Below are 57671 nucleotides of genomic sequence, written 5' to 3' on the forward strand. Positions count from 1 at the left end.
GGAGTAGAACAATTTCTAGTTTCTCAGAGACAGACTTTGGACTTCTTTTGGACATAATAAAACTCCCTTTATAGTTTCTAGTGAAAATTTTTGTTTTTTCACTGTCCACTATAAGGGGAGTATATCATTCTAGTGAAAATTTTTGTTTTTTCACTGTCCACTATAAGGGGAGTATATCATTCTAGTGAAAATTTTTGTTTTTTCACTGTCCACTATAAGGGGAGTATATCAATCCAGAGAATGCTGGCTTTTTTTTAATTTCCAACGCTGGTGAACTTGGTCATACCATGGCGGAAGAGTTTGTAATTGATGGTAAATAAGATCAGGACAACTAGTGGCAGAGCCAGTCCCCACATAGACAAGTCTAAGAAGTAGAGGGCTGGGAAATAGGCTGTAAAAGCATAAGGGAAAACAAAAATCAGCAGGATTTGAATGATTTTTGGATAGATATTGAGTGGGTATTGAGCCATCTGATTGAGGGCGAAAATTCCCATAGTCAAAGGAAATGATTCTACAATCCAAAATGCTAGAGCAGTTGGACCGAGCTGAATAGCTGCATAGAGTAGACCGATACAAATGGCAATAAAGATTAGTAGGGCTAGTTTTCCAAGACTCCATTCCATACCCAGTTCCTTGGAAGCTTGGGCTAGTGCAAGGGAACCGATGAGGGTTGTTCCGATTCCTTGTGGCTGGATTCGTTCACAGATAAGCTGAAAAAGAGGATTGACAGGCATGAGGAGGAGGCGTTCAAATTCGCCTTGTCGGATGTAGCGACTGCCAAACATCCAGAGATTGTCAAAGAAAATCAAGTGAATGGAGCGTCCGACGGTCGCTATTCCATAGATAAAAAGCATTTGACCGTAGTTGAAACCAGCGATTTCCTTGATATTTCCAAAGAGGATGTTGAGGAAAATCAGGTAGACAATTTGTTCAATCAAAGAGGAGAAAAGCCCGATGAAGAAGTCCACCCGAAAGGACATCTGGGCCATCATGTAGACCTTGATGTTATATAGATAGAGGCTGATATATTTCTTCATGTTAACCTCCAAAAATGACAATACGACGCTTGGCTTGGGACCAAAGAGCGGCGATGAAGCAGGCTAGAATGGGTATCCATATAACTTGCAATCCCAAAGCTGTTAGATCGCTTTCCTGTCCCAATAAAATGGAAACTGGAACGTTAACCGCATAATTATAGGGAAGGAGTTTCAAAAAGTTTTCCACAGCCTGTGGATAGAAGCTGAGTGGCAAAAGCGCCCCAGAAGCCAGATTGAAAAGTCCCATTCTCAGAAGCATGACTCCCCAGGCATTGACCGTAAAAAATGCTAAGAAGCCAAAAGCCATATCTAGTAATTGAACGATAAACATCCCTAAAATCGAACTGACCAGAAAGAGCAAAATGGTCTGGCCGTCAGGCAGGTAGAAATCTTGATGAACAAGTAGAATACCGATAAATACGATGGCAAATTTTATCAGCTCCAAGAGCTTGTTTCCAAGGTCTTTGAAAAAGAGGGCTAGGATAAAGGAATAGGGTCTGAGAAATTCTCCAGCAATGCTTCCTTTTAAAATGCTGTAGGACAAATCTTCTCCGAGTGAGAAAGAATTTAAACTGGCTAGTAGATTAGCGAAAATGATGTATGTAGTAAAGGTTTGGAGGGTAAAGCCATTGACTTCTGATTGAGTGAAGAAAATGGTTTTCCAGACATAGAGAGCCACCAAAATCTTCACTGCCAGTGAAACGAAAGTCGCTAGAAAGAAAGCCTTGTACTGCATGGCATTCATCATGGTCAGGCGGGTCATGTAGAGATATTTACGCATGGATACCCTCCTCATAAATTTGGCGGACCATGGTTTCAATTTCCAATTCCTTCATGGTGACATCTTCAATTGAATAATGATTGAAAACTTGCTCAATCACCTGGGCACTAGTCCAGACCTTGCTTTGGTAGTGGATTTCAAAATGAAAGTCATCTATTCGTTCAAATTCCCAGCCTTCTAGCTGCAAGTCTTTTTCAATCGGCTTTTCTGTGGAGAAGAGAATGGTCTTGACTGTGGAAAAGCGTTCTTTGAGGACGGTCAGTGAACCATCGTAGACCTTTTTGCCCTTATCAATGATAAAAATCCGCTCGCAGAGGCTTTCAATGTCCTTCATATCATGGGAAGTAATCAAGAAAGTGGTCTGGTATTCTTGATTCATATAGCGGATGAAGGAGCGAATGGTCTCCTTAACGCTGGCATCCAAACCAATGGTTGGCTCGTCCAAAAAAACGACGGCAGGCTGGTGGATAAAGATAGCCGCAAATTCACAGCGAACCCGTTGACCGAGTGACAGATTACGGATTGGTTGCTTCATAATATCAGCCAAGTCCAATAGGTCAATCAAGACAGCCAATCGCTCTTTGAATACCTTATCTGGAACATCATAAATTTTTGCGTGAAGGATAAAAGATTCCTGGACAGGCAAGTTCCAATCCAAATGGGATTTTTGCCCAAAGAGAACTCCAATTTGTTTATTGACTTCTTTACGGTGTTCTTGCGGATTGAGTCCGTTGATACGAACCTGTCCTTGGTCTGGGAAGAGTACTCCAGTTAGCATTTTGATGGTGGTCGACTTACCGGAACCATTGGAGCCGATATAGCCGATGATTTCGCCTTTTCCTACCTGCAAGGAAATATCTTGGACGGCAGGAATTTTCTTTTTCTTGGGTTTGAAAAAGGCTTTTATCGAACCCTTGAGACCGACTTCCTTATCTATGATGGAATAGGTTTTTGATAGATGTTCAGCTTGAATCATATCATAATCTCCTGTTTGAAAACGTTTGCGTAAGATAAGGATATTATAACATATTCCCCAGAAAGTGGCGGTAAAAAGTCACATTTAAGGTAACATTTTTATTAGAAAATCGGTCATATATTGAGGAGATTCTTGCTTACCATTTTTAATCCATACCTGCATGATACCGAAGAAAGCATGTGAAAAATAGATGCTGCTGTATTCTTTTTCCAGTTGTGATAAATTCTCTTTTCCTAAGCGCTCCGCTAAATCATTGGCAACAAGAAGTCGGACTTTATTGATAAGAAAATTTTGGATTTCTTGAGTTCCGTTATGGGTCAGTAGGGCAGAAAGCAATTTTTCACGATAGAGCAACTCGAAAATTTCTAAAAATGATGATTGGCGATTGCCATCATAACGGTCAAATATAGCCTCTAATTTGTGAAAAAGTCCTTGTTGGTAGGAGTCGATTAATTCGTACTTATCCTTATAGTGGGTATAAAAACTGGAACGACTGATACCAGCAGTCTGGGCTAGGTGGGTGGTTGTAATGTCATTAAATCCTTGAGTTTCTAGACAGGTTACCATAGCTTCTAAAATAGCCTGTCGAGTTCGTTCTTTCCGATTATCTGTTCCCATAATTTCTCCTTTTGAACATTTTTAGACACAATGTCCAAAAACAATTCTTCTGACTTGATTTTGAAAATGATACTTGTATAATGTATTTTATCAGTTTTTGGACAGTATGTCTAAAGGAGTTGCTTATGTTACGAAAAGTGAAGAATATTTTAAAAAAACCAATGACTTTGGTTACCATTATTGGTATTGCCTGTGTCCCAGCCTTATATAACATTAGTTTCCTAACCTCTATGTGGGATCCTTACGGCCGACTAGACCAGTTGCCTGTAGCAGTTGTCAATCAAGACCAATCGGCGAGCTTTCAAGATAAAACTCTCACCATTGGTGATGATATGGTGGATAATATGAAAGAGAGCAAAAGTCTGGATTTCCACTTTGTATCAGAAACGGATGCGGAAAAAGGTTTGGAAGAAGGGGACTATTATATGGTCATCACCCTACCAGAAGATTTATCAGAAAAAGCATCCAGTCTCTTGACGGATCAGCCTGAACCACTAACAATTTCTTACCAAACCTCTAAGGGGCACAGCTTTGTCGCTTCTAAGATGGGCGAATCAGCTATGGAGAAATTAAAGACATCTGTTTCAGAGACGATTACCGAAACATATACCTCTGCCGTTTTTGACAGTATGAGAGAAATTCAAAACGGCATGGTTGAGGCAGCAGATGGAAGTCAAAAATTGACAAATGGAGCTAGTCAATTAGAAACCGGAAGTCAGACTCTATCATCAGGCCTATCTACCTTATCTTCATCAGGCCAATCACTGGTGACAGGAGCAAACCAATTGGCCACCGGTCTTGTGTCTTATACAGATGGAGTCAATCAGGCTGCGACAGGCAGTCAAACACTGTCCAGCGGCTTAACAACCTACACAAATGGGGTAGCGAGTCTTGCTTCAGGTGCGGAGCAATTAAATGCCAATTCCTCTCAGCTCATCGCTGGGGTGGGACAATTGCAAACAGGAGCAAGTCAGGTCGAACAACTGGTAACAGGAGCCAATCAATTGCAGGCAGGCTTGGAGCAACTCGCTAGTTCAACTAGTTTGTCTGCTGAACAGTCTAGTCAAATACAGGCCTTATTGACAGGACTTCCTCAGTTGCAAGCAGCCATCAGTCAATTAAATGATAGCCTCTCAAGTATAGGAGGACTTGCAGTAGATACCTCTACTCTATCTAGCCTCTTGACAGAGATGGGGGCTCAAGCTCAAGGATTGTTGACTGCAGCCCAAGCTGATAAAACAGCCAGCATTGCAGCCTTGCAAGCAACGGCTACCTATCAGAACTTGACAGCTGATCAGCAAGCTGAATTGGTTGGCGCCCTCCAAAACTCGCCTTCGACAACAGCGACAGCAGCCCAAACGATTTTGGGTCAATTGTCTCAACTCAGTCAAGCCTTATCTAGCCTACAAAGTCTTTCTGGAATGGCAACACAAATGAGCCAGCTACAATCAGCTGTCGGTCAGATCAACATGGCTGCCAATCAAGCATTGCCAGGAGCTACAACAGCCATTGAAAACCTATCAAGTGGCTTGAGTCAGGTCAACACCGCTTTGAACCGGCAAGTTCTACCAGGAACTCAAACCTTGACGAGTGGTGTGAGTCAACTTCAAACGCAATTATCAAATGGAGCGAGTCAACTCATGTCAGGAGTAACAGCCTATACCGCAGGTGTTGCCCAATTAGCAACAGGTGGAGCCCAGTTGGTTGCGAATAATAGTAGCATCCAATCAGGAGGTGGTCAGTTAACATCAGGATTGGCAACCTTGGCATCCAACTCCAGTCAACTTGTCAGTGGTTCAGGACAACTGGCTTCTGGTAGTCAGCAATTAATTGCTGGTGCGGATCAATTAGCTAGTGGCGGTCAAACCTTGACAAGCGGTATTTCCAGTCTTCGTACAGGTAGTGAAACCCTAACAAATTCACTCAGCTCAGCCAGTCAACAACTATCAGTCATCTCTGTAGAAGACAAAAATGCACAAGCAGTTTCTCAACCAGTCACCTTGGAACACAGCGACCAAGATGATGTGAAGACCAACGGTGTCGGAATGGCTCCTTATATGGTATCTGTCGCACTAATGGTTGCAGCCTTGTCAGCGAATGTTATTTTTGTCAAACACATTGACAATCGCTCCTACAAGAATCGTTGGGATTGGGCTAAAGGGAAATTGTTACTTAATGGTACGATAGCCAGCCTAGCAGCAGTGATTCTGTACGGTGTTCTTCGCTTGATTGGAATCGAACCGGCTCATCCAATGGCAACCTTGGGATTAATCCTCTTAGCTTCATGGACCTTTATGGCCCTCGTTACAGCCTTGGTGGGTTGGAACAATCGTTTCGGCTCCTTCGCAAGTTTAATTATCTTGTTACTACAGCTTGGATCAAGCGCAGGTACCTACCCAATCGAACTTAGCCCACGCTTCTTCCAAGTCATTCAGCCTTATCTTCCAATGACCTATTCTGTTTCAGGTCTTCGTCAAACCATTTCTATGGTTGGAAATAGTAGTCATCAAGTTTGGATGCTGAGCCTCTTCTTAGTAGGCTTTATGGGATTAGGTCTCTTGATTTATAATCAAAAAGATGAATAATAATAAAACCAACTGCTCCATGTGAACAGTTGGTTTTTGGTTGATGTAGTTATTTTGGGGTTGGTGTTCGTAGATTAATGGTTGCGTTAGTTGAAGTAATGGTCAGGCTATTATTGCTCTCTTTTTTCTCCAAAGTTAAGGTTTGTTTATCCTCCTCTTTTTTGATCGATAATGTTTGATACTTATCTTTAGTGAAAATACCGACGTTTTCAGCTTGTTCGTTGAAGTAACTCATATCACCAACAGCTTGCTTTAGTTCTTCAAGGGTTTCATAGTGGTAGCCTAAGTGTTCCGCAAGTGTTTTGATGTCCAGCTGTGTACTGATATTCAGATTGATGTCTTGTAAGCTCTTATCTGTTAGGTTTATATTTGTAACAGATAGGCTGTGTTCGGAAGGAGTGAGGACGTTTTTTCCTAGGAGAGTCAATTGATTTGCATTCAGTTCTTGGTAGTTTTTAATTGTAACATTTTCCAAACTGGTTTCGATTAAATTGACTGAAGATTCATTTGCAGATATAGAGGTATTTCTGAGTGCAGAATTCACAGCTTCAAAGTAACCAGCTGTGATTTTACCGCTGTCAATTTGTGCATTATCAAGGAAGATACCATCGGATAGGTCAACTTCTTTGATATGGACATTTTCAATCACGAAACTACCATACTCATAGAAGTGAAGACCCTCTCCCTCTAATTTATCCAGTGTCTTCCCTTTAGGAATTTCAATGGTAACGGAGTTGACATCTATATCTCGTTGAGCTAACCTTTCTCCCAGATACTGCATAATTCCTTCGATAGCAAAAGATTCTTGTTGTGAAGAAAGGGTCAAAGTTCCCCCTTTTTCTGCTAGTTTTAAGGGAGATTGCATATTGTTGTCAGAATTAGCATAGGTCACATGGTAGTTGCTATCGCTAGACTCCTTGATATAGACGCTGTGGGGGATAAAGTCAATTTTAATGGTATTCAAATCTGTGAAGGTCTTATGGACTTTCGTCGGAGCAGCAACCTCTTCCAAGCGGGTTACGCCTCCTGTGAAAAATCCAATGCCAGCCAGAATTAAGCCTGCAATCAGGCTGACAAAACCGATAATAATGGCGATGGTTAGTTTCTTTTTCATGCTCGTTTACCTCGTTTCAAGATCCATTTGAAGCAAGCCTTGACCAGTCGCCAAGACCAGTAGGCAAAAAATCCAGTCAAGATGTAGATGAGAATAGCTCCGCCAATCAAAGACAAACCTGAGCCAAACCCCATGAGGAAGATATTGAAACCTTCTGACATAAGGCTAAAGGCTTCCCAAATCAGATAGCCACCGCTGGTGAGAAGTCCGACACCCAGAACAAAGGCACCGACAATGAGGGCCAAGATGAGCGCCACCAATCCCAATAGACTAGCTAGGAGAATGAGCAAAAGTGGAATGGCGATAGGCAGGGAAATGACAGCTAGGATAGCCAACCAGAGCGTTCGTTTTGTTTGGCTAAAATTACGGAAGTAGCGACCGAGGAAAAAGGCGCCGAGGATAAGAGTTGCAAACAGAGGAATGACTCCGATAAACTCTCCCATGATAAAGAGTAGGAAGAAAGAGAAGAGACCTGTCATACTTAAGGCTCCCAGGGCAACCCAGAGTTTCCAGTTGAGTTGAATAGGTTCTTGTTGCTCCCTTTCCTCTTGGATTTGCTTGTTGAGCATGTTGTTAATGAGTTCGCTGGCAGCTTCTTTTGGTGAACCAAGTTCTTCTATAATTTCTGTTTCACGCTCTGGTCCAGCCTCGTCAAAGTATTCATTGAAGAAGTTGATGGCTTCGAAGTATTCCTTGTGGGGCAGTTTCTTCAAGTGTTTTTCTAACTGCTCCATGTACTCAGTTCTTGTCATGGCGGACGCTCCCTTCTATAATACCATTGATGGTTGTTGTATAGGTATCCCAATCATCTTTGAGCCGAACCAGTTCTTCATGGCCTAGCTGGGTCAGGCTGTAATACTTTCGCATCCGACCTTGGTATTCTTGGGAGTAGGTGGTCAAAAAGTCATTTTGCTCCAATCGCTTTAAGATGGGATAGAGGGCAGACTCCTTGATGTTGGCAATGAGTTTGATGGTCTGACAGATTTCATAGCCATAAGAATCATCGGATTCTAAAATAGCCATGATGAGAAATTCTGTCAGCACTGCGGGGACTGGAAAATGCATAGGACACTCCTTTCCTTTGTTGCTTGTGTAGGTAGGTTTAGATTTGGTATATTTGTATATTTGTCATATATCAAATCTTGGTATATATAAAATATACACCTACAAAAATAAATTGTCAAGTGATTATGTGCAATATAAATAAAATAGCTAAGACAAATTTTTAATGTGTAAACGTTTTATAGCCTTGAAAAATATTTTCAGAGTAGTAAACTTAATAACAGTACTAACATTAAGGGATTTTCTAGACTAAAAGAGAATGACCTCAGATGGATTAGTAGTATTTAAGGTGGTGTAAATATGAAACTATATGTTCAGTTTATGATTATTCTAGTGTTTTCATTTTTAGGGGAAGCTATTTCGACTATTTTTCATCTTCCTATTCCGGGAAGTATTATTGGCTTAATCCTCCTATTTTTAGCCCTAGAGTTCAAATTAATTCGTCTTCGCCACATTCATACGGTTGGAAATTTTTTGCTGGCTAATATGACCATTCTTTTTTTGCCTGCAGCGGTGGGCATTATGGAGAGATTTGATGCAATTAAAGATTATTTACTTCCTATTATCATCGTCATTTTAGGCGCCATTTTTTTAAATATCTTAGTAATTGGTTTTGTTGTTCAATTTGTGAAGCAAAAGTTTGAAGGTGACTACATTGATGCGGAGGGAATGCATGACTGAACTTTTTTCCAATCCTATTTTTGGTATTATGTTATCAATTGCAGCATATTTAATTGGAATGCTGATTTATCGGAGATTTCCTCATCCAATCACAACCCCACTGTTGGTAGCTACAGGATTGATTATTGTCTTTTTAAAAATGACAGGTATTTCCTATAAGGAATATTATGCAGGAGGGTCCTATCTAAATATGCTTATTGTGCCTTCAACAGTAGCTCTGGGTATTCCTTTGTATCGTTCTTTCCATCTAATGAAACATCACATTCGAAGTATTCTTTTGGGAATTTTTGTTGCCTGTATTGTCAATACTGTCTTTACTGCCCTAATTGCAAAATGGTTTGGAATGGATTTTTTTCTAGCAATCTCTCTTTTTCCAAAATCTGTCACCACTGCTATGGCTGTTGGTATTACTGATAAAATGCAAGGAATAGCAACAGTTACTCTTGTAGTCGTTGTTGCAACAGGGATTCTGACAAGTGTTCTTGGTCCGGTCTTTTTAAAGCTACTAAAAATTGAAGACCCGGTAGCTGTTGGTCTTGCTTTGGGAGGGACAGGGCATGCCATTGGAACGGGTACAGCGATAAAATATGGGCATACGCAAGGGGCGATGGCTGGCTTAGCTATTGGGATTACAGGCATCATGTATGTGGTGATTAGTCCTATAGTTGCGCAGATTATCTTACAATAAAAAACTACGATTGGAATTCCAACCGTAGTTTTTTTAGTCTACATAAAGTTTGGATTGATTATTCAACCAACTATAAAGAAGTCCGATAAAGAGACCGCCACCCACGTAGTTTCCTAATCCAGAAAAGAGGAAATTGCTTAGTACACTTAATAGAGTCATTCCCTCAACTGGTCCACCATTTGCAAAAAAGGCCAGGGAGAAGAGTGAAAAGTTCGCAATGACGTGCTCATATCCCAAGAAAGCAAAGATAAAGATGATGAAAATAACGGAAATGAGACGTCCGGCATCATCTTTGATGCGTAAGAAGGTAAATACGCCGATATTCACAACAATATTAGCAAAGATTCCTTCAATAAACTGGGTAAGAGGTGTTTTTTCTAGTTTTGTCACTGTCGCTTCAAATAGGTAGCTGTGAGCATCAACGTGTTGATAAGGTAGAGTCAGTGAAACCAAGTAACAAACAAGGACAGCACCGATAAAGTTGAAAAGGATACAGGTTGCCAACATCTTGAGGGCTGTTTTAGTAGGAATCGTTTTTCGATGAATGGCTACTGTCATATACATCATATTGGATGTTCCAAGTTCGGCATTCATATATAAAATCATGAGTAGCCCCCAACCAAACATCAACCCATAGCTAAATTTCCCGAGTCCTTCTGCAACATGGTCGAGTTTGTCTGCTGTATAAAGAGAAATGACAATCCCCAATCCTAAATAAAGACTGGCTAGTATCGATCGTACAGCGTAGGCAGAAAAACTGTGCTCAAACAAATCTGCTTTTTTCTTGATACTCTTTTCAAGTGTATACATTAATGTCTCTTGGTTAGCTCCCATCCTAATCTCCTTACTGAATCTACTACTTTTTCGAGTAAACGTTTTCTTTTTATCGAATGGCTTTACTTTGTTTATTATACTTGATAAAATGGTTGTTGTCCAAAAAAAATTCAACTTTTGAAAGGAAATATAAGAAAAATATGGATGTTACATGGACAGTGAAATATATCACTGAATTTTTAGCGACTGCACTCCTTATTATCATTGGTAATGGTACAGTTGCAAACGTTGATTTAAAAGGCACAAAAGGAAACAACTCTGGTTGGATTCTCATTGCGATTGGCTATGGTTTGGCAGTTATGATGCCAGCATTGATGTTTGGTAACGTTTCTGGTAACCATATCAACCCAGCCTTCACACTTGGTTTGGCTGTTTCAGGTCTCTTCCCTTGGGCTCACGTTGCTCAATACATTGTTGCTCAATTGTTAGGCGCAATGTTTGGTCAGTTAGTGGTTGTAGCAGTTTATAAACCTTACTTCTTGAAAACTGAAAATTCTAACCATATTCTTGGTTCATTCTCAACTATCAGTGCGCTTGATAACGGAACGAAAGAAAGCCGTAAAGCTGCGACAACTAATGGTTTCTTGAATGAGTTCGTTGGTTCATTTGTATTGTTCTTCGGTGCCCTTGCTTTGACCAAACATTTCTTTGGTTCAGAGTTGGTTGGTAAATTGATTGAACAAGGCTATGATAAAACAGTCGCTGAGACAATGACTGCTCCATATACTTCAGGTTCAATTGCAGTTGCTCACTTAGGCATTGGTTTCCTAGTTATGGCACTTGTTGCGGCTCTTGGTGGTCCAACAGGTCCTGGTCTTAACCCAGCGCGTGACCTTGGTCCACGTATCGTCCATGCCCTTCTTCCAAAATCTGTTCTTGGTGAAAACAAGGCTGATTCAAAATGGTGGTATGCTTGGGTTGGTGTATGTGCTCCAATTATCGCATCAATTGCCGCTGTTGCACTTTTCAAATTCTTGTATCTATAATATAGAGAACCCGTTTCATCGGGTTTTTCTTTTTCTCTTGGCATATCCAATGTAAAGTTGTCTGCTCTGCTATTTTTCCAAAAACTATGCTACAATAAAGCTAGAAAAAATCGGAAAAGAGGCTAGAATATGTCAGATGTTATTGCTTTTGGCTATGGAAGCAGTCGAGCGGAGATGCAGCTCAAGCGACTCAATCGTCATGGAATCATCGCAGGTGCAACAGGTACAGGGAAAACCGTGACCTTAAAGGTCTTGGCGGAGCAGTTAAGTGATGCGGGAATCCCGGTCTTTCTATCGGACATCAAGGGTGATTTGAATAGTTTGGTTGCGGCCAATACCAAGGAGATTGATCCTAGTCGCCTAGAGAAGACTCACTATCTTGATTATACCCCTGTTGGCTATCCAGTTGAGTTGTGGGATGTCTTGGGGGAAAATGGGACTCCTGTCCGCATGACTATTTCAGAGCTGGGGCCTGTCTTATTGACGCGCTTGCTGGGCTTGAATGATACTCAGGAGTCCATCTTGAATATCGTTTTCAGCGTGGCAGATGAGCGTGGTCTTCTCTTGATTGACTTGATGGACCTGCGTGCTATGCTCAATTTTGTGGCTGAAAATGCAGCAGAGCTGAGCCAATATTATGGAAATATTCCAGCTCGTTCAGTTGGTGCAATCTTGCGTAGCCTGGTTGTTTTGGAGCAACAAGGGGGTAAGATTTTCTTCGGTGAGCCAAGTCTTGACATTGCTGATTTGATGCGTACAGCAGAAGATGGCCGTGGGGTTATTAACGTCCTTCAAGCTACTGAGCTGTTCAATCAACCAACTCTTTATTCGACAGTCCTGCTCAGCCTTTTGTCAGAACTCTATGAAGTACTGCCTGAGGTGGGGGATTTGGATAAGCCTAAGATGGTCTTCTTCTTTGATGAGGCTCATGTTCTCTTCAAAGATGCTCCAAAAGTTCTTCTTGAAAAGATTGAATTGATTGTTCGTTTGATTCGTTCAAAAGGTGTAGGTGTCTTCTTTGTAACGCAGAATCCGACAGATATTCCTGATAGCGTGGCAGCCCAGCTGGGAAATCGCATCCAGCATGGTCTTCGCGCCTTTACACCAAAAGAGCTCAAAACAGTTGCGACTGTTGCCGAAACCTTCCGTCAAGAAGGTGGGGAGGATTTGGCTAAGGTCATTCAGGAGTTGCAAGTGGGGGAAGCTGTTGTGTCTACCCTTCAAGCAGATGGCACACCAAGCTTTGCGGATCGGGTTTTGATTTATCCACCGAAGAGTATGCTTGGAACGGTCGAGCCGAGCGCCCTCTTGTCTGTCATCAACAACTCTCCTTTGATGGAAAAATATGCTGACGCGATCAACCGTGAATCTGCACACGAGCAGATTTTAGCCATGACAGAGGCCAAAGAAGCCGAACTCATCAAAAAAGCAGAGCAAGCCGAGGCGGAAAAGCGGGCAGAAAAAGAAGCTAAAGAAGCTGCAAAAATGGAAGAGAAAGCCCAGAAAGAAGCAGCTAAAGCTGCGCAAAAAACTAGTCAGCCAGCTAGTCGCAAAACAGATTCTATGATGGATCGCTTTACCAAGAACCTGATGAGCCAGGTCGGACGGGAAGTTGGGCGCGTGGTAACTCGTGGCATTATGGGGATGTTAAAAGGAAAATAAGTTGAGGAACTGGGAAGGAAACTTCTCAGTTTTTTATTGAAACAAAGTTCTTGCCAGATACCACAAAATTCGTTAAAATAAGCATAAATCACTAGTTAGTAAGGAGTTGCCATGACTGATCAATTGCAGGCATTATTGAAAGACTATCAGCCCCGGCCATTGGGTGAAAAACGTTCCTATGCAGTCTTCTTGCCCTTAGTCTGGTCAGACAACCAGTGGCAGGTCTTATATGAGATTCGGAGCGAGTCCATTTCTCAACCGGGAGAAGTCTCATTCCCAGGTGGCAGAGTAGAGGTAGGAGAAACGCCCCAGAAAGCAGCCGTTCGGGAGGTTATGGAGGAACTAAATATTCAACCAGAACAAATTGATATACTCGGAGAAATTGATTATTTGGTTTTGGAGCGCTCAACTGTTCATTGCTTCGTTGGACGGTTAAATCTTGATTGGACGACTATCCTTCCTAATGAAGAGGTTGCTCGGATATTTATAGTGCCTCTATCAACTCTATTAACAACTCAGCCAGTCTACTATCAACTGGATTCACAGATTGTCCCAGATTGCGACTTTCCCTTTGAACGTTTGAGAGGTGGGGTTGACTATCCTTTCAGTCATCACAAACGCTCCGTTCCCTTTTATGAAAATCTACCAGAAAATATCTGGGGAATGACTGCTCAATTTACCCATCGGTTTACGGAAATAGTGAAAAGTAATCTATCGTGAAATGATAGGTTATTTTTTTGGAGGAAAAACCAGCCTTTGCGATATGTATCAGCGAAAAAAATGGAGACAAAGCTCAATGTAAGCAACGTATAGAAAAACAGAGAAAAAACAGATGTGTAGCAGATAAAAGATAGCTACGGCTGGTATACTTGGTACGGTCCATATTTTGAAGTACCCTCATCTATCCAGGAGTGCAACAATATTCATGTAAATGCATTCAGTGGCTTGTTGTCATTTCCAGTAGATGAGTGGGAAAATGTATAAATCTGTATTTTAAGAAGGAGCTAATTATGAGCAAGCAGAAAGTTGTGTCCAGTTTATTATTAAGCACAGTCGTATTAGGGGGATTAGCCTTTTATTCAACGACAACGGTTAAAGCAGAATCGCTAGAATCAGATGTTACATCAGTTAGTTCAAGTGATGTTGTTGAGAAACCGGTAGTATCAAATGAAGAGGAAAGCGACTTTTTAGCTGAAGAAGAGGAGCTTGAAGAGAGCGATGCTCCAGTAGAAACTCTAAATGAAGAAATCAAAGATGTCACAGAGCCTGAATCAGTTCTTCGCCCTCGTGCTATGAGAAGTGTCTTGGAGGATTCGGAGATGGAATCTTTCCCAATGGAAGATTCAGAGTCAGAGAGCGGGATGACGATAAAGGGCTTAGATCAAGTTCAAGATACGAATAGATCAGCTCTTTTGGGGAAATCAGGGCAAGAAAATTATAAAAACTCAGTCTCTATAGAACCAACAAGTGTAACGAGCAAGGGTGAAGTTTCATGGAAAGTAACTTTCAATCCACAAAACTGGTCTTTTCATAACAATAAAGGTGGATATTATTTACTTGTTCCTAAAGGATTGACATTAACAAAGATTACGGAAAATAATAGTCGTGATATTACAAGTCAATTTCCAACAAATGTCAATTCTGAAAGTAATAATCAACAAGCATCATTTCGTTTCTTTGGCGGAGAGGAAGCTAGTGGTGAGAGAAGCTTAGGTGAACAATGGAACTGGTCCGTTGGTTTGGTAGGAAATAGTAAATTTAATGAATGGAAAAATCGTTTTTCTAGTATTTATTATATTGACGATCCAAAACATACCAATACGGTGGAGTATGTGCTAACAGCTCAGATGGACAACGTAGAAGCAAGTACCTTCCCACTTATGGCAGTTATCAAGAACTTTGATGAAAAAAATCATAATTTTAGTCAAGTAGTTGCTGTAGCTGGTCGCGAGATTGTTATTGAGAAAACAAAAGTTCAAAAACCAAAAGAGGAAGCCCCAAAAACAAATCCAGAGGCAGAAGTTCCACAACTCCCAGCACCGGAAGCTCCAAAGGACGCTCCAGAAACTCCGGAAGAAAAACCACAAGTACCGGAATCACCAAAACAAGAGACACCAGAAGCTCCACAAGCGCCATCAACTCCTGAAAAACAACCAGACGCACCGGAAGCTCCAAAAGAGGAAACACCGAAGGAAGAAGTTCCGCAAACACCACAAGAGCCAAAAGAGCAACCAAAAGAGACTCCGGAGGTTTCACCAAAACCAGAAGAGCCACAAACACCACCAGCTCCGTCAACTCCGGAAAAACAACCAGAAGTACCAGTACCGGAAGAACCTAAGAAGGAAGAAGAGCCAGGTCAGGAATTACCAAAACCGATGGAACCAAAGGTTGATAAACTAACACCAGAAGTACCACAGGTACCAGACGCTCCAAAAGATGAACCGCAAGTACCATCAATCCCAGAGGAGCAACCAAAAGAGACTCCAAAACCAGAAGTTCCGTCAACTCCTGAAAAGCAACCGGAAGCTCCTAAGGAAGAGCCAAAACAAGACGCTCCACAAACACCACAAGCGCCATCGACTCCGGACAAGCAACCAGAAGCACCTAAGGAAGACACCCCAGCGCCAGAGGTTCCATCAGTACCAGAAGAGCAACCAAAAGAAACTCCAGCGCCAGAAGTTCCGTCAACTCCTGAAAAGCAACCGGAAGCTCCTAAGGAAGCACCAAAACAAGACGCTCCACAAACACCACAAGCGCCATCAACTCCGGAAAAACAACCAGAAGCACCGGAAGCTCCAAAAGAGGAAGCACCGAAGGAAGAAGTTCCAGCGCCAGAGGTTCCATCAGTACCAGAAGAAAAACCAATGGAAGATTCGAAACCAGAGGCGCCGAAGGAAGACACCCCAGCGTCACCGGCTCCATCAGTACCAGAAGAGCAACCGAAAGAAACTCCAAAACCAGAAGTTCCAAAACAAGAAGATGTCCAACCGGAAGCACCAAAATCTGATAAAGTAGAATCTGATAAACAAATGCCAGAAACTAAGCAACCAGATATGAAGCAACCGAAGACAGACGACATGCCTAAGGAACAAAAACCGAAAGCCGAAGCTCCAAAGGCAGAGCAACCACAAATGGAAGCTCCTAAGAAAGATTCGGAAGCGCCAAAAACTGGTAAAGCAGAATCTGACAAACCAATGCCAGAAACTAAGAAACCAGACATGGAGCAACCGAAGGCAGATAATATGCCTAAGGAACAAAAGCCGAAAGCCGAAGCTCCAAAGGCAGAGCAACCACAAATGGACAAACCACAAATGGAAGCTCCTAAGAAAGATTCGGAAGCACCAAAAACTGGTAAAGTAGAAACTGACAAACCAATGCCAGAAACTAAGCAACCAGATATGAAGCAACCGAAGGCAGATAAACCAGAAGCAGAGAAAGCTCAAATGCCACGAACAGAGGGTATGAAGCCTGAATCTAAGGCTTCAATGATGCCAAAAACAGAGGCGCCAAAAGCAACTTTGCCAAATACAGGTGAAGCAAGTAGCGCAATAGGCTGGCTAGGTGGTGCTTTAGCCACTCTTGCCACAGGCTTGTATCTATTCAAAAACAAAAAAGAAGAATAGTCATTATTGAATAAGATATGAGAACTTCCCTCTTCTAAGTTCATAAAAGACTCCAGATCATCGCTGTATAAGCCTTGGTTTGGAGTCTTTTTGTTAAATATTCTTAGAAAATAACAAAATAGATAAATATTAGATACCCTCTAGAAAAAATTTAGTTTAGGATGTTATACTAACGCTAAAACAATAATATCAATTTTTGAAAATACTAGATTGGAAGAAAAATCTGAACGCCATATTTTAGAACCTGTACTCACAAGTAAAGGGCTTTTATGTAAGAGATAGTTTTTTGCTAGTCAAGTTAATTTTTTGAGGGAATGCTGGCTGTATTTTGAAAAAACGAACGATGAGTAGCTTAAAAAACGGCCTTAGATGGGAGTGCCAAACTGTAAATGCATGTTCTTAGTCTATTGGTGAAAAATTGAAGTAAATAGAGTAAAGGAGCACATTATGAGCAAACAAAAAGTTGTGACAAATCTATTGCTTAGTACAGCTGTACTAGGTGGTTTTCTAATATGTCACGTACCATCTGTAAGCGCAGAAACAGGCAATCTTCAAGAAATACCTACTGAATCTGCTACGGTTAGCTCAGAAAATCAAACTGCTGCCGCAGTTGATGGAATTTCACCTACGGATAACCAGTTACCTATGTCAGAAGAGAGTGATGAACAAGCTCCAGAAGAAAAACTAGTTTCTAGCGATTCTACGAGAGAAGAAAGTGCTGCGCAGGTAGCGACGGATTCGGCGGATACACCATCTCAATCATTAAATGTGTCAGAGGCGGAAGTTTCAACGGCAGATTCAAATATTCAACAAGCCGAAGAGAAACTAATTCAAGAATCAAATTATTATAGATTTGACACTCATCAAGGTGAACAGATTAGGAATGCAGTATCTATAGAAAAAATATCGGCAGATACTAACGAAATTAAGTGGAAAGTAACTTTTGATAGAAAAAATTGGGTTTTTAAAGGCGAGGGGAGCGGCTATTACTTTATTCTTCCAAAAGGCTTACAATTAACCAAAATTATTGATAAACAGTCTGAAGAGGATATTTTCGATAAGTTCCCTACAGAGGTCGATGGTGATGCAAATTCTGAAAGACAGCCGTATCGCTTTTTCAGTAGAGAAAAAAATGCTAGAGATAGTGAGCGTAGTTTTGAAAGTCAGTGGGGTTGGTCTGTTGGACGTGTAGGAGGAGAGTTAGAAAAATGGAAGGAAGAAAGTTCCAGCATCTATTTTCTACAAGTACAGCGAGATTCCGTTGTTAAAGAAAAAGCGACATATGAACTGACGGCACGGGTGACAAATCGAGAAATGCAGACTTTCCCGGTTTTAGCTGTGGTGAAGAATTTTAAAGAGCGAATATTTTTCTCCAGAGATGAGATTACTTCTGCTGCTGGTTTGAGATTAAAGGTATCGGAAAGTGCTAAGCCGAATAATGAAGGGATTACTATTATCGGATCTGTCCCAAGACCTGATTCATCTCCAGAAAGCGACAGGATTCCTGAACCGCGGGGAGATAGGACTCCGGATATAGATGTACCAAAGGCAGATGTTCCAAAAGTTGAGCAACCAAAACCAAAGGACCCTGAGGTTCAACTGCCTGCTCCTAAGGCTCCGGAAACTGTGCCACCAAAAGTAATGCCCCCAGCACCCAAAGTTCCAGAAGTTAAGACGCCCAAAGAGGCGCCTCTGCCACCAAAAACTCCGGAGGTTGAGGTTCCGAAAGTCATGCTTCCGACACCGAAGGTTCCAGAGGTTAAGACGCCAAAAGTTGAGCAGCCTGATACAGATGCTCCTGAGATTGAGTCACCAAAATCTCCTGAAACTGAACGACCAGAAGTATTACCACCGACCCCAAAAGTTCCAGAAGCTGAGACACCGAAAGTTGAGCAACCAAAACCAAAGGACCCTGAGGTTCAACTGCCTGCTCCTAAGGATCCGGAAACTGTACCACCAAAAGTAACTCCCCCAGCACCTAAGGTTCCAGACGTTAAGACGCCAAAAGTTGAGCACCCTGATACAGATGCTCCTGAGATTGAGTCACCAAAATCTCCTGAAACTGAACGACCAGAAGTATTACCACCGACCCCAAAAGTTCCAGAGGTTGAGCCACCGAAAGTCATACTTCCGACCCCAAAAGCCCCAGAAGCTGAGCCACCGAAAGTCATGCTTCCGACGCCGAAATCTCCGGAAGTTGCGCACCCAGATGTTGAGAAATCCACCGGAATCCAACCAGAAAAGGGTCAACCTGAGGTTAATAAACCCAATATTATCCATCCGGAGGTGTTTCAATCCGAAGTTAAGAAAACGGAATCTGGATTTTCACCGGCTCCAAAGGTAGGAATACAAAAAGAGACTTTACCAAATACGGGTGAAACGAGTAACACCCTAGTATGGCTAGGTGGTGCTCTAGCTACCCTTGCATCAAGTTTGTATCTTTTCAAACAACACCGGCAAAGAGAAGAGGAATGATTTTACGCTAATACTAAAGTTTCTGGAACGTCAATAAGGCTTATCTATCATGGACTAAGAAAATTTAGAACAGTTGTAAATAGAAAACATTCCAAAATCTGAACTGCACCCCAAAAGTTAGAGGTGAAATCTAATTTTTGAGGTGCTTTTCTTGTAAGGTCAAGACACAAAGACAAGGTTGAAATTTATCGCTTGCAATGATATGAAGGAGTTGGTTTTATATTTTGTTTTATCAATACTAGTTTGAATGTTATCCGAGAATTTGTAGGACATTCTGAGGATAGTAAGGAGATAGAGAAAATTTATCTTCATGTAATGCAGAAAGGAAAACATAAGATTGAATTAGCAATGAAAGAGTTGTCTGATACTATTGCATGATAATTGTGAGATGAATATTTTTTGATATTATTTTCTTTTTCTAAATAGTACAATAAAAACTAAGATAAGTATAATAATAAGGACAGTTAAACTTATCCATATAATTTTCAGACTATCAGTAAAAATATCAACAATTTGAAGTATAGATACAGAACCTATCATAAAAAGGATGACTTCCATAATTCTATTTCTAAAAAAGTCATTATACTGATTTCGCTCTTTGAGTAAATTGAATTCTTCTTGTTTGATTTTTTCCATATACTCATTATGTTTAAAATAAGAAGTAGTTTGTAAGTGATTAAATAAGTCAGTAATAGCAAAATGGTTAAGTCTATAAATATAAAGAAATGATCTTTTAAAGTTGTGTGCCCATTCGTTGAATTTTATTAATTGCTTATTATTTGAAAGTTGAAATTTTTCAATGCCATCCATAATTGTTTCGTCTAGAGTAATTAATTGAAATAAAGGAGTAGCTGATGCTAAAAAGAAACTAGCTTGACTAAGAAAATTTGATTCGAATTCATTTGTACTTTCAGTATTCCAGATTATATATATCGCTCCTTTATTTATGTATCTAATGGTATCAAAATCATAAAAATTAGTGGTATAGTATTTTGATTTAGTTGAAGAAGATAGGGATTTTAAATTATAAGGGGCATTAATCATCCAAGTATGTAGCTTATCAGTTTTAAAAAATTCCAATTTATTCATTTCATCCATATTCATTATAAAGTGTAAAATGAAGAAACGTTCACTTAAGTGTATACCACCATTTATGGAAGATAATTCCTTTTTTATATATCTTAGCATATCATCAATTTGTTGATTGGGGTTAGTAGAATATGTTGTCGACTTTTGATTAAAATCTGGAAAAATCTTCATTTTCATCTTAGTATATGGGTGAAAAAAGTCTGGAAGATAGAAAGATGATCTTAAATCTTCGAATAATTCAATAACAATTGAACCATTTTGGAAGATAGTGAGAGTTATAAAGAAAAAGTATAATTCTTCATTCTCATCCACTTCTATTAAAGGAGTGAAAATAAATTTAATAAACTGATTTGATTCAGAATTTTGTAGATAATTTTGCTTATTTTTTTCTAGTTTTGAAAAATACAAATCAAAATAATAATTTGTTTTTTCTATTACTTTATTTTCTAAATGTAGTAACTCATCTGGAAGTTTCCATAATTCATGTTTTTTTTCATAAAGTTCATTATCTTTTGTACTGATTAATATCGCTATGGTTGCAGGATGATTTTCAAACTTTTGAGTTATAATTTTTATTAATTTGTTGTTATCTATTTTATATAAGTCTGTACTTAACATGTAAAAAGAAGTGATTTTTATTTCTTCAATTTTCTTAGAAATCTCAGGAATTTTTTCATTCCAATTAATTTTGGTAGGTTTTGCCATATCGTACTTCCTTTCATGACATGTATTAATTATATCAAAAATATAATCTACGATATTAGAAAATATTAATCAGTTAAAATTCAGTTATTTTGTCAAAAACAAAAGAAAAAAGCCTTTGAAACGTTGATTTCATAGGCTTTCTGTATGTTGTCTTATTTAACTTCAGTAAAAATCACGTGCTTACGCAATTTTGGTGAGTATTTTTTCAATTGAAGACGGTCTGGAGTGTTGCGTTTGTTTTTTGAAGTAAGGTACAAACGCTCACCAGATTCTTTGTGTTCAAGTGTAATATTTACGCGCATGGTATCTCCCTTCTATTATTCAGCTGAAGCAGCCTTAGCGATTTTACGTCCTTTGTAGTATCCTTTCAAAGATACACGGTGAGAACGTGAGTAATCTCCAGTAGTTTCGTCAAATTTCACAGTTGGAGCTGCTACTTTATAGTGAGTACGACGTTTGTTTTTCTTCGCTTTTGAAGTGCGACGTGCAGGTACTGCCATTTCTTTTTTCCTCCATTAAATGTCAGGGTCAAGCCCTTTTTAAATCTAAAATAGTGCGTATGACTTTCGTCAACTTTAACAGTATAACAAAAGTTTTTTGTAAAGTAAAGTTACTTGACAGATTTTTTTCACTTTTTTGGAAAATAGCAGAGCATTTATGGTAAAATAAGGAGGATTGCAAGGCTCGACTGGTAGAGTTTGAGCCCTTATGACTTAATTTGGAAAGGAAGAAGCACAACTTCGAGCGATATAAGTTGGCTCTATACACTTTATTATGAAATTACAAAAACCAAAGGGAACACAGGATTTACTACCGCAGGATTCTGCCAAATGGCAGTATGTGGAAAACTTTACCCGCAGCATTTTCAAGCAGTACAATTACGCTGAGATTCGCACACCAATCTTCGAGCATTATGAGGTGATCAGCCGTTCGGTTGGCGATACGACAGACATTGTGACCAAGGAGATGTACGATTTCTATGACAAGGGAGAGCGTCATATCACCCTCCGTCCAGAAGGGACGGCACCGGTTGTTCGTTCTTATGTAGAAAACAAGCTCTTTGCTCCAGAAGTGCAAAAGCCAGCTAAGTTCTATTACATGGGTCCAATGTTCCGCTATGAGCGTCCGCAGGCAGGTCGTCTCCGTCAGTTCCACCAGATTGGTGTGGAGTGCTTTGGTTCCAATAACCCAGCGACAGACGTAGAAACCATTGCTATGGCCTATCACTTCTTTGAAGAGTTGGGAATCAAGGACATCCGCCTCCACCTCAACAGTCTGGGCAATCCAGAGAGCCGTGCCGCTTATCGCCAGGCCTTGATTGACTATCTGACGCCGCTCAAGGACCAGCTTTCCAAGGATAGCCAGCGCCGTCTAGAAGAAAATCCTTTGCGTGTGTTGGATTCCAAGGAAAAAGAAGACAAGGTCGCAGTGGAAAATGCACCGTCCATCTTGGACTATCTAGATGAAGAAAGTACTGCTCACTTCGAGGCAGTCAAGTCCATGCTGGACAGCTTAGGTATCACTTATGTGATCGACACCAACATGGTGCGTGGTTTGGACTACTATAACCATACTATTTTCGAGTTTATGACCGAGGTAGGTGGCAACGACCTGACCATCTGTGCCGGCGGTCGTTATGATGGTTTGGTGTCCTATTTCGGTGGACCAGAAACACCAGCCTTCGGCTTTGGTATGGGGATTGAACGCCTCATCCTCGTCCTTGAAAAGCAAGGCATTGAACTTCCTCTCGACACCCAGTTAGATGTATACATCGCTGTTTTAGGTCAGGAGGCCAATGGCGGAGCGCTTGAGTTGGTTCAAGCCATCCGCAAGCAAGGGTTCCGTGCAGAGCGAGATTACCTTGACCGCAAGCTCAAGGCCCAATTTAAGTCAGCAGATGTCTTTGGAGCCAAGGCCATCATTACCCTAGGTGGTAGTGAAATCGAATCTGGACAGGTTGTGGTAAAAAATAACCAAACTCGCAGCCAAGTTGAAACAAGTCTGGAAGCACTCAAAACAGATTTTGCAAGTATTTTAGAAGAATTAGAGAAGCAGTAGTCTAGGCTGCTGCTTTTTTATTTTAGAAAGCAAAAAAAGAAGCGATTGGATAATCACTTCTTGAAAATAGTGGAGAATGAATTAGTGCGAGTGGCAGAAGTCTAAGACCATCCGACCTTGGATAGTGCCAGCAACCATTTCATTGAAGACTGCTTCGGCATCTTCGACAGGACGTTTTTGAACGACTGGAACAACTAGTCCCATAGCACCGAAGTGGAAGGCCTCTTCTAAATCTTTACGAGTACCAACTAGTGAGCCGACTACCTTGATACCGTCTAGTACAGTCTTCACGATACTGAGGTCCATGTATTCAGATGGAAGTCCTACAGCTACTACATATCCACCAGCACGAACACTGTCAATAGCTTGGTTGAAGGCTACTTTGGAAACAGCTGTTACAACAGTAGAGTGTACACCGCCACCAGTAATTTCTTTAATATATCCAGGAACATCTTCTACTTCAAGTCCGTTGATCGTCACATCTGCACCAACTTCTTTGGCGAGTTCCAATTTATCATTATTGATGTCTACGGCGATAACATGAGCGTTGAAGACTTTTTTAGCGTATTGTACAGCAAGGTTTCCGAGTCCACCAGCACCATAGATAGCAATCCATTGACCTGGTTCCAAGTGAGCTTCTTTAATCGCTTTGTAGCAAGTAACGCCAGCACAAGTGATCGAACTTGCTTGAGCTGGATCAAGACCTTCTGGAACTTTTACTGCATAGTCTGCTGTTACAATACATTGCTCAGCCATACCACCGTCAACAGAGTAGCCGGCATTTTTTACGGTACGGCAGAGAGTTTCGCGACCGGTTGTACAATATTCACACATGCCACAGCCTTGGAAGAACCAAGCAACGCTGACACGGTCACCAACTTTTAGACTGGTAACACCAGGTGCGATTTCCGTAACAATACCGATTCCTTCGTGACCAAGCACGCGACCAGGAACCTTACCAAAATCACCATTGGCAACGTGGAGGTCAGTGTGACAAACACCACAGTACTCAATTTGGACCAAAGCCTCACCAGCTTCGAGTGGACGAAGTTCCTTATCGACAACGACAACACCAGTAGATTCTGGATTTACAACGACTGCTTTCATAAGCAGACCTCCTGTTTTAATATTTTATGTACATTTTTGGATGTGTTAATATAGTTGTTTTATATTGTTAAGAATATCACAATGTAGACAAAAATGCAAGAGTAGAAAAGAAGGGACAAATGAATGTAAAATTGAAAATTATCACGTAATTACTACAATATTTTCAAAAAAATCTATTTACTTGGAAGCGTTTTCTTGGTAAACTAGTATCGTAAATGTTAGAGAAAGAATAAATGATAAAGATTTGTCTTACTTTATGTATTTTTTGACCAAACAAAGCAGAAACGAATCTGAATATTTTCTGAAAACAAGAAAAAGTAAGCGTTTTCTATAACAAAACAGAAAAAATGTGAAAAAATTAACAATTTCTCTTTACAAATAAAATAAAAAATAGTAGAATAACATTGTGAAAAAGTTAACAAATAGTTAGCGAGTATATTTGGAGGAACACAATGGCTGATAAAAAAGTAGTATCACCAGAAGAAAAGTTGGTAGAAGCGCGCAAGCACGTCGATGAGCTTGTTCAAAAAGGTTTGGTTGCTCTTGATGAGTTCCGTAAACTTGGTCAAGAAGAAGTAGACTATATTGTAGCGAAAGCTTCGGTTGCAGCCCTTGATAAACACGGTGAATTGGCAATGCACGCCTTTGAAGAAACCAAGCGTGGTGTATTCGAAGACAAGGCTACTAAGAACTTGTTTGCCTGTGAGCACGTTGTCAATAACATGCGCCACACGAAAACTGTTGGTGTTATCGAAGAAGATGAAGTGACAGGTTTGACTTTGATTGCTGAGCCGGTCGGTGTTGTTTGTGGTATCACACCAACAACAAACCCAACTTCTACAGCAATCTTTAAATCATTGATTGCCTTGAAGACACGTAATCCAATTGTCTTTGCCTTCCACCCATCTGCACAAGAATCTTCTGCTCATGCAGCTCGTGTTGTCTATGAAGCAGCTGTGGCAGCTGGTGCCCCTGAAAACTGTATCCAGTGGGTAACAAAACCATCTATGGAAGCAACGTCTGAGTTGATGAAACATGATGGTATTGCAACAATCCTTGCAACTGGTGGTAACGCAATGGTGCGTGCAGCTTACTCTTGTGGTAAACCTGCCCTTGGTGTAGGTGCTGGTAACGTTCCAGCCTATGTTGAAAAATCAGCAAACATCCGTCAGGCAGCACATGACATCGTTATGTCTAAGTCATTTGACAACGGTATGGTCTGTGCGTCAGAACAAGCAGTTATCATTGATAAAGAAGTTTATGATGAGTTTGTAGCAGAATTCAAATCTTACAAAACTTACTTCGTTAATAAGAAAGAAAAAGCTCTTCTGGAAGAATACTGCTTCGGTGTGAAAGCTAACAGCAAAAACTGTGCGGAAGGCAAATTGAATGCGGACATCGTTGGTCGCCCAGCTGCATGGATTGCTGAGCAGGCTGGCTTCTCAGTACCAGAAGGTACAAACATCTTGGCAGCTGAGGTTGCTGAAATCGGTGAAAAAGAGCCATTGACTCGTGAGAAATTGTCACCTGTTATTGCCGTCTTGAAAGTTGACGGTCGTGCAGAAGGTCTTGAAGCAGCTCGCCAAATGGTTGAATTCCACGGTCTCGGTCACTCTGCAGCTATTCATACGGAAGACGCAGAATTGGCGAAAGAGTTTGGTACAATCGTACGTGCTATCCGTGTTATTTGGAACTCTCCATCTACTTTCGGTGGTATCGGTGATGTTTACAACGCATTCTTGCCATCATTGACACTTGGTTGTGGTTCTTACGGACGCAACTCAATCAGTGATAACGTAAGTGCTATGAACTTGCTCAACATCAAGAAAGTAGGAAGACGTAGAAATAATATGCAATGGTTTAAAGTTCCTTCTAAAACATACTTCGAACGTGATTCTATCCAATATCTCCAAAAATGTCGTGACGTTGAACGTGTCATGATCGTTACAGACCGTGCTATGGTAGAACTTGGATTCCTAGATCGTATCATCGAACAATTGGACCTTCGTCGTAATAAAGTTGTTTACCAAATCTTCTCAGACGTTGAGCCAGATCCAGACATCACAACAGTTTATAAAGGTACAGAATTGATGCGTACCTTCAAACCAGATACAATCATCGCACTCGGTGGTGGTTCACCAATGGATGCTGCCAAAGTTATGTGGCTCTTCTACGAACAACCAACAGTTGATTTCCATGACCTAGTTCAAAAATTCATGGATATCCGTAAACGTGCCTTCAAGTTCCCAGAACTTGGTAAGAAATCTAAGTTTATCGCGATTCCAACTACATCAGGTACAGGTTCAGAAGTAACACCGTTTGCCGTAATCTCTGATAAAGCAAACAACCGTAAATACCCAATCGCTGACTACTCATTGACACCAACTGTGGCAATCGTTGACCCAGCACTCGTATTGACAGTACCTGCACACGTTACAGCAGATACTGGTATGGACGTATTGACTCACGCTACAGAAGCATACGTTTCAACAGTAGCAAACGACTTTACAGATGGTTTAGCACTTCAAGCTATCAAACTAGTATTTGAAAACCTTGAAAGCTCAGTGAAGAATGCTGACTTTGTATCACGTGAGAAAATGCACAACGCATCAACTATGGCAGGTATGGCCTTCGCCAACGCATTCCTAGGTATTTCTCACTCAATGGCTCATAAGATTGGTGGACGTTTCCATACTGTTCACGGTCGTACAAACGCTATCTTGCTTCCATACGTTATCCGCTACAACGGTACTCGTCCAGCTAAGACAGCTACATGGCCTAAGTACAACTACTATAAAGCAGATGAAAAATACCAAGACATCGCTCGTCTTCTAGGCTTGCCATGTTCAACACCAGAAGAAGCTGTTGCTGCATACGCACAAGCAGTTTACGACCTCGGTGAACGCATCGGTATCCAAATGAACTTGAAAGCACAAGGTATCGACGAGAAAGAACTCAAAGAACACTCTCGCGAATTGGCTCTTCTTGCTTACGAAGATCAATGTACACCAGCTAACCCACGTCTAGCAATGGTTGACCACATGCAAGAAATCATCGAAGACGCCTACTACGGTTACAAAGAACGTCCAGGTCGTTTGAAATAATCCTATTCCGTTGTCTTTCGTCGTTAGATTTCCTTGGTGAACTTCAGTTCTACCTTCGTCAATCTGCCTAGAAAGACTTAGGACTAGAATTATTTCGGTCGTTCGCCTTGTCTCGTTTAGAAAATCATCCCTTGGTGATTTAGCTTCGCCTTCGCCACCTAGACTCTCTTAGGAAAAACTGATTTCAAAATGAACATGCAAGTGTTTGTTAACAAATCATTTCTTAATAATTATTGTATAAACAATTGGACTAGCCTCCAAAACTTTCTCAACACCAGCTTACGTGAGTAGGTTGGTGTTTTTGTGCATGAATAAGTTGATTAATAAATGTTGATAAGGTAAAGGTCATTGCGAAATCTGACTTTACTAGTCTATATTGGTAATTTATGCGTTTGAAGTTGTGTTGTATGTTGGGGGAGAAAATATCCATAGGGACAGGGTTCTCTGGCAATTGAAAAAATGGTATACTAATACTAGTTTTTAGTAAATTGAGGTAATGATGATGTCAGAGCAAGCACAAAGACAGGAACTTCACCGGAAAATATGGGCGATTGCAGATAAGGTACGAGGAGCAGTAGATGGTTGGGATTTCAAACAGTACGTCTTGGGAATTCTGTTCTACCGTTTTATCAGTGAGAATTTTAAAAATTACATCGAGGGTGGAGATCCAGATGTAGATTATGCTAATTTTCCAGAGGGGCAGATTACAGATGTCATCAAGGATGATGCAGTCAAAACCAAGGGGTATTTTATCTATCCGTCGCAGCTGTTTTCAAATGTGGTGAAGCAGGCCAGAGGAAATGATAATCTCAATACGGAGTTGAGGGATATTTTTGATGCCATCGAGGCTAGTGCGATTGGCTATGACAGTGAGCATGATATCAAGGGTCTCTTTGATGATGTTGATACGCGGAGTAACCGTCTGGGCAATTCCGTTGCGGAAAGAAATCAGCGTTTGGTGGATATTTTAGAAGAGATTGCCAATCTTGATTTTGGGGATTTCGAGGACAACAAAATCGACCTATTTGGTGATGCTTATGAGTTCTTGATTTCAAACTATGCCTCGAATGCTGGTAAGTCAGGCGGGGAATTTTTCACCCCTCAAAGCGTGTCCAAGTTGCTGGCTAAGATTGTCATGCTGGGGAAAGATGAGAAGAATAAGATTAACAAAATCTACGACCCTGCGTGTGGTTCAGGCTCTCTCTTGCTTCAGGCCAAGAAGCAGTTTACCGAGCACATTATTGAAGATGGGTTTTATGGGCAGGAAATCAATATGACCACCTATAACCTGGCTCGGATGAATATGTTTCTTCACAACATTAACTATGATAAATTTAGCATTGAGCGTGGCAATACCCTGCTGGACCCCAAACATGGCAACGACAAGCCTTTTGATGCCATCGTGTCCAACCCACCGTATTCTATCAAGTGGATTGGCAGCGATGATCCAACCTTAATCAATGATGATCGCTTTGCACCAGCTGGGATTTTGGCTCCAAAGTCCAAGGCTGACTTTGCCTTCATCATGCACAGTCTTTCCTATCTTTCGTCAAAAGGCAGAGCAGCCATCGTGACCTTCCCTGGTATTTTTTATCGCGGAGGTGCGGAGCAAAAAATCCGGAAGTATTTGGTAGACGGAAACTTTGTGGAGGCTGTTATTCAGCTACCAGACAATCTCTTTTTTGGAACCTCTATTGCCACCTGTATTCTTGTTTTGGCTAAAAATAAGAATACGACAGATACACTCTTTATCGATGCCAGTCGGGAATTTAAAAAAGAAACCAATAATAACATCTTAACCGAAGACAATATCCAGAATATTTTAGATGGATTTGACAAGGGAGAAGATAAGGAATACTTTGTTTCAGTTGCATCACATGAGAAGATTGTCGAAAATGATTACAACCTGTCTGTTTCGACCTATGTAGAAAAGGAAGATACGCGAGAGAAGATTGACATCGTTCAGTTGAACAAAGATATCGCTGAAACTGTGAAAAATATTGACCGTCTGCGTGCTGAGATTGACAAGATTGTGGAGGAGTTGAGTCATGACCAATGATATCATCATCTACACAACAGATGACGGCAATGCATCAATCGAACTTCATCTGGACAATGGAACAGTCTGGCTGACCCAGTTGGAGTTAGCGGAACTTTTTCAGACTTCCAAGCAGAATATCAGCAAACATATTAAGGCTATTTTTGAGGACGGAGAACTTGATGAAAAAGTGGTTGTCAACTACCAGTTGACAACCACTCAACACGGGGCAATGGCAGGCAAAACCCAGAGCCGAAAAACTGCTTACTACAATCTGGATATGATACTGGCTATCGGCTACCGGGTACGGTCACCTCGTGGGGTACAATTTCGGAACTACGCTTCAACGGTTTTAAAAGAGTACTTGATCAAAGGCTTTGCTATGGACGACGACCGTTTGAAAAATTTGGGTGGGGGAGCTTATTTCAAGGAACTTCTTGACCGTATTCGAGATATTCGTTCAAGCGAAAAAGTGTTTTATCGTCAGATTTTAGACTTGTTTGCGACCTCAAGTGACTATAATGCAAGAAGCAGTGAAGCCCAGCAATTTTTTGCAACGGTGCAGAATAAGTTGCATTACGCCATTCATCACCATACCGCTAGTGAGCTGATTTACACTAGAGTAGATAGTGAGAAGGAATTTATGGGCTTGACGACCTTCAAGGGTGAATTGCCAACCTTGTCAGAGGCTACGGTTGCCAAAAATTATCTGACCGAGCAAGAGTTGCAAGGTCTCAATCAGTTGGTATCGGGGTATTTGGATTTTGCTGAGAGGCAGGCCCAACGTCAGATTGTCATGACCATGGCAGACTGGATTCAGCACGTGGATCGGATTTTACTGGCAACGGGTGAGGACCTCCTGACCCATGCTGGGACTATATCCCGCGAGCAGATGACGGGAAAAGTCAGTCAAGAGTACCGAAAATATAAATCCAAGACCCTCAGTCAAGTTGAAAAAGACTACCTAGCCCACATCAAACACCTAGAAAAAACAGCTCAAGATCAAGAGGGAGAGAAAAAATGACCAAAATAGAAGAAATGATAGCTGAACTCTGCCCTAATGGTGTAGAGTGGAAAGAGTTGGGGGAAGTAGCAGAAATTGGTACAGGAAAAAATAATACAAACGAGCAGGTAGAGAATGGAAAGTACCCATTTTATGTTCGTTCTAAGGATATCAAGAGTATTAATAACTATTTGTTCGATGAAGAAGCTATTATTATTCCAGGGGAAGGAGGTATAGGGGAAATATTTCATTATGTCAATGGAAAATATGGTTTACATCAACGGGCATATCGAATACATATAGTTGATGACAAAGTTGATACGCGATTTATTTATTACTACCTTCAAGTTGCTTTTAAAAAATTTATATTAAAAAAGGCCGTTTCAGCGACAGTTAGTTCAATAAGAAAACCCATGATTGAAAGATTTCCCATTCCCATCCCACCCCTAGAAATTCAAGAAGAAATCGTGAAAATACTTGACAAATTCACGGAATATGTTATGGAATATGTTACAGAATTGACCGCAGAATTGACCAACCGCCAAAAGCAATACTCTTTTTATCGTGATAAACTCCTCTCTTTTGAAGATGAGGTTTATCAGGTTGAGTGGAAGACATTGGGGGAAGTTGCTAGTTTTAGGAGGGGGTCATTTCCTCAACCGTATGGGGAGAAAGAATGGTATGGTGGAGAGCACTCTCAGCCCTTTGTTCAAGTGGCAGATATCTCAGAGAATGGCTATTGTCTAAACGCTAGTACTCAGAAACGTATTTCTCAAAAAGCAATTCCAAAGAGTGTTTTTGTTCCTAAAGGGACGGTTTTAGTCACTCTTCAAGGGACGATAGGGAGAGTGGCTATTACTCAATATGATGCTTATGTTGACCGCACTATTGCCATTTTTGATGATTATAAGTGTGATATAGATATTAAATATTTTGCTTATCAATTAAAAAGAAAGTTTGATATTGAAAAAGAGTTTGCAAGAGGTAGTACTCTGAAGACGATAACCAAGCAAGAGTTTTCACAATTTCAGATTCCAATCCCACCTCTCCCTATCCAACAACGCATCGTTCAGGTTCTTGATAACTTTGATGCGGTTTGTAACGACCTTAATATCGGGCTGCCCAAGGAGATTGAGCTACGCCAAAAACAGTATGAATATTTTAGAGAAAAACTCTTGACATTCACCGCCGAAGGCGTGTATCCTGGACAGTGGACAGTGGACAGTGGACAGTGGACAGTGGACAGTGAGCGGGGAGCGTCCGACCTAATTCGCCTCTTGCAGTGGGTCTTTGGAACCATACGGGTAGAGTTGGGGGCAGTAGCATCTGTTGTACGTGGCAAGCGATTGGTACGTAAAGAGTTATCACAGAGTGAGGGGTATCCAGTATATCAAAATAGTTTGAATGCACTTGGTTATTATAAAGATTGGAACACAGAGGCTAATACCGCGTTTATTATTAGTGCTGGAGCAGCAGGAGAAGTTGGTTATAGTAATCAAAACTTTTGGAAAGCAGATGATGTCTGGACGATTGAAACAGCAGTCATTAGTCAAAGATTTATTTTTCATGTCTTGTCGCAAAAGAAAGATTTGTTGAAAAGCCAGGTACGAAAAGCTAGTGTTCCTAGACTATCGAAAACTAGTATTGAAAATCTATCATTCATCTTACCTTCACTTGAGGATCAATCTCGCATCGTTGCCATTCTTGACAAGTTCGATGAGTTGACGACCTCAATTTCTCACGGTTTGCCAAAGGAAATTGAACTGCGTCAGAAGCAGTATGAGTATTTTAGAGATAAATTATTGACATTTTAAATTAGGGAAATAGTATGGGAAAAAGACTAGAAGAAATTGCAGAGGAATTGAGACAATCTCCTAAAACAGTCCAGTTGATATATGCTTTTAATGGGACTGGAAAAACTCGGTTATCAAAAGCATTTAAAAATATAGTTCAAGGTGATGATAGTCCTACAAGAGATAAAATTATTTATTATAGTGCTTTTACCGAAGACTTATTTTACTGGGACAATGATTTAGAAAATAACAAAGATTATAAATTAAAGGTACAACCGAACTCATTCTTGACTTGGATTATAGAAGAGCAAGGCCAGGATCAAAATATTATTAAAAATTTTCAGCATCACACAGATGATAAATTAAACCCTAGTTTTGATTTGGTGAATAATCAAGTTATTTTTATATTTCAAAGGGGAAATGAAGAGATACGTGAGCAAGTCAAACTTTCTAAAGGTGAGGAAAGCAACTTTATTTGGTCTATCTTTTACACATTACTAGAGTTGGTTATTAGTGAGAGAAAAATTGCTGAAGCGGAAGAGCGAAGCACTAGAGATTTTGATAATCTTGAATACATTTTTATAGACGACCCAGTCTCCTCGTTAGATGAAAATCATTTAATAGAAGTAGCATCGAATCTTGCAGGATTAATAAAAGAGAGCAATGATGAAAGGTTAGGTCTGAAATTTATTATTACAACTCATAATCCGCTGTTTTATAATGTCCTACATAATGAATTTGGAAATGCGGGTAAGTACAGATTGGAAAAGCTGGAAGATGGTACATATCAACTGCACACTCAGCGTAAGGACTCTCCTTTTGCCTACCATTTATTTCTTTGTGAACAAATTTCTAAAGCGATTGCTGAGGATAGTATTCAAAAATTTCATTTCAATTTTCTTCGCAACTTATATGAAAAAACTTCAACATTTCTGGGATATAAAGACTGGAAGGAATTATTTCCAGAAGAAGCTACTGATGATGTGCGACAAGCCTATAAGAAGCGTATTTTAGACTTTTCTAGTCACTCTAAGCACTCAGCGGAAGAAACGACAGAATTAAATTCTACCCACAAGCAAATGTTGGTATACTTATTTCATGATTTTATTGACCGATATCATTTCTATAAAGAGGAGTAACTATGTCCGAATTCATTCAAACAGACCCAATTATCGAATCCAACAATTTCATCGTTTTGGACAAGTATGTGAAGTCAGTACAGCCAGGTCATTATCAGACAGAAGCTGATTTGGAGAAGGAGCTGATTGCGGATTTGCAGCAGCAAGGTTATGAGTATCTGAACTACCTGACCACTCCTGAAGCATTGCTAGGGAATCTTCGGACGCAGATGGAAATGCTCAATCGTGTCAGTTTTACGGATGCGGAGTGGCAACGGTTTTTGGATGAGTATTTGAATAAACCAAGCGAGAGCTTGATTGATCGGACGCGTAAGCTTCATGATGATCACGTCTATGACTTTATTTTTGATGACGGGCATATTCAAAATATTTACCTGTGGGATAAGAAAAACATCAGTCGAAACAAATTGCAGATCATTAACCAGATGAAGCAGACCGGTACGAGTGCCAATCGGTACGATGTGACCCTCTTGGTCAATGGTTTGCCCTTGGTTCAGATTGAGTTGAAAAAACGCGGAGTTGCCATTCGGGAGGCTTTTAACCAGGTCCATCGCTACAGCAAGGAAAGTTTTAACGAAGAAAATTCCCTCTTCAAGTACCTGCAACTCTTTATTATTTCAAATGGGACAGATACCCGCTACTTTGCCAATACGACCAAGCGGAATAAGAATTCCTTTGATTTCACTATGAATTGGGCCTTGAAGAATAATAATCCGATCAAGGATTTGAAGGACTTCACAGCAACTTTCTTAAGCAAGCAGACCTTGTTAAATGTCTTGATCAATTATTCCGTTTTTGATACCAGTGATACCTTGTTAATCATGCGTCCTTATCAGATTGCGGCGACTGAGAGGATTATCTGGAAAATTCGCTCTGCTATTGCTTCAAAAATCAAGAGTGGACCGGAAACAGGTGGCTATATCTGGCATACGACTGGATCTGGAAAGACCTTGACTAGTTTTAAAGCGGCACGCTTGGCGACGGAGATGGCCGAAGTGGACAAGGTCTTTTTCGTGGTAGACCGCAAGGACTTGGATTATCAGACCATGAAGGAGTACCAGCGGTTCTCTCCAGATTCGGTCAATGGCTCCAACAGTACTGCAGGGCTCAAGCGAAACATTGAAAAAGATGACAATAAAATTGTGGTGACCACCATTCAAAAGCTCAATCATTTCATGACAAGTGAGCAGGAGCACGAAATCTATGACAAGCAAGTGGTTTTCATTTTTGATGAGTGTCACCGCTCGCAGTTTGGGGAGGCCCAAAAACGCCTGAAGCAAAAATTCAAGAAATATTGTCAATTTGGCTTTACAGGGACACCGATTAAGGTGGAGAATGCTTTAGGTGCAGAAACCACTCAATCTGTCTTTGGAAAAGAACTCCATTCTTACGTTATTACTGATGCCATACGGGATCAGAAGGTCTTGAAATTCATGGTGGATTACAATGATGTCCGCCCACAATTCAAGGCCTATGAAACAGAGCAGGATTTGGAAAAGTTGAGTGCTGCTGAGCCCAAGAAAGCTCTTTTACACCCAACTCGCATCTCAGAAATTTCCAGCTATATCTTGGAGCATTTCAATCAAAAAACACATCGCCAGTCAGGAAAAGGCTTTAATGCTATGTTTGCCGTTTCGAGTGTTGAAGCTGCCAAAGCCTATTACCAGGAATTGCAGGAGCAGCAAGCAGGGCGAGAAAAGCCACTAAAAATTGCGACGATTTTCTCTTTTGCGGCTAACGAGGCCCAGGCTGCGATTGGGGAAATTGATGATGAGAATTTTACTCCGAATGACTTACCAGACCTCAGCAGTAAGGAATTTTTAAGTCGTTGCGTGCATGATTACAATCAGCTGTTTCAAACCAATTACACAATCAACGGCAATGATTTCCAGAATTATTACCGTGACTTAGCCAAGCGAGTGAAGACGGGTGAGGTCGATTTATTGATTGTAGTGGGAATGTTCTTGACAGGTTTTGATGCCCCTACTTTGAATACCTTATTTGTAGATAAAAATCTCCGCTATCATGGTCTTATCCAAGCTTTTTCACGAACCAATCGGATTTATGATGCGACCAAGTCTTTTGGCAATATCGTAACATTTCGAGATTTGGAGAAGGCGACGACAGATGCTATCAAGCTCTTTGGAAAAACGGAAACAGCAGAGGTCTTGTTGGAACGCTCCTATAAAGATTACTTGGAGGGTTATGTCGATGCTGGTGAACAAGAAGCAGGCTATTTGGCTGTTGCTCAGGAGCTCCTGGAGCGTTTTCCAGATCCAAGAGAGATTCTCAAAGAAAGTGATAAGAAAGCCTTTGTAGATTTGTTTGGGAAGTTTTTGAAGTTGGATAATATTCTCCAAAACTACGATGACTTTGTGCGATTGCAGGCTGTTCAGATGGTTGATTTTGAAAATCCTGAGGAAGTAGCTGCTTTTCAAGCTAAATACCAGATGGAGATTGAAACGATGGAAGAGCTGGCTCAGCTTCCTATACCGACAGTTCGGGAAATTCAGGACTATCGTTCCGTCTACAATGACATCAGAGATTGGTATACACGGGAACGCCAGAATCAGCAAGACAGCAAATCAACAGTAGACTGGGATTCGGTGGTTTTTGAGATTGAGTTGTTGAAATCACAAGAGATCAATCTGGATTATATCTTGGAATTGATTTTTGAAACCAATAAAACAGTATCGGACAAGGATACTTTGGTAGAAGAAATCACACGGACAATTCGTGCCAGTCTTGGTAATCGAGCCAAGGAAGCTTTGATTGTAAAGTTTATTCGTCGAAGTGATTTGGATAGTTTTGTGGATAAGACGGACATTATCGAAAAATTCTTCCTCTTTGCTCGGGAGGAACAGAAAAAAGAAGTTGCCGAGCTTATTCAACAAGAAGGCTTGAATGAAGAGAGTGCCAAGCGGTATATTCAACTTTCTTTGAGGAGGGAATATGCCAGTGAAAATGGGAATGCTCTCAACGAAACCTTGCCAAAGATGAGCCCCCTCAATCCTCAGTATCATACGAAGAAGCAGACTGTTTTCCAAAAAATCAGTGCCTTGGTTGAAAAATTTAAGGGGATTGGTGGAAGTATCGACTAAGAAAACCGGACATCTGTTCGGTTTTTTGGCTTATCTTTCACAATTTTCTGTCAATTTATGGTAGAATAGAAAAAATAGATTTTTTATGAGGGATACCATGACATTAGTATATCAATCAACACGTGATGCACAAAATACTGTATCGGCTAGTCAAGCGATTTTACAGGGCTTGGCGACCGACGGTGGTTTGTTTACACCGATTTCTATTCCAACAGTTGACTTGGATTTTTCTGTTCTTAAAGACGCTTCTTATCAAGAAGTTGCCAAGTTGATTTTATCGGCTTTCTTGGACGATTTCACGGCAGACGAGCTGGACTACTGTATCAACAATGCCTACGACAGCAAGTTTGACACGCCAGCTATTGCTCCAGTTGTCAAGCTCAACGGTCAGTACAACTTGGAGCTCTTCCGAGGTTCAACCATTGCCTTCAAGGATATGGCTCTGTCCATCCTCCCTTACTTGATGACGACGGTGGCTAAAAAGCACGGTTTGGAAAATGAGATTGTCATCTTGACCGCGACGTCAGGCGATACAGGCAAGGCAGCCATGGCTAGTTTTGCAGACGTTCCTGGCACGCAAATTATCGTTTTCTACCCACGCGACGGGGTGTCTAAGGTCCAAGAATTGCAGATGACCACGCAGACAGGGGCTAACACCCATGTGGTAGCCATTGACGGAAACTTTGACGATGCCCAAACCAACGTCAAGCACATGTTCAACGATGAGGCTCTTCGTGCCAAGTTGGCGGCTAAGAAACTCCAATTTTCATCAGCTAACTCCATGAACATCGGCCGCTTGGTGCCACAGATTGTTTACTATGTCTATGCCTACACTCAGCTGGTTAAGACTGGTGAGATTGCGGCGGGAGACAAGGTCAACTTCACCGTTCCGACAGGCAACTTCGGCAACATCTTGGCGGCTTACTACGCTAAGCAGATCGGTCTGCCAATTGGCAAGCTCATCTGTGCGTCCAACGACAACAATGTCCTAACCGACTTCTTCTCGACGGGCGTTTACGACAAGAACCGTACCTTCCGCGTGACCACCAGTCCGTCCATGGACATCTTGGTGTCTTCTAACTTGGAGCGCTTGATTTTCCACCTCTTTGGTAATGATGCTGTCAAAACAGCTGAGCTCATGGAAGCTTTGAACACAGCTGGTCAGTATGACATTCAAGGAGCTGACGCGGATATCCTCTCTCTCTTTGCTGCCGCCTTTGCGACAGAAGAAGAAACTGCTGCGGAAATCAAGCGTGTCTATGAGGAGTCAGACTACATTGAAGATCCACACACGGCTGTTGCCTCAGCTGTCTATAAACAGTATGTGGAGCAAACAGGTGACCAAACTCCGACAGTGATTGCTTCTACAGCAAGTCCTTACAAGTTCCCAGTGGTTGCGGTTGAAGCTGTGACAGGTCAGTCAGGTTTGTCTGACTTCGAAGCCCTTGCCAAATTGCATGAGATTTCAGGTGTAGCCCTGCCACCAGCTGTGGACGGTTTGGAAACAGCACCTGTCCGCCACAATACCGTCGTTGCAGCTGCAGATATGCAGGCTGAGGTAGAGCGCTATCTGGGTGTTTAATAAAAAATGAATTATGACAAACTGCTTATTTTGAGCAGTTTGTTTTTTATTATCATTAAAATTAAAATTTACAGACAATTCAAAGAATGATATACTATATGGGAATATGTTTGAGTGAGGTGAACTATGGCACAAGAGCAGGAGAAAATCTCCAGAGAAAAGAAAAAAGCCCTCTTGAAGCGGCTCAAAGAACGTATCAATCCTAAGATGAAGCTGGTCTATTTGGCAGCCTTTCTATCCTGGGTACAATTTTTGATGCGGATTATTTCCTTCTATCTGATTGCTAAGAGCTTTGTGACCTACTATGAGGGTGGTCGGGTTGATTTAGTAGAGTTTGTCCTTATCTTGCTGGGGCTCAATGCTTTTGGATATGGTGTGGCCTTGATCGCCAAGCGTTTGCAGGGCTTGGGCTCCCAGTTTGCTCGGGATTCGCTCAAGCAGTCCTTCTTTGAGGCCCTCTTGGCCAAGGACGGTCAGTTTGCATCAAAAGCGACAGCGGCAGATCTCTTTAACATCGCTTCGCAAGGGATTGACAGTCTGGATACCTACTATTCCTACTACATGGCTTCTTCCTTGCGGACCCAGTTCAACTGTGCGACTGTTCTCTTGCTGGTCTTTCTGATTTTCCCGCTGGGTGCAGTCATTTTCATCCTGGCCCTGCCTCTGATTCCCATTTCCATTATCGCTATGCAGAAGCAGTCCAAGCGGATCATGAATCGCTACTGGGGCTCCTACATGGATGTGGGCAATCTTTTCCTGGACGACCTCAAGGGGCTCAATACCCTTTATTCCTATCAGGCAGACGCAGGTTATGAAAAGACCTTCAATGAGCAGGCCGAGGACTTCCGCGATGCGACCATGGAGTTGCTCAGCTTCCAGCTGCAAGCGGTGGGCTACATGGATGCGGTCATGTATCTGGGGATTGGTCTGTCTGGTTTTGTGGCGGTCAATAGCCTAGCGGCAGGCAATCTCTCCCTCTTTAGTATGCTTTTCTTTGTCCTCATTGCGACGGAGTTTTTTGCACCCATACGGGAGCAGGGCTACGGTATGCACTTGGTCATGATGAATACCAAGATGGCGGATCGCATTTTTGGTTTCTTGGACAGCATGACAGCGGAGCAGGAAATCGATGCTGCCCATGTACCTGTTTTTGACAGTCTGAAACTGGAAAATCTGGCCTTTGCCTACGGAGAAAAGCCAGCCCTAGAAGATATTTCCATGACCATGACGTCTGGCAAGGTCTATGCCTTAGCCGGTGAGTCAGGTCAGGGGAAAACGACCTTGGCCCAGTTGCTCTTGCGACGTTTGCGGGCGGATAAGGGAGCGATTTACTTGGGTGAGCAGGAGATTTCAGGTGTCAGCCAGTTGTCGCTGAATGAACAAGTCCTCTATGTGTCGGGCCAGTCAGCCTTGCTCAACCAGTCAATCTATGAGAATTTACGCATGGCTGGTGATTGGACCAAGGAGGACATCTTGGCTTGGGCAGATCAGCATGGGGTCTTGCAGTTTGTCAAGCATCTGCCAGACGGTTTGGACACGATTGTGGGCGATGACGGTGCTTTCTTGTCACCTGGTCAACGCCAGCAGGTCCTCTGTGCCCGTGCGGTCTTGGCCAAACGCTCACTCTATATCTTTGACGAGGTGACTTCTAGCGTCGATCAGGACAATGAAAGTTTGATTTACGATTTGATTAACTTGGTGGCTAAGGATGCCATTGTCATTATTATTACCCATAAGATGAAGCAGGTGGAGCAGGCAGATGATATTCTCTTCTTGTCTGCGGAGGGGGCTGTGACAGGCAACCATGCCACGCTTTATCAGACTAGCTCGCCCTATCGTCAGCAGGTCGATCAACAAAGAGAATTGGAGGAAGCCGTTTATGGATAAGAGAGAAATGCCGACACGGGTGCTGATTCCGAGACTCTTGGGCTCGATGAAACACCTCTTGCCACGGATTGCGGTGGCGGTTTGCTTTGCGGTCTTGGGACAGGTGGTGACCATTGCGATTCCAGTAACCCTGGTCTACCTGGCTTTTGATGCCCTTGCTGGTAATCCTGCTCCGCTATGGACCTTGGGAGCTCTAGTCACTCTAGCTCTTCTACGTGGTTCCTTTCGCTATGGTGAGCACTACTTTGGTCACTATGTGGCCTTTTATACCTTGGCTGCCTACCGCCGTTTGATTTTTGCAAAATTGCGGGCCTTGGCTCCTGGGAAATTGGACCGACAGGACAGTGGTAGCCTGCTCAAGATGATTGGGGAGGACATCGAGGCCTTGGAGGTTTTCTTTGCCCATACCATTGCTCCGATTTGTACAGGGATTTTAGTGGCTCTTGGCTTGACAGTCTATTTTGGTCTATCCAGCTGGGGCTTGTCTCTTTTGGCTCTGGTGACCTACGCCCTTTTAGCGATTGCGATTCCAAATCGGTTTGCCCAGCAGCTACAACCCTTGCTCAAGGAGCAAAATGCCAGTCGTAAGGGCTATGTTTCCTACTTTATTGAAAGTCTTAAAAGCATGAAGGATCTGATGCAGTTCCAGCAGACAGATGCTCGTTTTGCTACTCTGACGAACAAAAGTCAAGAGGTCAATGGGCAGGAGCGAAAGGTTGCCCAGACCAACTTTATGCAATATGCTGTGTCATTCTTAGTGGTAGGTCTGTCTATCATGGGCTTTACCTGGCTGACCTTCGACTTGGTTGGCAGTCAGAGCTTGGACCTGGCGACTGGAGTAGCCCTCCTGGTTTCCTTTACTAGTTCCTTTGCTCCCTTCTTGGAACTCAGCCGTCTGCCTCTTGGTTTCAAGCGGGCTATGAATGCTGGTCGGAACATCTATGCTCTTTTGGATGAAAAAGAAGCAGAGCGAACAGGTGACTTGGTTGAGGTCAGCGTGACGGACATTGCTATTGAGCAAGTGGACTTCGACTACGATGACCGAGAAACAGGGCTCTATCGCAATCTGTCTGTCCAGTTTGAACAGGGGGGCATCATTGGTCTGGTCGGTGAGTCCGGTGCAGGAAAATCCACCTTGATGAAACTAATCATGCGGTGGTATGACTGGCAGCAAGGTCAAATCAACCTGTCTGGCTTGGATAGTCGGAAGGTGGACAAGGCTCATTTGCAAGGCTCCTTTGCCTATGTGCCTCAGGTACCGCAAATCTTCCGCCAGACCATTCGAGAAAATCTTGTCTTGGGGCGGACAGATGTGTCAGACGAAACCATCATGGATTTGGCAGAAAAATGCCACATGAAAGAACGGATTTTGGCAGCACCGCAGGGCTTGGATACGATAGTGGAAGCCAGTGACTTTTCAGCAGGAGAAGGACAACGCCTGGAACTCATGCGGGCCCTGCTCAAAAACGCAGATTGCTATATCTTTGATGAGCCGACCAGTAACTTGGATTCGCTCAATGAAGCTCGCTTTATCCAGCTGGTCAAGGCACACTGTCAGGGTATGGTCTTCTTGATTTCCCATAGAAGCTCTACCATGGCTTGTGTAGATACCATTTTCCGCTTGGAAGACGGACAATTAGTAAAGGAAAAATAAATGAAGAAATTACAAGTAAAAGATCTGATGGTAACAGGGGCTTTTGCTGCCCTCTACTTTGTTTGTGTTGGTCTAGGAACCTTGTTGAGCTTGGTTTTTGATCGTTCGGGTAATATGATGTATGCACCTGCTGGAGCAGCCCTTTTGGCAGGACCTGTTTATATGTTATTGGTAGCCAAGGTTGGTAAATTTGGTTCAATTAGTCTGGTTGGAGTGGTAATGGCCTGTTTCTTTTTCCTATCAGGCTATATGACAGCGGCCTTTCTCCCAAGCTTGACCTTTGGTTTTTTGGCAGAAATGGTAGCGAAGTCAGGTCACTATAAACAAAAATGGACCAATCTTCTTAGCTATATCATTTTCTCTTTTGGAAACCTGGGACCGATTATTCTTATGTGGTTCATGCGTGATGCCTATGAGGCCAATCTTTTGGCACGTGGAAAATCAGCAGAATACATCGCTCGTGTCATGCTTGATTTCACTCCAGAGAATGTGCTATGGTTGTCAACGACCATTATCTTAACAGCTCTTATCAGTGGTCTGTTTGGTCAATATATGCTTCAGCGCTATTTTAAACAATCAGGTTATCTTTCATGAAATTAGATGCACGCAGTAAAATTCTTTTGGTCGTGTTCACCAGTTTGACCTACGGAATGCGGCTGAGCGGACTGGAAAATGCAGTCTTGGTCTGTGGACTGAGCCTGCTTTTCTGGTTTTCTGGCAAGCCTAAAATGGCCTTGGTCGGCCTGCTGGGCTATGGTCTTTTCCTCGGACTTTCTTATTGGACAGTTCTACCTGGTCTCTTGCTCCACTCGTTGGTTCTTATGACCTACATCTGGCCTCCGCTTTTGGCAGGACATCTATTGCTGATGACGACAAGTGGTTACGAACTCATTCATGGCTTACGGAAATGGCGCTTACCAGAGGTATTTCTTTTGACGTTGGGAGTAATGTTTCGTTTCCTGCCTGCCATTAAACAGGATGCTCGTACGATTTGTGCCTCTTTGAAGGTTAGAGGAATTTTTTTACGGAAGAGAGATGTGGTTTGTAAGCCACTCCAGTACATGGAGTTTTTCTTGGTTCCCTTGATGATGTCTCTCTTGCGAACAGCTCAGGAATTGACAGTAGCCAGTCTGACAAAAGGTTTGGCTGTATCTACAAAATCACCTGCATATATTCGGTCGTCTTGGACCGTGCTAGATTGGAGTCTTTGCTTATGTTGTCTCGTTTTTCTGATTCTCGTCCGGCTGTGACGGTAAAAAATGTAGCATTAACTTATTCAGGGGCAGATAAACCAGCCTTGCAGATAGAGAATCTGACCATTCCAGAAGGCCAGTGTGTTGTTTTATGTGGGCAGAGTGGCTCTGGGAAGTCTAGTTTTCTCAAGGTACTGAATGGTTTGACGCCAGAATATTATCCTGCTCAGCTTTCGGGACAAATTTTCTTAGGGGACTTGGATTTACAAAAATCTAGTCTGGAAGAAACATCTCGGTACATTGCTTCAGTCTTTCAGCATCCGTCTACTCAATTTTTTCATAGTCAGGTCTTGCAGGAATTGGTTTTCCCTTGTGAAAATCAGGGTTTGTCAAGAGAAGAAATTGAGCATCGCCTGGCTTGGGTTATGGAATTATTTGATTTGGCTTCTCTTAGCCAGCGAACGATTTCCAGTCTATCAGGTGGTCAGCAACAACGTCTAGCTTTGGCTGTTGCAGCCATGCAAGGGACAGATGTCTTGGTTTTAGATGAGCCGACTGCCAACCTAGATCAGGAAGGGATTGCGATTGTACAGGACATCTTGAAAACTTTAAAAAGCCAAGGCAAGACAATTATTATTGCCGAGCATAGACTGTCTTATCTTAGTCAGTTGGCAGATCGCTATTTATATTTTCAAGATGGGCAAGTGGTGACGGATTATCTAGCAGATGAGTTTTTAAGTCGGACAGAAGAATGCCGTCAGGATATGGGACTGCGTTGTTATGACTCGGAGCCTTATGGGCGGGCAATAGCGGAGCTGGCGGACCAGTTTGTTAATGATAAAGAGGGTTTACTTGTTGAAAATTTATCGGTAAGTCAGAAAGAGAATACTCTCTACGAGATTGAAAAACTTTGCTTGGCACCAGGACAGGTAGTGGGTCTGGTTGGATCGAATGGTTCTGGAAAAACAAGCCTTGCTCGTTATCTGGCCGGTTTAGCGGAAGATAAGAAGAGTAGGATTTCTTGGCAAGGTCAAACCTTGTCTGGTCGCCAGAGATTGGAAAAAACAGCCTTTGTTATGCAGGATGTTCGACTCCAACTATTTGCGGAAAGTGTTAGGCGAGAACTTACTCTTGGAAGGAAAAATAGAGCTGTCGATGAATATTTGGTAGCTCGTTTTGGTCTATCGGATTTGTTGGAGAGACATCCGGTCAGTTTATCGGGTGGTGAACAACAGCGTGTGATGATAGTGGCCAGCTTACTGGCAGATAAGGAAATTTTCATTTTTGATGAACCGACGAGCGGCTTGGATTTGAGACGAATGCAACAAGTTGCTTCTGCTTTAGTAGACTTAAAAATGAAGAATAAGTTGGTTTTGTTAATTTCTCACGATGAAGAGCTATTGAATCTTGTTTGTGATAAAATAGTAGATATTAAACAGTTGAAATAGAGATTATGAACAAACAAACCTATAAAGAAATTTTAACCATTGCCTTTCCAGCCATGGGGGAAAACCTTCTCCAGATGTTAATGGGAGTAGTAGACTCTTATCTAGTAGCCAGTATTGGCATCGTAGCTTTGTCTGGAGTTTCCCTTGCTAATAATATTTTAGCCGTCTATCAGGCGGTTTTTATTGCCCTAGCAGCAGCGGTGTCTTCTCGTTTGGCTCAGACTTTGGGTGAAGAGGACTCAGAAGGCATTGGAGGAACTGCTAGTGAAAGTGTCAAGTTTACAGTTTTTATCGGTCTTCTTTTAGGGATTTTTTCAGTTCTGGCAGGTCCAATAGTACTTACTAGCTTGGGAGCAGAGTCAGAAGTGGTACGGGCTGGAGGTCTTTATTTGATATTGGTTGGTGGGGGAGCGCTTTTTTTGGGACTTATGACAAGTTTGAGTGCAATCTTACGAACCTTGGGGGAACCACGTTTTCCTATGTATATCAGCCTGTTTTCTAACATTTTAAATGCACTATTTTCAGCATTTGCAGTCTTTGTGCTTCATGCAGGTGTAGCTGGGGTTGCGATTGGAACGGTATTATCGCGATTGATTGGTTGTAGTCTGCTTTGGTCTCGCTTACCGATTTCTTTAAAACCATGGACCTGGTCCTTTGATAAAGAACTGCTTAGACTTGCCCTGCCAGCAACTGGTGAACGGTTGATGATGCGGGTGGGAGATGTGGTAGTCGTAGCTTTGATTACCAGCTTAGGAACAGCGACGGTAGCTGGAAATGCGATTGGAGAAACCCTGACGCAGTTTAATTATATGCCGGCTTTAGGGATTGCTACCGCGACAATCATCCTTACAGCGAAACACAGACAGGATAAGGCTATGGTTCGACATGTTTTTCGAACAAGCTTTGGCCTTTCTTTGCTGTTTATGTTTTTGGTGGCTGGTGTGACTTATTTTGCGGGGCCTTTCCTAATCGGCCTTTATACTAAGGATATTCAAGCAGCACAAGCTAGTCAAACAGTATTATTTTATGCCATGTTGGGAGTTCCCTTTACAGCTGGCACTCTTATTTTGACAGCTCTTTGGCAAGGTTTAGGAAATGCTAGATTACCCTTTTATGCCACAACTATCGGTATGTGGCTAGTGCGAATTGGCATAGCTTGTTTACTTGTAACATTTTTTAAAATCGGTTTGTCAGCCATTTGGATTGCAACGATTTTAGATAATGCCTTCCGAGCAGGGGTGCTATTTTTTCAGTATAGGTATTCAAAACAAGAATCAATTTAAGATAAGGCTAAGAAAACTTTCAGTTTCTTTTAAGTTAGTAGCTATATACTATATTCAAGCTAGAAATAGCGAACAACTTTACTGAATTTCATTCAGTATCGTCATCCGTAAGAGCTAAAGCTCAAACGGCTGGCTTATCTTTTTCATATAATCTCCTAGAAAACAGTCGACTGCGGTCGGCTGTTTTCGTGCTTCGGCGCATTTTGGAAGTTTGTTTAGTTTATATTCGTCCATCTTTTCACCTAAAGGTGGTTAACAGACTTTTCGAACTAAAATCTTCTTCAGGTTTTTATATCTAGTTAAATCTGTAAAGTGAATTTTTCTCTTTAGATAGATTTTTAGTAAAATAATACACTGAACAACAAAATATAATTCAAAAATATTATAAAAATTATAAAATATACAAAAAAAGTAATTGATTTTTTAGAATGAGTATATTATACTGTATTTAGTTGATCAGCTAAAAAAATTAGAAGGGAGAAAACTATGTCTGATTTGCGTCAATTACAAACATTATCTGTTAAGAGTAGTTTCGTAGACAGTACAGGAGCTACAGCACAGGGGTCTTGTGTATTTGCTAGTTGTAATACAACTACTAGAGAACAGTAGTGAAGGTGCGTCTTTTTCATAATTTGTTAATGTTGAACACTGCATAATTTTTATATTATGCAGTGTTCAATGTTATTTTATATGGTGGTGTAAAAATGCAAGAAAATATGGCGATTCATTGGTATGCTTCATCGAATAGAACAAATTTTTATATTATGAGTAATCAAGTTGCTACGGAAGAATCTTTTTTAAAGCTACTCTCATACAATTTAGATGATGTAAGTGTATATACGAAAAAACCTTGGATTTTTTTGAAGTTTTCTCAATCTACTTCTGAAGGACGAACGGCAGGATGGAAGATCCATGTGTCAGCAACTATGGAGAATTATCTTGAAATATTTAATATAGTGTGTAGGTATTGCATTAAAAATAAAATTGATTTCAAATTCCTTGCAAATGAAAAATTTTTGAAAGAAATTAATAGTAAAGAAGTATCTAGACTTTCAGCGGGAAAATTTATTGTAGTTTATCCAAAAGAATCTGAGTTCTGGACAGTAATTCAAGATATTTCAGATTTAACAATAATGTATGATGGACCGGAAGTATTGACTGATTATAGATATTCTTCATCGAAAATAATTTATTATAGATATGGGGAGATTGACCCTATAAGAAGAATAAATACTTATGGTGTGGTTGAGACATACATTTTAGATAATGAAGCTAATTTTGTAAAAGACGAAAAGTTTCCTTATCCATTTACACCGGATTGGATTAAAAAAATATCTTTAGAAGATGAGAGTAATGAAGAATCTTTGTTACTAAAGAAATATATTCCTATGCAAGCAATAAAGTTTTCTTCATCAGGAGGTATATACGAAGTTACTGAGGTGAATTCACGAAAAATTTTTGTAATGAAAGAGGCTCGAAAGTTCACTGGACAAGATAATACCAAATTTTATTCTACGGATAGGTTAAAAAGAGAATTCTCTTTTTTGAAATTATTGGAGAGGACAGATTTTGTTCCACAAGTATTTGAAGTAATAGAAGAAAAAGGGAATAGTTACTTAATTGAAGAAAAACTAGAAGGGACAAATTTAAGAGAATATATTTATCTGCATAATCCATTATTAACAAATGAAAAAGATGTCAAAAAAATTGAAGACTATTTTAAAAACTGTTTAATAATATTCAATAATATAATTGCAGGAATAGGCAGAATTAATGATTTAGGTATTTATGTACAGGATTTGTCCGAGACGAATATCATTGTGAACTTTGAAACAAATGAGCCGACTGTTAAATTGATTGATTTAGAATATGCGATTTTGAAAAAAGAATTAAATGGTATAACCAATATTCAAACCCCAGGATTCTCCTATATTGGAGAAGTTGAAGGTATAGATATTTATAAAGTTCACATTATTGGAATATGTATGATATTCCCAATACAAAACATGTTTGAATTTAACCGTGCCAATGTTTTCAAAAGTATCCAGTATTTAAAAAATATAATTAATAATAAGTACGCTCAGAAAATGCTGAATCAAATAGAAAAGTATATTAAATCATTTGATGGTGCAACAAATATATGTAAAGTTTATCCCGATGATGTCAGTCAGCAGTTAGATCAGATAATAAATTGTATACTAGAAAGTTATTGTGTTTTAGAAGTAGACCATAAAAAAATTTTTTTCCCAGCAGATCCGCAAGTTTATAATACAAATCCCTATAGCATTGCTCACGGGGGGCTAGGTGTTTTGTATTCGTTACGACGAATTTCTGATGGAAAAGAAAGAACGATAATAACCGAAATTCAAAATATTAGTAACGATATTATTAATACTACATATGGGGCGTTATTTAATGATTGTATTGATATTTCGAGTGGATTAATGATTGGAGAATTGAGTTTTGTATACTTTCTCATGTGTGAGAACAAAAAATTAGAAGCATGGAATATTTTTAATAGAAGTTTTAAAACATTAAAAAAATAGTGATAATACGGGGATATATTATGGTATTTCTGGATTGGTTATTTTAGGGGCATACTTTGGATTTGAAGGATGTTCCGAAACAGTGTTCTCAGAGTTACAAGAATTGTTGCTGGAAAGACGGCTAGAAACAGATGTAGTAGGATTGTATGAGGGAGAATCAGGTGTTGCATTAATATATTTGGTGATGTATATGGTTACAAACGATAGACGTTATTTAGATATTGGAGAGAGTCATGTAGCAAATATTTTGATGTATGTGTATGAAAACTCACATGGAAACCTCACTGTAGATCGAGTTGGGAAAAATAATTCTGGAAATAAGATTGAGTCTCCGTTCTTATACAATGGTTTGTCAGGAATCGGATATATGTTGTTTTACTATTATAAAGTAACTAAAAATGACGAATACTCAAACGTGTTAAACAATATTTGTTTGAGTTTAGATTATGATATCCATTATTTTGCTACTCTGATGCGTGGATTGGCAGGGATAACTGATTTATTAATTACTTGTTTACAAGAGGGAGTATTGTGTGATGAAGTCTCAGAAAGAACATCAAAAGTAGTTGATCAGCAAATCAAGACTTTGAAGCTTTTTGAACAGAGAGATGAGAGTGAGATATTATTTGGATACTTAGGTGAAGGAAATTTAAAAATTTCCCATGATTTACATTCAGGTAGTAGTGGAATAGCGCTCGTCTTATATAGATACGTTAAATATAAGCAAGGTGTGCAAACAGCGCCTTCAGAATTTGCTTTATATTTACTTGATGAAATCTTTAGAAAATGGAGAACGGGTTATGAAATTAAAACAGGTATGGAGAATATTGCCTAAGTTTAAAATCTGCTTACTCTTACTTGCATTGGTAGGAGCGAGTTTTGACGGTATTATTATGTCTCAAGTTATTTCGAGAGTTAGTCAATTTAGCTCGGAATCAACTGTAAAAGATGTTTTACTATTCGCTGGTTGCAGTATATTGTTCTATTTATTGATTCAATTATCAGATTTATTTGTTTCAATAATAAAAAACGATTTACTAAAAAATCTGCATAAAAAGTATAAGATGGAACTGTTAAACTATCTTGGAAATAAGGGAAATGCATTAGATGTTACAGAGTCTCTTGCGGTATTAACAGTAGATTTAAAATTAGTAGAAGATAAATATTTTTCCGTTCTTTTTGATTGCTTATACTACAGTCTTTTAGGGGCAGTTTCATTGATATATCTTGTCTATCTAAGTCCTGCAATTTCTGTATTATTTATTATTTTCTCATTTCTTCCAATGTTGCCAGCAATACTATTTAGCAAATATCTAGGAACAGCAACAGAGCACTTTACAAAGTCGAATGAGAAATTTATTCGTAGCATAAAAGATATTTTTCAAGGTTTTTCGGTTCTATGGACATATGGTGCGAATCGTAAGTTTTTAGGGATGGCTGAGACAGTTGTCAATGACTTAGAAAATAGTAATGAGGCATTAAATAATAAACATAGCATAGTTAATCTCGTTTCTTCCATGCTATCGTGGTTAAGTTATATTGTTCCAATAACTGTAGCTCTAGTATTTGTAACCCAAGGGAAACTAGATGCTAGTATTGTTATCGCTTTATTTTTAGCCAGTGACCGTGTTATCTATCCATTTAGAAATGTTTCGAACTATTTACGAATGATACAATCAACGGAGCCAACTCGAAAAAAATTAGAGAAAATGTTACAGGATACTCAGCAACAGGAAGTGTCTGAAAATCATATTGATGAATCAATATTGACTCCTGAGATTCATTTTTCAGGAGTAGCCATTGGACATGGGGCAGCAATTATCAAAAATTTTAATGCCACAGTCCCGTATGGTCGTAAAATACTTATTAGAGGAGCTTCAGGAAGTGGAAAGACGACCTTACTAGATAGCATACAGGGTGTACTGCAACCGTTGGAAGGGGAAATATCTGTATTAAATCATCAGAAGAAAATAAACAATCCTAGCATTCAAATGGCAAGAATCCAACAATCACCCTACTATTTTGAGGCAAGCTTAAAAGAGAATCTCTTAATGGCACTTGAGTCTGTCCGTGAGGAGGAGTTGTTAGCCTTGCTTTCAGAACTGGGTTTGGTAGAAGAGCTAGGTGAAGATTGTCTAGAGAAATATTATGGTGAAAATGGGGCGCAGTTATCAGGAGGACAAAAACAACGTATTGAGATTGCCAGAGCCCTCCTTCATAATAAGAAAATCTTGTTAGTTGATGAGGGGACATCGGCAATTGATAAACAATCCTCAGCCCTCATTCGTAAAAAACTTGCCAATTTACCAATTACAATCTTTGAGGTTGCTCATCACTATTCAGAGTCGGATCTTGGCCTATACGATGAGATATGGGAAATTCATCCGAATAGTGGTACAATAGAGAAAATACTATGAATTGGAATGTGAATTGTGAAAGAAAAAATTGCTAGTCTTATTAAGCGGACGCGTTTGGAGAAAGGATTTAGTCAAAAAGAACTGTCTGAGGGTATTTGTGCTCAAGCAGTTATTAGTAAAATTGAAAAAGCTGAAGTTTCTCCATCAGTCGAATTATTTTTTAAGCTCGTCAAAAAATTAGACATTGATTCTAGTGTGATATTGGAATTGTTTCAATTAAAGAAGAGTACAGAGGAATCGATTCTTACGGATGAGTTGAAATCCATTCTTTACCGAAGAGAGTATGATACATTGGAATATTTTTTACAATTTATTTCAAAAGATTCTGTATCTCCAATTCAAATGCCATATATACAATACCTTAATGGGGTATTGTTATTTGGGAAATACAAAAAGTCAAATGAGGCTTTAGAGATTTTGGAAGGGTTGCGGCCTACTTTGGTTGAAAATGCTAATCTATTTTTACGAGTTGGTATTGCTATTGCGGGAATATATTCGGAGTTAGAAGAATATGTAACATCAATGAACCAATATGAAAGTCTCATTCATCACTATCATGAGTCAAATGATTGGGAGTTGAAAGTATTATTTCAATACGGATATTCTAGAATTTTGTACCTGTGTAACAAGTTTGAAAAAGCCTTGGTTTATAATGCAGAATCACTAGAAATATTAAAGAGTCGAAATACCCTATTTATGCTAGGCAATACTTTGTTAATGAGAGCCAACATATTAGCAAAACGCTCCATTATTTCAGAAGCAATTGATATGGTCAAAAAATCAATAGTTGTTTATGACTTAGAAGGCGACGAGCTCTTAAAAAATTTAGCTCAGTCATTCTTTATAGATTTATTGGAACAGGAGTCGCAAGATGAAAAAGAAATTAATTAAATTTAGTGTATTATTGCTTACATATGTGATTTTATTTGGTGATAAGATTCCACCAGTAATACTAAGTTAAAATTTGGAATCAGTTTAGATAATAATAAAACACCTAAATTCCTCAGAATAAGTCGGAATTAGATGTTTTTGATTGGTATAAAAAGATGAGAAGTACTAACAGTTCCGAGTATCTAGGTTGTATTCAACTTTTTAGATACGATAATATAAAAAATTGTATGAATTTTACAGTCCAGTGGACTGTAAGAGGTTTGAGCCTTGAAACTCAAAGTAAAGAGGAAGATCCAGCCTCATTTTGCGGTCGGCTGTTTTCGTGTTAAGTTTTAAGTAAATAAGTATGAGAAATCGTTTTAGAAAAGTCTAAGAAAACTTTCAGTTTTGTTTAAGTTCAAAGATTTATACTATATTCGAGCTAGAAATAGCGAACAACTTTACTGAATTTCATTCAGTATCGTCATCCGTAAGAGCTAAAGCTCAAACGGCTGGCATATCTTTTTCATATAATCTCCTAGAAAACAGTCGACTGCGGTCGGCTGTTTTCGTGTGTTTTATTCTTATGTAAAAGTGGTATAATAGTAGTGATTGTATAAGGAGAAAAGTATGTCGGTAGTAGGAAAAGCAAATGGGAAAATCATTTTGATGGGAGAGCATGCGGTGGTCTATGGGCAACCAGCAATTGCTATGCCTTTTTCTGCTGTTGAAATTATTGCTCAGGTAACTGCTCAAGGGGAAGCGCTGACTGTTGCTTGTGACTTCTATAAAGGCTTAGTTCACAAGATGCCAAAAATCTGGGAAAGCCTCAAGCATGCCATCCGTTTCTCGCTCTATCGTATCGGAGCACCGACAGACCCAGCTATTCATATCGAGATTAGTTCCACCATTCCTGCCGAGCGCGGCATGGGATCCAGTGCAGCTGTGGCAGTTGCAGTAGCACGCGCCCTCTTTGCCTACTATGAAAAAGAACTGACTGACAGCGAACTATGGGACATCGTTCAGTCTTCGGAAAAAATTGCTCACGGCAATCCATCAGGCATAGATGCGGCGACCACCAGCGGCAAGTCCCCCGTCTTCTATATCAAGCACCAGCCCATCGAACCCTTGGAGCTGAAACTCCGTGCCCACTTGGTAGTGGCTGATACAGGCGTGACGGGAAACACCTTAGAAGCCATTTCAGACGTGGCGGATTTGTTGGAGAAAAAGCCAGAGGCTATCAAGCTAGTAGAAGAACTGGGTAACTTGACCCGACAGGCCAAGGAAGATTTAGCCACAGACCAGGCAGAGCTTCTAGGCAGCAGAATGAACCAAGCTCATGCCCTCCTACAAAAATTAGGCGTGTCTGATCCTAGCCTAGATAAGCTAGTCAGTCTTGCCCAAGAAAATGGAGCCCTCGGAGCCAAATTAACTGGTGGCGGCCGAGGTGGCTGCATGATTGCCCTGGCAAGAACAGCCCAAGATGCCCAAAACCTTGCACATATCCTTGACCAAGCAGGTGCCCGCCAAACCTGGATACAGTACTTAGGAGAAACCAATGACTAAACAAACAGGCATTGCCCGTGCCCATACCAATATTGCCTTGATTAAATACTGGGGAAAACGCGATAAGGAATTATTCCTACCTATGAATTCCAGTTTATCCCTGACCCTTGACGCATTTTATACTGATACCAAGGTCGTTTTTGACCCAGAATTAACTGCGGATGAGTTCTATCTCAACGGAATCTTACAAAAAGAAAAAGAAATTTTAAAAATTTCTCGATTTTTGGATTTGTTTTGCGAATATATAGGTGAAAGGGCATTTGCCCGAGTGGAAAGTCTAAATTTTGTTCCGACTGCGGCTGGTTTGGCCAGCTCAGCATCAGCCTTCGCAGCACTTGCACTGGCAACCGCAACTGCCTTGGATTTAGATTTGTCACCAGCCACCCTATCAACCCTTGCTCGCAGGGGTTCTGGCTCTAGCACACGTAGCCTATTCGGTGGCTTTGTCGAATGGGATATGGGAACGGGTTCGGAAGATTCTATGGCTCATCCCATTGATGATGCCGATTGGGATATTGCCATGGTCGTCTTAGCCGTCAATACTGGACCGAAAAAAATTGCCAGCCGAGAGGGAATGGACCATACGGTTGCCACCTCACCATTTTACACAGCCTGGGTAGAAACCGCCAAACAAGACTTGGTGGACATCAAGGCAGCTATTGCCAACCGTGATTTTGAAAAACTTGGTCAAATCACAGAGCACAATGGTATGAAAATGCATGCGACAACTCTATCTGCTAATCCGCCCTTTACATACTGGTCAGCCGATAGTCTAGTGGCCCAAGAGGCAGTCCGTCAGGTTCGTGAGGCAAGTGGCTTATCAGCCTACATGACTATGGATGCAGGACCGAATGTCAAGGTCCTCTGCCGAGCAAGTCAAATGGATGAGCTAGTAGATGAATTGGCCAAAGTCTTCCCAAGGGAGAAAATCATTACCAGCAAGCCTGGTCCTGCCGCCTACGTCCTCAGCGAAGACGAGTGGCAGGCCTCACAAGCAGCGTTTGAAAAGGGCTTGTAGCATGAAAGTACAAGTAAAGATACCTGGAAAACTCTTTCTAGCAGGGGAATACGCAGTCGTCGAGGCAGGCTATCCCGCAGTGATTGCAGCCCTTGACCAATACCTGACTGTCACCATAGAAACAAGTGACCGAGGCCTTCTTCATTCCAGCCAGCAAGCAGACCTCTATCTGACTTGGGAGCGTAAGGAAGGTGCCGTTTATATCCAAGGTGACCATCCCTATGCTCTGATTGAAACTGCCATGCAGGTGACAGAAGCCTATCTGACAGCCAAAGGTCAGTCCTGTCAAGCAACTTACAGCCTAGTGGTCCAGTCAGACCTGGATGATCAGACCTCAGGTGCCAAGTACGGCTTGGGGTCGTCAGGGGCAGTGACGGTTGCGACGGTCAAGGCCCTGCTGACCTACTACGGTCACCGACCAGATGCCCTTCTGACCTACAAGCTGGCAGCCTTGGTCCAGACCAAGCTAGGCATGACGGGTTCCTTCGGTGACTTGGCGGCTTCCAGTTTTGGTGGCTTGATTGCCTATCATTCCCTGGACCGTTCTTGGCTTTTAGGGAAAATGGCAGAGCTGTCCCTGCTGGATCTGGTGGAAAGTGATTGGCAGGGTTTGTCCATCAGCCCTATCCAGTTACCCGAGGGCTTAGACCTCTTGGTTGGCTGGACAGGTTCGGCGGCTTCGACAGATCGATTGGTTTCCCAGATGGAAAGCCAAAAAAGTCAGGCAGAAAAAGAGCGCATTCATAGCCAGTTTCTAGCCGACTCCAAGACCTGTGTAGAGCAGTTGATAGCGGCCTGTCAAACAGGTAATCGAACAGCTGCTAGACAGGCCATTTCTCAGAACCGCAAGCTCTTACAAGATTTTGCGAGAGGAATGGGTTTGGTCATTGAAACGCCTCGACTGAGCCAACTCTGTGACCTGGCCCAGACTTATGGAGCGGTGGCCAAATCATCTGGTGCAGGCGGTGGTGACTGCGGCATTTGCTTGGTAGACAGTACGGAACAAAAAGTAGCGATTGAGAAGGCTTGGCAACAAGCCGGCATTCTTCCACTCCAACTAAAGATCACAAGTAGAGAATAAGGAGAACCCTATGTTTTATTTAGGAGAATTTGGTTTAGACCGCAAGGATCAACACGTTGGCTTGGCCAACCAGCAATACAGTACCACACCGGCCAAGGACTTTACGGAGACCTTGTTTGTCCATCATTCCCTACCTCAGACCAAGGTGGATGAAGTGGATATTTCGACCAGTGTAGCTGGTTTGGACTTTGCCTTTCCATTCTTCATCAATGCCATGACCGGTGGAAGCAAGAAGACGCGGGAAATCAATCGCCTCTTGGGAATTATGGGGCATTTTGGGAAGATTGCTCTGGCTTCGGGTTCGGTTAGTGCGGCGATCAAGGATCCGTCTGTTGCGGAAACTTTCTCTGTTATGCGTCGGGAAAATCCTTATGGCATTATTTTTGCCAATCTAGGTGCCCATCACAGTGTTGAGAATGCCAAGCGGGCGGTGGATTTGTTGGAGGCCAATGCCATCCAAATCCATGTCAATGCACCCCAGGAGATTGTCATGCCTGAGGGAGACCGTGACTTTACCATGTGGTTGAAGAATATTGAAACTTTGGTGCGAGAGATGGAAGTACCTGTCATCGTCAAGGAAGTTGGTTTTGGCATGAGCCGTGAAACAGTGGCCCAGCTGGCTTCTGTCGGTGTTAAGACCATTGATGTATCTGGTACTGGGGGGACGGATTTTGCCAAGATTGAAAATGCCCGTCGTACTTTCAATGATTATGCTTATTTAGAAGGTTGGGGTCAGTCAACTGTGACATCCTTGGTGGAAGCCATGTCTGTTCCTGAAGAAGTTCGCCCAAGCCTGATTGCATCTGGTGGTATTAAGACGCCACTAGATATTGTCAAATCATTGGCCCTCGGTGCAGACCTTGTTGGTATGTCCAATCATTTTCTCCAGTACGTCAAGGATGGTAAGGGGCATCGTTTTGACGACGGTTTGCAGGCTATTAACACCTTCCAATGGCAGATGGCTGAAATCATGACCATGCTGGGTGCTAAAAACATCGCAGAACTCCGTCAGAAAGATTTGGTCTTGGCTCCAAATGTACAAAATTGGTGCGAAGCGCGTGGGATTGACTGGAAAGCCTATGCCCGTCGGTCGCAATTGGTAAAATAAATACGTACGTTAGAGGTAGAATCTAGAAGATTTCTACCTTTTTCTGCATATTTATGATAAAATAAATGAAAATTTAGAAGAGGTGTTCAGATGAAAGCTATTGTTACAGTTGTCGGTAAGGACAAGTCAGGAATTGTTGCGGGTGTTGCGACTAAGATTGCGGAATTGGGTTTGAATATTGATGATATTTCTCAAACTGTTTTGGATGAGTATTTTACCATGATGGCGGTGGTGTCATCAGATGAGAAGAAAGATTTCACGCAACTTCGTGCGGAATTGGATGCCTTTGGTCAAAATTTGAACGTGAAAATCAACATTCAAAGTGCGGCGATTTTTGATGCCATGCACAATTTGTAAGGAGAGCGGTCATGGATATTAGACAGGTTAGAGAAACCATTGAGATGATCGAGGAGCAACACTTCGATATTCGGACCATTACCATGGGGATTTCCCTTTTGGACTGTATCGACTCGGACATCGATAAGGCAGCGGAGAAAGTATATACCAAAATCGTGACCAAGGCCAAGAACTTGGTAGCAGTCGGTGATGAGATTGCGGCAGAGCTGGGAATTCCCATTGTCAACAAGCGGGTATCGGTCACGCCCATTGCTTTGATTGGTGCGGCGACGGATGCCACGGATTATCTTCCCTTGGCTCATGCCTTGGACAAGGCGGCTCATGAGATCGGCATCGATTTTATCGGAGGCTTTTCAGCTCTGGTTCAAAAGGGCTACCAGAAAGGGGATGAAATCCTCATCAACTCTATACCGCAGGCATTGGCCCAAACGACAAAAGTCTGCTCGTCAGTCAACATCGGATCGACCAAGACGGGCATCAACATGACGGCTGTGCGGGACATGGGGCGGATCATCAAGGAGACGGCGGAGGCTTCTGATATGGGGGCGGCCAAGCTGGTGGTCTTTGCCAATGCGGTCGAGGACAATCCTTTCATGGCTGGTGCCTTCCATGGTGTCGGCGAGGCGGATGTGGTTATCAATGTCGGCGTGTCTGGGCCTGGTGTGGTCAAGCGTGCCCTTGAAAAAGTGCGTGGCGAGAGTTTTGATGTGGTGGCAGAAACCGTCAAAAAGACGGCCTTCAAGATTACCCGTATCGGTCAGTTGGTCGGCAATATGGCCAGCGAACGCCTGGGTGTTAAGTTCGGTATCGTGGACCTGTCCCTTGCCCCGACGCCAGCTGTTGGCGACTCAGTGGCTCGGGTTTTGGAGGAAATGGGCTTAGAAACCGTAGGTACGCACGGAACGACTGCTGCCCTGGCTTTGCTCAATGACGCAGTGAAAAAGGGTGGAGTTATGGCCTGCAACCAAGTCGGTGGCTTGTCAGGTGCCTTTATCCCTGTGTCTGAGGACGAGGGCATGATTGCGGCGGTGCAAAATGGCTCGCTTAACCTTGAAAAATTGGAAGCTATGACGGCTATCTGTTCAGTTGGTTTGGACATGATTGCCATTCCAGAAACAACGCCTGCTGAAACGATCGCGGCTATGATTGCGGATGAGGCGGCCATTGGGGTTATCAACCAGAAAACCACTGCGGTCCGTATTATTCCACTTGGAAAAGAAGGGGACATGATTGAATTTGGTGGGCTTCTGGGAACAGCCCCTGTCATGAAGGTCAATCAGGCTTCGTCTGTGGACTTTATCAACCGTGGCGGACAAATTCCAGCACCGATTCATAGTTTTAAGAACTAAAAACGTAAACCGATTGCGACAAGCAGTCGGTTTTTTGCTATACTTATACTCAA

General features: G+C 41.5%; 44 protein-coding genes. 32 read left to right on the forward strand and 12 right to left on the reverse strand.

The window, feature by feature from the left end; all coding sequences use genetic code 11:
• Positions 1 to 254 precede the first annotated feature (254 nt).
• From ODU34_RS07030 to ODU34_RS07045, 4 genes are all read right to left on the reverse strand, one after another.
• The gene (locus tag ODU34_RS07030; RefSeq protein ID WP_024400374.1) at positions 255 to 1037 is read right to left on the reverse strand and encodes an ABC transporter permease; all 783 of its coding nucleotides are present in this window, start codon (positions 1035 to 1037) and stop codon (positions 255 to 257) included.
• Between the two features lies 1 nt (position 1038).
• Positions 1039 to 1818, reverse strand: coding sequence for an ABC-2 family transporter protein (locus ODU34_RS07035; RefSeq protein ID WP_024384749.1), 780 nt, complete (start codon positions 1816 to 1818; stop codon positions 1039 to 1041).
• Positions 1811 to 2794: an ATP-binding cassette domain-containing protein gene (locus ODU34_RS07040; RefSeq protein ID WP_024406807.1), complete on the reverse strand. Its 984-nt coding sequence runs from the start codon at positions 2792 to 2794 to the stop codon at positions 1811 to 1813. Before ODU34_RS07040 ends, ODU34_RS07035 begins: the two co-directional genes overlap by 8 nt.
• 84 nt (positions 2795 to 2878) lie before the next feature.
• A complete protein-coding gene (locus tag ODU34_RS07045; RefSeq protein ID WP_024384747.1) occupies positions 2879 to 3412 on the reverse strand; it encodes a TetR/AcrR family transcriptional regulator in 534 nt (177 codons plus the stop codon).
• 125 nt (positions 3413 to 3537) lie between these two features.
• On the opposite strand from ODU34_RS07045, the gene ODU34_RS07050 reads away from it, so the two are divergent.
• Complete coding sequence (locus ODU34_RS07050) at positions 3538 to 5997, forward strand: YhgE/Pip domain-containing protein (protein ID WP_105178843.1); 2460 nt, start codon at positions 3538 to 3540, stop codon at positions 5995 to 5997.
• 49 nt (positions 5998 to 6046) lie between these two features.
• Here the strand turns inward: ODU34_RS07050 and ODU34_RS07055 are convergent, their stop codons facing one another.
• From ODU34_RS07055 to ODU34_RS07065, 3 genes are read right to left on the reverse strand one after another with little or no spacing between them, the layout of a single operon-like run.
• Positions 6047 to 7111, reverse strand: coding sequence for a DUF4097 family beta strand repeat-containing protein (locus ODU34_RS07055; RefSeq protein ID WP_205014852.1), 1065 nt, complete (start codon positions 7109 to 7111; stop codon positions 6047 to 6049).
• Positions 7108 to 7863: a DUF1700 domain-containing protein gene (locus ODU34_RS07060; protein ID WP_105178845.1), complete on the reverse strand. Its 756-nt coding sequence runs from the start codon at positions 7861 to 7863 to the stop codon at positions 7108 to 7110. The genes ODU34_RS07055 and ODU34_RS07060 overlap by 4 nt, the downstream gene beginning before the upstream one ends.
• Complete coding sequence (locus tag ODU34_RS07065) at positions 7850 to 8176, reverse strand: PadR family transcriptional regulator (protein ID WP_029180417.1); 327 nt, start codon at positions 8174 to 8176, stop codon at positions 7850 to 7852. Before ODU34_RS07065 ends, ODU34_RS07060 begins: the two co-directional genes overlap by 14 nt.
• Positions 8177 to 8473: 297 nt before the next feature.
• On the opposite strand from ODU34_RS07065, the gene ODU34_RS07070 reads away from it, so the two are divergent.
• Both ODU34_RS07070 and ODU34_RS07075 read left to right on the forward strand, forming a co-directional pair.
• Positions 8474 to 8854, forward strand: coding sequence for a CidA/LrgA family protein (locus tag ODU34_RS07070; protein WP_024384743.1), 381 nt, complete (start codon positions 8474 to 8476; stop codon positions 8852 to 8854).
• The gene (locus ODU34_RS07075; RefSeq protein ID WP_002937552.1) at positions 8847 to 9542 is read left to right on the forward strand and encodes an LrgB family protein; all 696 of its coding nucleotides are present in this window, start codon (positions 8847 to 8849) and stop codon (positions 9540 to 9542) included. The genes ODU34_RS07070 and ODU34_RS07075 overlap by 8 nt, the downstream gene beginning before the upstream one ends.
• 33 nt (positions 9543 to 9575) lie before the next feature.
• On the opposite strand, the gene ODU34_RS07080 is transcribed toward ODU34_RS07075, so the two are convergent.
• A complete protein-coding gene (locus ODU34_RS07080; protein WP_398578431.1) occupies positions 9576 to 10376 on the reverse strand; it encodes a formate/nitrite transporter family protein in 801 nt (266 codons plus the stop codon).
• Between the two features lie 140 nt (positions 10377 to 10516).
• Here ODU34_RS07080 and gla point away from each other — a divergent pair, with 140 nt between their 5' ends.
• The 5 genes from gla to ODU34_RS07105 all read left to right on the forward strand — a co-directional run bounded on the left by gla (position 10517) and on the right by ODU34_RS07105 (position 19122).
• On the forward strand, positions 10517 to 11362 hold the full coding sequence (gene gla, locus ODU34_RS07085) for an aquaglyceroporin Gla (protein WP_002937554.1): 846 nt from the start codon (positions 10517 to 10519) through the stop codon (positions 11360 to 11362).
• A gap of 129 nt (positions 11363 to 11491) precedes the next feature.
• Positions 11492 to 13024 (forward strand): helicase HerA-like domain-containing protein, encoded by a 1533-nt coding sequence (locus tag ODU34_RS07090; protein ID WP_105178847.1) that lies wholly within the window; start codon positions 11492 to 11494, stop codon positions 13022 to 13024.
• A gap of 111 nt (positions 13025 to 13135) precedes the next feature.
• Positions 13136 to 13744: a CoA pyrophosphatase gene (locus ODU34_RS07095; protein WP_105178848.1), complete on the forward strand. Its 609-nt coding sequence runs from the start codon at positions 13136 to 13138 to the stop codon at positions 13742 to 13744.
• A gap of 290 nt (positions 13745 to 14034) precedes the next feature.
• Positions 14035 to 16647: an LPXTG cell wall anchor domain-containing protein gene (locus ODU34_RS07100; protein ID WP_398578430.1), complete on the forward strand. Its 2613-nt coding sequence runs from the start codon at positions 14035 to 14037 to the stop codon at positions 16645 to 16647.
• A 447-nt stretch (positions 16648 to 17094) separates the two neighbouring features.
• Positions 17095 to 19122, forward strand: coding sequence for an LPXTG cell wall anchor domain-containing protein (locus ODU34_RS07105; RefSeq protein WP_238145922.1), 2028 nt, complete (start codon positions 17095 to 17097; stop codon positions 19120 to 19122).
• 405 nt (positions 19123 to 19527) lie between these two features.
• On the opposite strand, the gene ODU34_RS07110 is transcribed toward ODU34_RS07105, so the two are convergent.
• The 3 genes from ODU34_RS07110 to rpmF all read right to left on the reverse strand — a co-directional run bounded on the left by ODU34_RS07110 (position 19528) and on the right by rpmF (position 21416).
• The gene (locus ODU34_RS07110; protein WP_044759283.1) at positions 19528 to 20916 is read right to left on the reverse strand and encodes a hypothetical protein; all 1389 of its coding nucleotides are present in this window, start codon (positions 20914 to 20916) and stop codon (positions 19528 to 19530) included.
• A 152-nt stretch (positions 20917 to 21068) separates the two neighbouring features.
• Complete coding sequence (gene rpmG, locus ODU34_RS07115; protein WP_002262412.1) at positions 21069 to 21218, reverse strand: 50S ribosomal protein L33; 150 nt, start codon at positions 21216 to 21218, stop codon at positions 21069 to 21071.
• Between the two features lie 15 nt (positions 21219 to 21233).
• Complete coding sequence (rpmF, locus tag ODU34_RS07120) at positions 21234 to 21416, reverse strand: 50S ribosomal protein L32 (RefSeq protein WP_002937589.1); 183 nt, start codon at positions 21414 to 21416, stop codon at positions 21234 to 21236.
• A gap of 274 nt (positions 21417 to 21690) precedes the next feature.
• Between rpmF and hisS the strand changes: the two genes are divergently transcribed.
• Positions 21691 to 22974 (forward strand): histidine--tRNA ligase, encoded by a 1284-nt coding sequence (gene hisS / locus ODU34_RS07125; RefSeq protein ID WP_015646395.1) that lies wholly within the window; start codon positions 21691 to 21693, stop codon positions 22972 to 22974.
• An 81-nt stretch (positions 22975 to 23055) separates the two neighbouring features.
• On the opposite strand, the gene adhP is transcribed toward hisS, so the two are convergent.
• The gene (gene adhP, locus ODU34_RS07130) at positions 23056 to 24081 is read right to left on the reverse strand and encodes an alcohol dehydrogenase AdhP (protein WP_015646396.1); all 1026 of its coding nucleotides are present in this window, start codon (positions 24079 to 24081) and stop codon (positions 23056 to 23058) included.
• Positions 24082 to 24533: 452 nt separating this feature from the next.
• On the opposite strand from adhP, the gene adhE reads away from it, so the two are divergent.
• The 23 genes from adhE (at position 24534) to ODU34_RS07245 (ending at position 57618) form a co-directional block, all read left to right on the forward strand.
• Positions 24534 to 27185: a bifunctional acetaldehyde-CoA/alcohol dehydrogenase gene (gene adhE, locus ODU34_RS07135; RefSeq protein WP_015646397.1), complete on the forward strand. Its 2652-nt coding sequence runs from the start codon at positions 24534 to 24536 to the stop codon at positions 27183 to 27185.
• 502 nt (positions 27186 to 27687) lie between these two features.
• Positions 27688 to 29244, forward strand: a complete 1557-nt coding sequence (locus ODU34_RS07140) for a type I restriction-modification system subunit M (RefSeq protein WP_105178871.1) — start codon at positions 27688 to 27690, stop codon at positions 29242 to 29244.
• Positions 29234 to 30247, forward strand: coding sequence for a virulence RhuM family protein (locus ODU34_RS07145; RefSeq protein ID WP_029752361.1), 1014 nt, complete (start codon positions 29234 to 29236; stop codon positions 30245 to 30247). The genes ODU34_RS07140 and ODU34_RS07145 overlap by 11 nt, the downstream gene beginning before the upstream one ends.
• A complete protein-coding gene (locus ODU34_RS07150; RefSeq protein WP_398582921.1) occupies positions 30244 to 32040 on the forward strand; it encodes a restriction endonuclease subunit S in 1797 nt (598 codons plus the stop codon). Before ODU34_RS07145 ends, ODU34_RS07150 begins: the two co-directional genes overlap by 4 nt.
• A 14-nt stretch (positions 32041 to 32054) precedes the next feature.
• Positions 32055 to 33158, forward strand: coding sequence for an AAA family ATPase (locus tag ODU34_RS07155; protein WP_029752364.1), 1104 nt, complete (start codon positions 32055 to 32057; stop codon positions 33156 to 33158).
• A 2-nt stretch (positions 33159 to 33160) separates the two neighbouring features.
• Positions 33161 to 36259: a type I restriction endonuclease subunit R gene (locus tag ODU34_RS07160; protein WP_029752365.1), complete on the forward strand. Its 3099-nt coding sequence runs from the start codon at positions 33161 to 33163 to the stop codon at positions 36257 to 36259.
• 97 nt (positions 36260 to 36356) lie between these two features.
• Entirely contained in the window at positions 36357 to 37841 is a 1485-nt protein-coding gene (gene thrC, locus ODU34_RS07165; protein WP_105178852.1) for a threonine synthase, read from the forward strand.
• Positions 37842 to 37967: 126 nt separating this feature from the next.
• Complete coding sequence (locus ODU34_RS07170; protein ID WP_105178853.1) at positions 37968 to 39728, forward strand: ABC transporter ATP-binding protein/permease; 1761 nt, start codon at positions 37968 to 37970, stop codon at positions 39726 to 39728.
• The gene (locus tag ODU34_RS07175) at positions 39721 to 41382 is read left to right on the forward strand and encodes an ABC transporter ATP-binding protein (protein WP_105178854.1); all 1662 of its coding nucleotides are present in this window, start codon (positions 39721 to 39723) and stop codon (positions 41380 to 41382) included. The genes ODU34_RS07170 and ODU34_RS07175 overlap by 8 nt, the downstream gene beginning before the upstream one ends.
• Positions 41383 to 41976: an MptD family putative ECF transporter S component gene (locus tag ODU34_RS07180; RefSeq protein WP_136647113.1), complete on the forward strand. Its 594-nt coding sequence runs from the start codon at positions 41383 to 41385 to the stop codon at positions 41974 to 41976. It begins immediately after the preceding gene.
• Entirely contained in the window at positions 41973 to 42632 is a 660-nt protein-coding gene (locus ODU34_RS07185; protein WP_105178856.1) for an energy-coupling factor transporter transmembrane component T, read from the forward strand. Before ODU34_RS07180 ends, ODU34_RS07185 begins: the two co-directional genes overlap by 4 nt.
• The gene (locus ODU34_RS07190; RefSeq protein WP_105178857.1) at positions 42596 to 44023 is read left to right on the forward strand and encodes an ABC transporter ATP-binding protein; all 1428 of its coding nucleotides are present in this window, start codon (positions 42596 to 42598) and stop codon (positions 44021 to 44023) included. Before ODU34_RS07185 ends, ODU34_RS07190 begins: the two co-directional genes overlap by 37 nt.
• A 5-nt stretch (positions 44024 to 44028) precedes the next feature.
• Positions 44029 to 45306 (forward strand): MATE family efflux transporter, encoded by a 1278-nt coding sequence (locus ODU34_RS07195; protein ID WP_105178858.1) that lies wholly within the window; start codon positions 44029 to 44031, stop codon positions 45304 to 45306.
• A 704-nt stretch (positions 45307 to 46010) separates the two neighbouring features.
• Positions 46011 to 47852 (forward strand): protein kinase family protein, encoded by a 1842-nt coding sequence (locus tag ODU34_RS07200; protein ID WP_205014861.1) that lies wholly within the window; start codon positions 46011 to 46013, stop codon positions 47850 to 47852.
• A 34-nt stretch (positions 47853 to 47886) separates the two neighbouring features.
• Positions 47887 to 48687, forward strand: coding sequence for a lanthionine synthetase LanC family protein (locus tag ODU34_RS07205; RefSeq protein WP_205014863.1), 801 nt, complete (start codon positions 47887 to 47889; stop codon positions 48685 to 48687).
• Positions 48653 to 50269, forward strand: coding sequence for an ABC transporter ATP-binding protein (locus tag ODU34_RS07210; protein WP_169051027.1), 1617 nt, complete (start codon positions 48653 to 48655; stop codon positions 50267 to 50269). The genes ODU34_RS07205 and ODU34_RS07210 overlap by 35 nt, the downstream gene beginning before the upstream one ends.
• 15 nt (positions 50270 to 50284) lie before the next feature.
• Positions 50285 to 51160: a helix-turn-helix domain-containing protein gene (locus ODU34_RS07215; protein WP_161498323.1), complete on the forward strand. Its 876-nt coding sequence runs from the start codon at positions 50285 to 50287 to the stop codon at positions 51158 to 51160.
• Positions 51161 to 51769: 609 nt separating this feature from the next.
• Positions 51770 to 52705 (forward strand): mevalonate kinase, encoded by a 936-nt coding sequence (mvk, locus tag ODU34_RS07220; protein WP_044694015.1) that lies wholly within the window; start codon positions 51770 to 51772, stop codon positions 52703 to 52705.
• The gene (mvaD, locus tag ODU34_RS07225) at positions 52698 to 53723 is read left to right on the forward strand and encodes a diphosphomevalonate decarboxylase (protein ID WP_105178862.1); all 1026 of its coding nucleotides are present in this window, start codon (positions 52698 to 52700) and stop codon (positions 53721 to 53723) included. Before mvk ends, mvaD begins: the two co-directional genes overlap by 8 nt.
• 1 nt (position 53724) lies before the next feature.
• The gene (locus ODU34_RS07230) at positions 53725 to 54804 is read left to right on the forward strand and encodes a phosphomevalonate kinase (RefSeq protein WP_105178863.1); all 1080 of its coding nucleotides are present in this window, start codon (positions 53725 to 53727) and stop codon (positions 54802 to 54804) included.
• A 10-nt stretch (positions 54805 to 54814) separates the two neighbouring features.
• Entirely contained in the window at positions 54815 to 55912 is a 1098-nt protein-coding gene (gene fni / locus ODU34_RS07235) for a type 2 isopentenyl-diphosphate Delta-isomerase (protein WP_105178864.1), read from the forward strand.
• A 90-nt stretch (positions 55913 to 56002) separates the two neighbouring features.
• On the forward strand, positions 56003 to 56269 hold the full coding sequence (locus ODU34_RS07240; protein ID WP_024382312.1) for an ACT domain-containing protein: 267 nt from the start codon (positions 56003 to 56005) through the stop codon (positions 56267 to 56269).
• A gap of 11 nt (positions 56270 to 56280) precedes the next feature.
• Complete coding sequence (locus tag ODU34_RS07245) at positions 56281 to 57618, forward strand: PFL family protein (protein WP_024384706.1); 1338 nt, start codon at positions 56281 to 56283, stop codon at positions 57616 to 57618.
• Positions 57619 to 57671 lie beyond the last annotated feature (53 nt).

Origin of the sequence: Streptococcus sp. 2018WUSS126 (assembly GCF_044427425.1) — a bacterium.
Lineage (GTDB): Bacteria > Bacillota > Bacilli > Lactobacillales > Streptococcaceae > Streptococcus > Streptococcus hashimotonensis.

What these genes read in the sequence shown, in the direction of transcription:
- ODU34_RS07030 (WP_024400374.1), bottom strand. Translation starts at nt 1,037, where the DNA reads ATGAAGAAATATATCAGCCTCTATCTATATAACATCAAGGTCTACATG.
- ODU34_RS07035 (WP_024384749.1), bottom strand. Translation starts at nt 1,818, where the DNA reads ATGCGTAAATATCTCTACATGACCCGCCTGACCATGATGAATGCCATG.
- ODU34_RS07040 (WP_024406807.1), bottom strand. Translation starts at nt 2,794, where the DNA reads ATGATTCAAGCTGAACATCTATCAAAAACCTATTCCATCATAGATAAG.
- ODU34_RS07045 (WP_024384747.1), bottom strand. Translation starts at nt 3,412, where the DNA reads ATGGGAACAGATAATCGGAAAGAACGAACTCGACAGGCTATTTTAGAA.
- ODU34_RS07050 (WP_105178843.1), top strand. Translation starts at nt 3,538, where the DNA reads ATGTTACGAAAAGTGAAGAATATTTTAAAAAAACCAATGACTTTGGTT.
- ODU34_RS07055 (WP_205014852.1), bottom strand. Translation starts at nt 7,111, where the DNA reads ATGAAAAAGAAACTAACCATCGCCATTATTATCGGTTTTGTCAGCCTG.
- ODU34_RS07060 (WP_105178845.1), bottom strand. Translation starts at nt 7,863, where the DNA reads ATGACAAGAACTGAGTACATGGAGCAGTTAGAAAAACACTTGAAGAAA.
- ODU34_RS07065 (WP_029180417.1), bottom strand. Translation starts at nt 8,176, where the DNA reads ATGCATTTTCCAGTCCCCGCAGTGCTGACAGAATTTCTCATCATGGCT.
- ODU34_RS07070 (WP_024384743.1), top strand. Translation starts at nt 8,474, where the DNA reads ATGAAACTATATGTTCAGTTTATGATTATTCTAGTGTTTTCATTTTTA.
- ODU34_RS07075 (WP_002937552.1), top strand. Translation starts at nt 8,847, where the DNA reads ATGACTGAACTTTTTTCCAATCCTATTTTTGGTATTATGTTATCAATT.
- ODU34_RS07080 (WP_398578431.1), bottom strand. Translation starts at nt 10,376, where the DNA reads ATGGGAGCTAACCAAGAGACATTAATGTATACACTTGAAAAGAGTATC.
- gla (WP_002937554.1), top strand. Translation starts at nt 10,517, where the DNA reads ATGGATGTTACATGGACAGTGAAATATATCACTGAATTTTTAGCGACT.
- ODU34_RS07090 (WP_105178847.1), top strand. Translation starts at nt 11,492, where the DNA reads ATGTCAGATGTTATTGCTTTTGGCTATGGAAGCAGTCGAGCGGAGATG.
- ODU34_RS07095 (WP_105178848.1), top strand. Translation starts at nt 13,136, where the DNA reads ATGACTGATCAATTGCAGGCATTATTGAAAGACTATCAGCCCCGGCCA.
- ODU34_RS07100 (WP_398578430.1), top strand. Translation starts at nt 14,035, where the DNA reads ATGAGCAAGCAGAAAGTTGTGTCCAGTTTATTATTAAGCACAGTCGTA.
- ODU34_RS07105 (WP_238145922.1), top strand. Translation starts at nt 17,095, where the DNA reads ATGAGCAAACAAAAAGTTGTGACAAATCTATTGCTTAGTACAGCTGTA.
- ODU34_RS07110 (WP_044759283.1), bottom strand. Translation starts at nt 20,916, where the DNA reads ATGGCAAAACCTACCAAAATTAATTGGAATGAAAAAATTCCTGAGATT.
- rpmG (WP_002262412.1), bottom strand. Translation starts at nt 21,218, where the DNA reads ATGCGCGTAAATATTACACTTGAACACAAAGAATCTGGTGAGCGTTTG.
- rpmF (WP_002937589.1), bottom strand. Translation starts at nt 21,416, where the DNA reads ATGGCAGTACCTGCACGTCGCACTTCAAAAGCGAAGAAAAACAAACGT.
- hisS (WP_015646395.1), top strand. Translation starts at nt 21,691, where the DNA reads ATGAAATTACAAAAACCAAAGGGAACACAGGATTTACTACCGCAGGAT.
- adhP (WP_015646396.1), bottom strand. Translation starts at nt 24,081, where the DNA reads ATGAAAGCAGTCGTTGTAAATCCAGAATCTACTGGTGTTGTCGTTGTC.
- adhE (WP_015646397.1), top strand. Translation starts at nt 24,534, where the DNA reads ATGGCTGATAAAAAAGTAGTATCACCAGAAGAAAAGTTGGTAGAAGCG.
- ODU34_RS07140 (WP_105178871.1), top strand. Translation starts at nt 27,688, where the DNA reads ATGTCAGAGCAAGCACAAAGACAGGAACTTCACCGGAAAATATGGGCG.
- ODU34_RS07145 (WP_029752361.1), top strand. Translation starts at nt 29,234, where the DNA reads ATGACCAATGATATCATCATCTACACAACAGATGACGGCAATGCATCA.
- ODU34_RS07150 (WP_398582921.1), top strand. Translation starts at nt 30,244, where the DNA reads ATGACCAAAATAGAAGAAATGATAGCTGAACTCTGCCCTAATGGTGTA.
- ODU34_RS07155 (WP_029752364.1), top strand. Translation starts at nt 32,055, where the DNA reads ATGGGAAAAAGACTAGAAGAAATTGCAGAGGAATTGAGACAATCTCCT.
- ODU34_RS07160 (WP_029752365.1), top strand. Translation starts at nt 33,161, where the DNA reads ATGTCCGAATTCATTCAAACAGACCCAATTATCGAATCCAACAATTTC.
- thrC (WP_105178852.1), top strand. Translation starts at nt 36,357, where the DNA reads ATGACATTAGTATATCAATCAACACGTGATGCACAAAATACTGTATCG.
- ODU34_RS07170 (WP_105178853.1), top strand. Translation starts at nt 37,968, where the DNA reads ATGGCACAAGAGCAGGAGAAAATCTCCAGAGAAAAGAAAAAAGCCCTC.
- ODU34_RS07175 (WP_105178854.1), top strand. Translation starts at nt 39,721, where the DNA reads ATGGATAAGAGAGAAATGCCGACACGGGTGCTGATTCCGAGACTCTTG.
- ODU34_RS07180 (WP_136647113.1), top strand. Translation starts at nt 41,383, where the DNA reads ATGAAGAAATTACAAGTAAAAGATCTGATGGTAACAGGGGCTTTTGCT.
- ODU34_RS07185 (WP_105178856.1), top strand. Translation starts at nt 41,973, where the DNA reads ATGAAATTAGATGCACGCAGTAAAATTCTTTTGGTCGTGTTCACCAGT.
- ODU34_RS07190 (WP_105178857.1), top strand. Translation starts at nt 42,596, where the DNA reads ATGTTGTCTCGTTTTTCTGATTCTCGTCCGGCTGTGACGGTAAAAAAT.
- ODU34_RS07195 (WP_105178858.1), top strand. Translation starts at nt 44,029, where the DNA reads ATGAACAAACAAACCTATAAAGAAATTTTAACCATTGCCTTTCCAGCC.
- ODU34_RS07200 (WP_205014861.1), top strand. Translation starts at nt 46,011, where the DNA reads ATGCAAGAAAATATGGCGATTCATTGGTATGCTTCATCGAATAGAACA.
- ODU34_RS07210 (WP_169051027.1), top strand. Translation starts at nt 48,653, where the DNA reads ATGAAATTAAAACAGGTATGGAGAATATTGCCTAAGTTTAAAATCTGC.
- mvk (WP_044694015.1), top strand. Translation starts at nt 51,770, where the DNA reads ATGTCGGTAGTAGGAAAAGCAAATGGGAAAATCATTTTGATGGGAGAG.
- mvaD (WP_105178862.1), top strand. Translation starts at nt 52,698, where the DNA reads ATGACTAAACAAACAGGCATTGCCCGTGCCCATACCAATATTGCCTTG.
- ODU34_RS07230 (WP_105178863.1), top strand. Translation starts at nt 53,725, where the DNA reads ATGAAAGTACAAGTAAAGATACCTGGAAAACTCTTTCTAGCAGGGGAA.
- fni (WP_105178864.1), top strand. Translation starts at nt 54,815, where the DNA reads ATGTTTTATTTAGGAGAATTTGGTTTAGACCGCAAGGATCAACACGTT.
- ODU34_RS07240 (WP_024382312.1), top strand. Translation starts at nt 56,003, where the DNA reads ATGAAAGCTATTGTTACAGTTGTCGGTAAGGACAAGTCAGGAATTGTT.
- ODU34_RS07245 (WP_024384706.1), top strand. Translation starts at nt 56,281, where the DNA reads ATGGATATTAGACAGGTTAGAGAAACCATTGAGATGATCGAGGAGCAA.